At 61.7% G+C, this 57,467-nt stretch carries 53 protein-coding genes and 1 pseudogene (1 of these 54 only partly in view); 37 read left to right on the forward strand and 17 right to left on the reverse strand.

Features of this window, described 5'->3' with window-relative positions:
- Positions 1-103 precede the first annotated feature (103 nt).
- Both QF092_RS19505 and QF092_RS19510 read left to right on the forward strand, forming a co-directional pair.
- Positions 104-787 carry a GntR family transcriptional regulator gene (locus QF092_RS19505; protein WP_281470622.1) on the forward strand — a complete coding sequence of 228 codons (684 nt, stop codon included), beginning with the start codon at positions 104-106 and terminating at the stop codon, positions 785-787.
- The gene (locus QF092_RS19510; protein WP_281470624.1) at positions 784-1,599 is read left to right on the forward strand and encodes a GNAT family N-acetyltransferase; all 816 of its coding nucleotides are present in this window, start codon (positions 784-786) and stop codon (positions 1,597-1,599) included. The genes QF092_RS19505 and QF092_RS19510 overlap by 4 nt, the downstream gene beginning before the upstream one ends.
- A 21-nt stretch (positions 1,600-1,620) precedes the next feature.
- Here QF092_RS19510 and QF092_RS19515 read toward each other — a convergent pair whose 3' ends face one another.
- From QF092_RS19515 to QF092_RS19545, 7 genes are read right to left on the reverse strand one after another with little or no spacing between them, the layout of a single operon-like run.
- The gene (locus QF092_RS19515; RefSeq protein ID WP_281470626.1) at positions 1,621-2,316 is read right to left on the reverse strand and encodes a PIG-L deacetylase family protein; all 696 of its coding nucleotides are present in this window, start codon (positions 2,314-2,316) and stop codon (positions 1,621-1,623) included.
- A 2-nt stretch (positions 2,317-2,318) separates the two neighbouring features.
- Complete coding sequence (locus QF092_RS19520; RefSeq protein WP_281470628.1) at positions 2,319-3,578, reverse strand: MGH1-like glycoside hydrolase domain-containing protein; 1,260 nt, start codon at positions 3,576-3,578, stop codon at positions 2,319-2,321.
- Positions 3,575-4,612 carry an ABC transporter ATP-binding protein gene (locus QF092_RS19525; RefSeq protein ID WP_281470630.1) on the reverse strand — a complete coding sequence of 346 codons (1,038 nt, stop codon included), beginning with the start codon at positions 4,610-4,612 and terminating at the stop codon, positions 3,575-3,577. The genes QF092_RS19520 and QF092_RS19525 overlap by 4 nt, the downstream gene beginning before the upstream one ends.
- A gap of 8 nt (positions 4,613-4,620) precedes the next feature.
- A complete protein-coding gene (locus QF092_RS19530) occupies positions 4,621-5,439 on the reverse strand; it encodes a carbohydrate ABC transporter permease (RefSeq protein WP_281470632.1) in 819 nt (272 codons plus the stop codon).
- On the reverse strand, positions 5,436-6,278 hold the full coding sequence (locus QF092_RS19535; protein WP_281470634.1) for a carbohydrate ABC transporter permease: 843 nt from the start codon (positions 6,276-6,278) through the stop codon (positions 5,436-5,438). The genes QF092_RS19530 and QF092_RS19535 overlap by 4 nt, the downstream gene beginning before the upstream one ends.
- 60 nt (positions 6,279-6,338) lie before the next feature.
- A complete protein-coding gene (locus tag QF092_RS19540) occupies positions 6,339-7,604 on the reverse strand; it encodes an ABC transporter substrate-binding protein (protein ID WP_281470636.1) in 1,266 nt (421 codons plus the stop codon).
- A 35-nt stretch (positions 7,605-7,639) separates the two neighbouring features.
- The gene (locus QF092_RS19545) at positions 7,640-8,671 is read right to left on the reverse strand and encodes a LacI family DNA-binding transcriptional regulator (protein ID WP_281470638.1); all 1,032 of its coding nucleotides are present in this window, start codon (positions 8,669-8,671) and stop codon (positions 7,640-7,642) included.
- Between the two features lie 411 nt (positions 8,672-9,082).
- Here QF092_RS19545 and QF092_RS19550 point away from each other — a divergent pair, with 411 nt between their 5' ends.
- The 9 genes from QF092_RS19550 to hypF all read left to right on the forward strand — a co-directional run bounded on the left by QF092_RS19550 (position 9,083) and on the right by hypF (position 21,850).
- The gene (locus QF092_RS19550; RefSeq protein WP_281470640.1) at positions 9,083-10,042 is read left to right on the forward strand and encodes a TAXI family TRAP transporter solute-binding subunit; all 960 of its coding nucleotides are present in this window, start codon (positions 9,083-9,085) and stop codon (positions 10,040-10,042) included.
- A gap of 69 nt (positions 10,043-10,111) precedes the next feature.
- A complete protein-coding gene (locus QF092_RS19555) occupies positions 10,112-12,199 on the forward strand; it encodes a TRAP transporter permease (protein WP_420026557.1) in 2,088 nt (695 codons plus the stop codon).
- Positions 12,196-12,552, forward strand: coding sequence for a DUF1850 domain-containing protein (locus tag QF092_RS19560; protein ID WP_281470642.1), 357 nt, complete (start codon positions 12,196-12,198; stop codon positions 12,550-12,552). The genes QF092_RS19555 and QF092_RS19560 overlap by 4 nt, the downstream gene beginning before the upstream one ends.
- A gap of 161 nt (positions 12,553-12,713) precedes the next feature.
- Positions 12,714-14,462, forward strand: a complete 1,749-nt coding sequence (locus QF092_RS19565; protein ID WP_281470644.1) for a sensor histidine kinase — start codon at positions 12,714-12,716, stop codon at positions 14,460-14,462.
- Complete coding sequence (locus tag QF092_RS19570) at positions 14,462-15,787, forward strand: sigma-54-dependent transcriptional regulator (RefSeq protein WP_281470646.1); 1,326 nt, start codon at positions 14,462-14,464, stop codon at positions 15,785-15,787. Before QF092_RS19565 ends, QF092_RS19570 begins: the two co-directional genes overlap by 1 nt.
- A gap of 79 nt (positions 15,788-15,866) precedes the next feature.
- Entirely contained in the window at positions 15,867-17,195 is a 1,329-nt protein-coding gene (locus QF092_RS19575) for a sensor histidine kinase (RefSeq protein ID WP_281470648.1), read from the forward strand.
- The gene (locus tag QF092_RS19580) at positions 17,192-18,184 is read left to right on the forward strand and encodes an NADH-quinone oxidoreductase subunit B family protein (RefSeq protein ID WP_281470650.1); all 993 of its coding nucleotides are present in this window, start codon (positions 17,192-17,194) and stop codon (positions 18,182-18,184) included. Before QF092_RS19575 ends, QF092_RS19580 begins: the two co-directional genes overlap by 4 nt.
- Positions 18,181-19,599 (forward strand): nickel-dependent hydrogenase large subunit, encoded by a 1,419-nt coding sequence (locus QF092_RS19585; RefSeq protein ID WP_281470652.1) that lies wholly within the window; start codon positions 18,181-18,183, stop codon positions 19,597-19,599. Before QF092_RS19580 ends, QF092_RS19585 begins: the two co-directional genes overlap by 4 nt.
- A gap of 10 nt (positions 19,600-19,609) precedes the next feature.
- Positions 19,610-21,850, forward strand: a complete 2,241-nt coding sequence (hypF, locus tag QF092_RS19590; RefSeq protein ID WP_281470654.1) for a carbamoyltransferase HypF — start codon at positions 19,610-19,612, stop codon at positions 21,848-21,850.
- On the opposite strand, the gene QF092_RS19595 is transcribed toward hypF, so the two are convergent.
- Complete coding sequence (locus tag QF092_RS19595; protein WP_281470655.1) at positions 21,796-23,190, reverse strand: amidase; 1,395 nt, start codon at positions 23,188-23,190, stop codon at positions 21,796-21,798. The genes hypF and QF092_RS19595 overlap by 55 nt on opposite strands.
- A gap of 268 nt (positions 23,191-23,458) precedes the next feature.
- Between QF092_RS19595 and QF092_RS19600 the strand changes: the two genes are divergently transcribed.
- The 17 genes from QF092_RS19600 (at position 23,459) to QF092_RS19680 (ending at position 39,340) form a co-directional block, all read left to right on the forward strand.
- Positions 23,459-24,544 carry a hydrogenase small subunit gene (locus QF092_RS19600; RefSeq protein ID WP_281470657.1) on the forward strand — a complete coding sequence of 362 codons (1,086 nt, stop codon included), beginning with the start codon at positions 23,459-23,461 and terminating at the stop codon, positions 24,542-24,544.
- Between the two features lie 4 nt (positions 24,545-24,548).
- Positions 24,549-26,342, forward strand: coding sequence for a nickel-dependent hydrogenase large subunit (locus tag QF092_RS19605; protein WP_281470659.1), 1,794 nt, complete (start codon positions 24,549-24,551; stop codon positions 26,340-26,342).
- 12 nt (positions 26,343-26,354) lie between these two features.
- Complete coding sequence (locus QF092_RS19610) at positions 26,355-26,936, forward strand: HupE/UreJ family protein (protein ID WP_281470661.1); 582 nt, start codon at positions 26,355-26,357, stop codon at positions 26,934-26,936.
- Between the two features lie 12 nt (positions 26,937-26,948).
- On the forward strand, positions 26,949-27,746 hold the full coding sequence (cybH, locus tag QF092_RS19615) for a Ni/Fe-hydrogenase, b-type cytochrome subunit (RefSeq protein WP_281470386.1): 798 nt from the start codon (positions 26,949-26,951) through the stop codon (positions 27,744-27,746).
- 311 nt (positions 27,747-28,057) lie between these two features.
- A complete protein-coding gene (locus tag QF092_RS19620) occupies positions 28,058-28,660 on the forward strand; it encodes a HyaD/HybD family hydrogenase maturation endopeptidase (protein WP_281470388.1) in 603 nt (200 codons plus the stop codon).
- A 1-nt stretch (position 28,661) separates the two neighbouring features.
- Positions 28,662-28,982, forward strand: a complete 321-nt coding sequence (locus QF092_RS19625) for a HypC/HybG/HupF family hydrogenase formation chaperone (RefSeq protein WP_281470390.1) — start codon at positions 28,662-28,664, stop codon at positions 28,980-28,982.
- A 4-nt stretch (positions 28,983-28,986) separates the two neighbouring features.
- Complete coding sequence (locus tag QF092_RS19630; protein ID WP_281470392.1) at positions 28,987-29,367, forward strand: thioredoxin domain-containing protein; 381 nt, start codon at positions 28,987-28,989, stop codon at positions 29,365-29,367.
- A 2-nt stretch (positions 29,368-29,369) separates the two neighbouring features.
- Positions 29,370-30,197, forward strand: a complete 828-nt coding sequence (locus QF092_RS19635) for a hydrogenase expression/formation protein (RefSeq protein ID WP_281470393.1) — start codon at positions 29,370-29,372, stop codon at positions 30,195-30,197.
- Positions 30,194-30,982: a [NiFe]-hydrogenase assembly chaperone HybE gene (hybE, locus tag QF092_RS19640; RefSeq protein WP_281470395.1), complete on the forward strand. Its 789-nt coding sequence runs from the start codon at positions 30,194-30,196 to the stop codon at positions 30,980-30,982. Before QF092_RS19635 ends, hybE begins: the two co-directional genes overlap by 4 nt.
- A gap of 1 nt (position 30,983) precedes the next feature.
- Positions 30,984-31,862: a HupK protein gene (locus QF092_RS19645; RefSeq protein ID WP_281470397.1), complete on the forward strand. Its 879-nt coding sequence runs from the start codon at positions 30,984-30,986 to the stop codon at positions 31,860-31,862.
- Positions 31,855-32,196, forward strand: coding sequence for a hydrogenase maturation nickel metallochaperone HypA (gene hypA / locus QF092_RS19650; protein ID WP_281470399.1), 342 nt, complete (start codon positions 31,855-31,857; stop codon positions 32,194-32,196). The genes QF092_RS19645 and hypA overlap by 8 nt, the downstream gene beginning before the upstream one ends.
- Positions 32,196-33,047: a hydrogenase nickel incorporation protein HypB gene (hypB, locus tag QF092_RS19655; protein WP_281470401.1), complete on the forward strand. Its 852-nt coding sequence runs from the start codon at positions 32,196-32,198 to the stop codon at positions 33,045-33,047. Before hypA ends, hypB begins: the two co-directional genes overlap by 1 nt.
- On the forward strand, positions 33,047-34,537 hold the full coding sequence (locus tag QF092_RS19660) for a sigma-54-dependent transcriptional regulator (RefSeq protein ID WP_281470403.1): 1,491 nt from the start codon (positions 33,047-33,049) through the stop codon (positions 34,535-34,537). Before hypB ends, QF092_RS19660 begins: the two co-directional genes overlap by 1 nt.
- 3 nt (positions 34,538-34,540) lie before the next feature.
- The gene (locus QF092_RS19665) at positions 34,541-34,831 is read left to right on the forward strand and encodes a HypC/HybG/HupF family hydrogenase formation chaperone (RefSeq protein ID WP_281470406.1); all 291 of its coding nucleotides are present in this window, start codon (positions 34,541-34,543) and stop codon (positions 34,829-34,831) included.
- A complete protein-coding gene (gene hypD, locus QF092_RS19670) occupies positions 34,828-35,967 on the forward strand; it encodes a hydrogenase formation protein HypD (protein ID WP_281470407.1) in 1,140 nt (379 codons plus the stop codon). Before QF092_RS19665 ends, hypD begins: the two co-directional genes overlap by 4 nt.
- A gap of 68 nt (positions 35,968-36,035) precedes the next feature.
- Positions 36,036-37,070 (forward strand): hydrogenase expression/formation protein HypE, encoded by a 1,035-nt coding sequence (hypE, locus tag QF092_RS19675; protein ID WP_281470409.1) that lies wholly within the window; start codon positions 36,036-36,038, stop codon positions 37,068-37,070.
- Positions 37,071-37,252: 182 nt separating this feature from the next.
- Positions 37,253-39,340 carry an ATP-binding protein gene (locus QF092_RS19680; RefSeq protein WP_281470411.1) on the forward strand — a complete coding sequence of 696 codons (2,088 nt, stop codon included), beginning with the start codon at positions 37,253-37,255 and terminating at the stop codon, positions 39,338-39,340.
- Between the two features lie 428 nt (positions 39,341-39,768).
- On the opposite strand, the pseudogene QF092_RS19685 reads toward QF092_RS19680, so the two are convergent.
- Positions 39,769-41,457 (reverse strand): annotated as a pseudogene (locus tag QF092_RS19685) (amidase); the annotation flags it as partial.
- Positions 41,454-42,482 carry an agmatine deiminase family protein gene (locus QF092_RS19690; protein ID WP_281470413.1) on the reverse strand — a complete coding sequence of 343 codons (1,029 nt, stop codon included), beginning with the start codon at positions 42,480-42,482 and terminating at the stop codon, positions 41,454-41,456. The gene QF092_RS19690 and the pseudogene QF092_RS19685, both read right to left, overlap by 4 nt.
- 127 nt (positions 42,483-42,609) lie before the next feature.
- Here QF092_RS19690 and nanR point away from each other — a divergent pair, with 127 nt between their 5' ends.
- Entirely contained in the window at positions 42,610-43,380 is a 771-nt protein-coding gene (gene nanR, locus QF092_RS19695; protein WP_281470415.1) for a transcriptional regulator NanR, read from the forward strand.
- Here the strand turns inward: nanR and QF092_RS19700 are convergent.
- The 3 genes from QF092_RS19700 to QF092_RS19710 all read right to left on the reverse strand — a co-directional run bounded on the left by QF092_RS19700 (position 43,338) and on the right by QF092_RS19710 (position 47,504).
- Positions 43,338-44,708 (reverse strand): four-carbon acid sugar kinase family protein, encoded by a 1,371-nt coding sequence (locus tag QF092_RS19700; protein WP_281470417.1) that lies wholly within the window; start codon positions 44,706-44,708, stop codon positions 43,338-43,340. The two genes, nanR and QF092_RS19700, sit on opposite strands and share 43 nt — an antisense overlap.
- A 91-nt stretch (positions 44,709-44,799) precedes the next feature.
- Positions 44,800-47,034, reverse strand: a complete 2,235-nt coding sequence (locus QF092_RS19705; RefSeq protein WP_281470419.1) for a xanthine dehydrogenase family protein molybdopterin-binding subunit — start codon at positions 47,032-47,034, stop codon at positions 44,800-44,802.
- A gap of 2 nt (positions 47,035-47,036) precedes the next feature.
- On the reverse strand, positions 47,037-47,504 hold the full coding sequence (locus QF092_RS19710) for a (2Fe-2S)-binding protein (RefSeq protein WP_281470421.1): 468 nt from the start codon (positions 47,502-47,504) through the stop codon (positions 47,037-47,039).
- 89 nt (positions 47,505-47,593) lie between these two features.
- On the opposite strand from QF092_RS19710, the gene QF092_RS19715 reads away from it, so the two are divergent.
- Complete coding sequence (locus tag QF092_RS19715; RefSeq protein WP_281470423.1) at positions 47,594-48,178, forward strand: TetR/AcrR family transcriptional regulator; 585 nt, start codon at positions 47,594-47,596, stop codon at positions 48,176-48,178.
- A gap of 16 nt (positions 48,179-48,194) precedes the next feature.
- Here QF092_RS19715 and QF092_RS19720 read toward each other — a convergent pair whose 3' ends face one another.
- Both QF092_RS19720 and QF092_RS19725 read right to left on the reverse strand, forming a co-directional pair.
- Positions 48,195-48,536: an Hpt domain-containing protein gene (locus QF092_RS19720; protein ID WP_281470425.1), complete on the reverse strand. Its 342-nt coding sequence runs from the start codon at positions 48,534-48,536 to the stop codon at positions 48,195-48,197.
- A 162-nt stretch (positions 48,537-48,698) separates the two neighbouring features.
- Positions 48,699-49,115, reverse strand: coding sequence for a baeRF12 domain-containing protein (locus QF092_RS19725; RefSeq protein ID WP_281470427.1), 417 nt, complete (start codon positions 49,113-49,115; stop codon positions 48,699-48,701).
- 230 nt (positions 49,116-49,345) lie between these two features.
- Here QF092_RS19725 and QF092_RS19730 point away from each other — a divergent pair, with 230 nt between their 5' ends.
- From QF092_RS19730 to QF092_RS19745, 4 genes are read left to right on the forward strand one after another with little or no spacing between them, the layout of a single operon-like run.
- On the forward strand, positions 49,346-50,158 hold the full coding sequence (locus tag QF092_RS19730) for an ABC transporter ATP-binding protein (protein WP_281470429.1): 813 nt from the start codon (positions 49,346-49,348) through the stop codon (positions 50,156-50,158).
- A gap of 30 nt (positions 50,159-50,188) precedes the next feature.
- Positions 50,189-50,965 (forward strand): transporter substrate-binding domain-containing protein, encoded by a 777-nt coding sequence (locus QF092_RS19735; protein ID WP_281470431.1) that lies wholly within the window; start codon positions 50,189-50,191, stop codon positions 50,963-50,965.
- Between the two features lie 25 nt (positions 50,966-50,990).
- Complete coding sequence (locus tag QF092_RS19740) at positions 50,991-51,707, forward strand: ABC transporter permease (protein WP_281470433.1); 717 nt, start codon at positions 50,991-50,993, stop codon at positions 51,705-51,707.
- A gap of 4 nt (positions 51,708-51,711) precedes the next feature.
- Entirely contained in the window at positions 51,712-52,488 is a 777-nt protein-coding gene (locus tag QF092_RS19745) for an ABC transporter permease (protein ID WP_281470435.1), read from the forward strand.
- A 31-nt stretch (positions 52,489-52,519) separates the two neighbouring features.
- On the opposite strand, the gene QF092_RS19750 is transcribed toward QF092_RS19745, so the two are convergent.
- Positions 52,520-52,978: a hypothetical protein gene (locus QF092_RS19750; protein ID WP_281470437.1), complete on the reverse strand. Its 459-nt coding sequence runs from the start codon at positions 52,976-52,978 to the stop codon at positions 52,520-52,522.
- Positions 52,979-53,322: 344 nt separating this feature from the next.
- The gene (locus QF092_RS19755; protein ID WP_281470439.1) at positions 53,323-53,967 is read right to left on the reverse strand and encodes a TetR family transcriptional regulator; all 645 of its coding nucleotides are present in this window, start codon (positions 53,965-53,967) and stop codon (positions 53,323-53,325) included.
- Positions 53,968-54,129: 162 nt separating this feature from the next.
- On the opposite strand from QF092_RS19755, the gene QF092_RS19760 reads away from it, so the two are divergent.
- The 3 genes in view from QF092_RS19760 to QF092_RS19770 are tightly spaced (each overlapping or abutting the next) and all read left to right on the forward strand, a layout consistent with a single transcriptional unit that may run on beyond the window.
- A complete protein-coding gene (locus QF092_RS19760) occupies positions 54,130-55,494 on the forward strand; it encodes an aspartate aminotransferase family protein (RefSeq protein ID WP_281470441.1) in 1,365 nt (454 codons plus the stop codon).
- The gene (locus tag QF092_RS19765; RefSeq protein ID WP_281470444.1) at positions 55,487-57,100 is read left to right on the forward strand and encodes a phytoene desaturase family protein; all 1,614 of its coding nucleotides are present in this window, start codon (positions 55,487-55,489) and stop codon (positions 57,098-57,100) included. Before QF092_RS19760 ends, QF092_RS19765 begins: the two co-directional genes overlap by 8 nt.
- Positions 57,087-57,467 carry the 5' portion of a phytoene desaturase family protein gene (locus tag QF092_RS19770; protein WP_281470445.1) on the forward strand. It continues 1,125 nt past the right edge of the window, so only the first 381 of its 1,506 coding nucleotides appear in the window; it begins with the start codon at positions 57,087-57,089; its stop codon lies off the right edge, out of view. The genes QF092_RS19765 and QF092_RS19770 overlap by 14 nt, the downstream gene beginning before the upstream one ends.

Raw genomic sequence — 57,467 nt, forward strand, 5'->3', positions numbered from 1 at the left:
TCTGTGCTCAATTATCAACACAAAATTGTATACAATCATGTTGAAAACCTTGCCCCTTGCCTGTCCCCTACCGCTCCTCCAACTTTCCTGCGAGAGAGGCGCAATGGACCAGCCCGTTAAGGAACCCGCATCCGACATGATCGCCGCACAGCTTGCCTTGGCGGTGCATGAGCATCGCTTGGCCCCTGGGACAAAGCTGAACGAAGATGAGGTGGCGGATATTTACGGCGTATCGCGTACGGTGGTCCGGGCATCGCTGCAGCGTCTTGCGCATGAGGGGCTGGTAGAGCTGCGACGCAACCGGGGGGCCTTTGTTGCCCAACCCACAATCCGCGAAGCGCGCGAAGTGTTCGAAGCGCGCGCCCTGCTGGAACCCCGCACCGCCCGTTCTGCTGCCGAACGGATGACGGATGCCGACCTTGCCGCCCTGCAACGCCATATCGACGAAGAGCATGAAGCCCTCGCATCGGGCGAAGCGGGTCGCGCCCTTTATCTTTCCGGTCTCTTCCATATCGAAATTGCGCGGATCGCGGATCAAATCACGATTGCTGCCTTTATCGAACAACTGATTTCGCGATCGTCTCTTATCATCGCGCTGTATTGGAAACGTCGCGCCGCGCTTTGTGAAAGCCATGCGCATCATGCGCTTCTGGATGCGATGTCGCTGCGCGATGGTGCCTTGGCCGAGGAGTTGATGCGGGGCCATCTGCTTGACCTGCTCACCTCTCTGGACCTTCGCAACACGCCACCCGCACCCCGCAGCCTGCGTGAGGCGCTGGGGCCATGATGCGCATCGCGCGCGCCGAGGAATTGCCGCTTATCCTAGATTGGGCCGCCGCCGAAGGATGGAACCCCGGTCTTGACGATGCAGGGGCCTTTTATGCGGCTGATCCAGAGGGGTTCTTTGTGGCGGAACGCGAAGGTGTTCCGGTTGCCGCGATTTCAGTTGTCAATCATGACCCGTATCATGCCTTTCTCGGACTTTATATTTGCCATCCCGCTTGGCGGGGAAAAGGTATTGGGCATGCTCTTTGGACCCATGCCCTTGCACATGCCGAAGGACGCAGCATCGGGCTTGATGGGGTAGCGGCTCAGCAGGCGAATTATGCGAAATCGGGTTTTGTCCGCCATGGTGCGACGCAGCGTTTTGTCGGAACGCTTGTGGCCGAGGCGCATCCCCGCATCCGCCTTGTCACCTTAGCGGATCTTCCCGCCCTGATCGCATTTGATCATGCGGCGGGTGGGGTCCATCGTCCTGCATTCCTGACGGCATGGCTTACCCCGACGGCCACACGACGCGCTGTCATGTTCGATGATGGCACTGGCTTTGCTGTCATCCGCACCTGCCGTGAAGGCACGAAGGTCGGCCCGATCCTTGCGCCTGATGCCCTTGCGGCCCTTGCACTTGCCCAAACTGCGGTGGACCTTCTGCCGGCCGCTTCAACAGCCATTGATTTGCCCGAACAGAATGCCAGCTTGCGCGATGCCCTGATCGCCCACGGTTTCACCCTTGGGTTCGAGACGGCCCGCATGTATCGCGGCCCCGCCCCGGCCAGCGATCCCCGGCTTGCCGCCATCGCGACGATGGAATTGGGCTGACGCCGCCAAGCAACTGCCGTTTCATTCCTGAAGCGCCCGGCCACGATGCCCGATTGGGCGCAGGGGCGGTGGCGGAGGGAGAAGGGCGCGGATATCGGCGAATGGGAAACGTGGCTCGAAACGAAACGCCTCGGCCCGGGCTTCGGGAGGGGCGTTGCACTCGCCAGCCCGAAATGCCGCTTGGCGGTTCGCCATTGCCACGAAGCGTGTGGGGTCTTGGCTGGTATGGGCAAGGATCGCGGCCTCTTTCGCGTCCCAATGGGCCGTGACATCCACCCAATGCGTTGGTGTGAAGCCTGTTCCGTTCAAGCTATCCATGAAAAGGACAGGTGCCGAGAAACCGGCCGCCTGCAACACAGCCATCGACAGGGCGCGATGATCGCCGTGATAGTCGTTCGGCGCATGGGTCAAGATCAGGTCTGCCGCAGTGTCTTGGATCATCCCCTTAAGACACTCTTCCAGTTCCGCATCGGCGCGCAGTTCACCATCTGGGAAGCCAAGTATGATCGGCCCCCCCGCCCCAAGTGGCGACAAGGCCAAAGCTGTTTCCTCTGCTCGAATTGCGGGCAGGTCACTGGCGGGCAATGTGCCCCCCTTGGCACCGTCGGTCGCAACGGCCAAGGTCAGATGAGCCCCCATCGCAGCCCAAGCCGACAAGGTGCCAAAGGCGAAGATCTCCAGATCGTCGGGATGCGCGCCAATGGCCAATATGCGCAAATTCAGCCCTCCATCGACAGGAATTCCAGCACCATCGCCGCGGTCCAAGTGAAGCGCCCTCCGCCTAGCGGTTCGCCCGATTGCGGGTCGTAATATTCAGCGAAGCCGTTTTCCCGGATCAGATCAAGCGAGGATGCGGTGATCCGTGCAGCGGCATCGGCCTGTCCGGCGCGGGCAAGCCCGTCGGCGATCATGTAATTCACGACCAGCCAAACCGGACCGCGCCAATACCGTTTCGCATCAAAGCGCGGGTCTTGCGGCGGATGGCTGGCCACCCGATAGCGGGTGGCATGCCGATCAATGGTTTCGGCAATGATTGCGGCCCGGTCGGCCGGAATGGCACAGAAGGCCGCCAACAGCCCGCCGACGGAGGCGCTGTCAATCAACTGGCCTGTCACACGGTCACGGGCCAGATATTGGCCATGATCGGGGGACCAAAGCCCCTCCATCGCCGCCAAGCCACGAGCGGCAAAGGCGCGGTTTTCGGCAGCGAGGTCCGACCTGCCCAGCGTTTCGGCCAGATCGGCCAGATCGGCGCAGGCGCGAAGAAGGATGGCGTTGAAGCCGGGATCAACCACCTGAAACGGTGAGGCGTCATGCAGGCGCGCAGTATCCCATTGCAAAGCCCGGAAATGTTCCACCAGCCACAGATAGCGGTCATATTGCGCCTTTGTCGGGCGGTGGGCCGGATCGGCATGCTGTGTATCGCGCCGAGTATAGGGGGCGATGCCATCTGTTGGTACCCGGTCAAAAGGAATGTCCCAGTCGATGGAATTGTCGCGTCCGGATTCCCATGGATGGATGATGGCGACCAGCCCTTCGCCTTTTGGATCGCGGGTGGCAAAGAACCAACGATGCCAAGCAGCAATCTTGGGCAAGAGTGCAGCCGCGCGCGGGGCAACTTGTGCCGGGTCCGCCGCCCTGTCGAAAAGGCGTTTCAACGCAAATCCCGCCACGGCGGGTTGGGTGATGCCCGAGGTTGGCACGGGCCGATCCGTTGCCCAGATATCCGGCCCGGGGAAATACCCGTCATCTTTCTGGTGAAAGACGATATGCGGCACCATTCCGCAGGGCCATTGATGTTCGAACAGCGTCTCGATTTCGGTCCAAGCGCGGTTTTCGTCAAAATGGCGTTGGCCCAAAGCTGTCAGGCAACTGTCCCAATTCCATTGAAAGGGATAAAGGCCTTTGGTGGGCACGGTATAGGTGCCGCGATCATTCTCGCGCAGGATGTCAATTGCGTTTTGCGAGATCGAGGTCATGTCAGGGCCTTCTGTGTTTCGGGATCAAACCACCGGATGCGGTCTTGTAGGGGCGCAAGGTGAAGTCGGTCACCCGGGATGGGGGTAAGCGTGCTGTCCAGAATGACGCGGAAAGGGTGTCCGTCCGCGACGCATGTGACAAGGGTATGGGGGCCAAGCGGTTCGACCACCCGAACCTCTGCGGGAATTCCCTGTTCAGCGGGGTGCAGGTCTTCAGGACGGATGGCGAATTCGGCGGCCCCTGCAGAAGGCCCGGCAAAGGTCTGACCCGCCACCTGCCACTGGCCATCCCCTGCGGCCTTGGCAGGCAGAAAGTTCATCGGCGGGTTGCCGATGAAACTGCCCACAAAGCGTGTCGCTGGGTTGCGGTAGACTTGCACGGGATCTGCGGCCTGCAGGATATGCCCGCCATTCATGACGCTGATCCGGTCGGCCAGGCTCATGGCTTCGACCTGGTCATGTGTGACGTAGATGGTGGTGGTCTTTGATGCCGCCAGAACGCCCTTGAGTTCCGCCCGCATTTCAAGGCGCAACAGCGCGTCCAGATTGGAAAGCGGTTCGTCCATAAGGATCACGTCAGGTTCCATGGCCAAGGCACGTGCGACGGCGACGCGTTGCCGCTGACCACCCGAAAGCTGTCCTGAATAGCGCTTTAGCAACTGTTCGATATGCATCAGTTCGGCGGTTTTCGTCACGCGGCGTTCGACTTCGGCTTGAGGCATTTTCTTCATGCGCAAACCAAAGGCGATGTTTTCGTAAACCGTCAGATGCGGGAAAACCGCATAGTTCTGAAACACCATCGCGATCCCGCGTTCGCGGGCCGGAAGATGATCGACCCGGCGCCCGCCGATCCAGACCTCGCCCGCGCTGGGTGTTTCCAGCCCTGCGATGATGCGCAAGAGCGTGGTCTTTCCGCAGCCCGACGCACCCAGCAGCACCATGAATTCCTGATCCGCGATGGTCAGATCAATGGAATGCAGCGCGGTGAAGGCTCCGAAGGACTTGGCAACGCCTTTAATTTCGATAACGGCCATATGTCCTCCTAACGGTTCGCGATGCCCCAGAGCGCAAAGAGGTATTTGCGAACGACGAAGATGAAGATGAGTGCTGGCAGAACCAGCGCAGCGCCCCCGGCGAATTTCAGAGGCAGCGGTGAGACGTCCAGGGATTGCAGCAAGAACGCCGTCAGTGTGCGGTTTTCGATTGTCAGGACGGCGGCGGCGAATACCTCGTTCCAGCTGATGACGAAGGCAAAGACGGCGCTGGCGGCGATGCCGGGGGCGGCCAGTGGAAGGATCACCTTTGTAAAGGCCTGAAGTCGGGTGCAGCCAAGCGTCCATGCCGCCTCTTCGAGTTCGAGGGGAATGCCGGAAAACAGCGAAAAGGTGATCAGAACAGCGAAAGGCAGGGCCAGCGTCGTATGGACAAGGGCCAGACCGAAGATCGTGTCATCAAGCCCGGTACGGATGAACATCACCGCAAGTGGCAAGGCCAGCAGCGGCAAGGGGAAGGCCCGCGTCATCACCACAAGGAAGCGGAAGACCTCTTTCCCCGGAAAATCGAAGCGCGACAGCGCATAACCCGCAGGTGCGCCGATGCCGATGGAAAGGACCATGGTCACCGCTGCGACCTTGACCGAATTCCAAAGCGCCTCAACCACCCCTGAAAATCCGAAAAAGAACGACAGGGATTCGATATCAAAAGAAGGAAAGAAGGATTTCGGGAATGCCGTCACCTCGTCTGGGGCGGATAGGGCATTGACGAAAAGCAGCCAGATCGGTGCCAGAACCCAGACGATCAGTAGGGCGGTTCCTGCGATAAAGACGCGATTTCCCGCGCGGCGGATGTTCGGATCGGTCATATCCGCGCCCCCTTCGGCACATGCAAGAGGCGTAGGATCAACACGGTGAAGGCCACCGAAATACCTAGGATCACCATGGCAAAGGCGGCCGCGATTCCGCGATCCTGCATGGCAAATTGCCAATGATAGGTTTCCGACATCAGGACCGGGAATTGAGTCCCGCCCAAGGCGACGACCACGGCGAACACCTCAAAGGCAAGGATCACGCGCAGGATCAGCGCGGTCTGCAAGCTGGGCCGGAGCATCGGAAGGGTGACGCGAACAAAACGCTGCCAGCGGGTCGCGCCGAATACCTCGGCTGCCTCGCCGTATTCTTTCGGGATAAGCCCCAACCCGGCAACAAGGATCACCATCATGATTGCGGTTGCGCGCCATACCTCGGCCAGAACGATGGCGATGAAGATCACCCACAGGTTCTGATAGCCAAGCAACAGGATCGGCGCTTCCACAATGCCGAGGCCAACGAGAAGGCTATTCAGGAAGCCAGACTGTTCAAAAACCGAAAGCCAGATCAGTCCTGCGGCCAGATCAGAAATCCCAAGTGGAATGGCAAAGACATAAAGGATGACGGAACGACCCCGCTGGAGCTTTGCCACGATCGACGCCATGGTCAGCGCCATCGCAAGCTGGATCGGGACAACGACTGCGGCCAAGAGCATCGTGTTCCAGAATGCTGTGCCGAATTTCCAGTGACCTGCCATCCGGCGAAAGTTTTCAAGGCTATAGGCCCCGTCCCGCGTCACACTGTCGATGGCGACCAGCGTGAAGGGATAAAGGAAGAACAGGCATAAAAAGGCCGTGGCTGGCAAGAGCAGCAAATAGGGCAGCATGCGCGGCATGGCCGGACCTCGTCAGGAAAGGGTCTGGGGCACGGGTGGACCGTGCCCCAGAATCTGGATTCAGTTGACGGGGCAGGGGCCGTCGGACGCCGCATCCGGCGCCCAGCAGGGGGCATTCGCCTCAACCATCAGGGCGCGCAGCGCCTCGGCCTGTTCGTCCAGAACCGTGCGGATGTCTTGCCCGCCCAGAACAATCCTTTCAAACGTGTCCGAGTAGATTTGGCTGAATTGCCCACCCTTTTCGCCAAGACCCATGGGCAGAAGCGCGGGCAGGGCATCCGGTGCGCCCGTCATCGCCGCAATCGCCGGCCCCGACGCCTTGACGGAGGCGGGCATGTCATCGGGCAATTCTGTTGCGATGACCGGGAAGAAGTTGGTGGCCCGCAGGGTGGCGATCTGCGTTTCGGGTTTCAGCATATGGGCAACGAGCGCCATCGCCTCATCCATGTCGGGCGAAGTGCTTGGCACGGCAATCCCTGCCACCACCGGCATGAAGGCCCGGCCCATCGGACCAGCGGGGGCGGGGAAGGCCACAAAGTCATCAGGCCGCTGATTGAAAGCATCGGCGATCCGCGCGACATGGTCGAAGGCGATCCAGACCTCGTCGGTTACAAGCTGTTCCTGCATGAAGGAGTAGTTGGTCGAAGCCGGATTCGTGTATTGCCACAGCTCCTTGAACTTGCCCCACGCAACTTCGGCCTCGGCCGAACGGAAATTGGTCACGGTCGACTTTGTGTAGGCAGGCAGCAGGAAGCCCTGGAAGAAGCGGTGCTTAAGGCCCTTCGGTCCCGCTGGGAAGCCGAACTTCGGGCCGCCCGTTGCCTCTGCCGTGGCCTTGGCCCACTCGATCAGCTGGTCATAGGTGAGGGCATTGATGTCAGCGCCAGCCGGAAGGAATTCAAGCGCCTTCTTGTTGGCCACCATCAGATAGGTCGCCTGCATCCAAGGGATATACTTCTGTTCACCCGTTCCCAACTTGCCAAGGTCAAGCATGGCAGGGCTGACCGCAGATGTATCGATCGCCGACAGATCGACCAGATCCGCCGTAAGACCGGACAGATCGCCATGCAGCGCGCCCAGAACCGAAATGGTGCCAGATCCAGCCTGCAATTCGGCCTGCAGGCGGGTCAGCCACGGACCTTCATCCGAAGGCTGGAAATCCACCCCGCCGGGAAAGCCTGCCATCACCTGCTCGCGCATTTTCTGGCTTTCTTCCACGGGTTTGGCCTGCGTCGACCAGAACAGGGGTTCCGCGACTGTCGGTCCTGCCATCAGCGCGAGCATGGCAACAGCAAGCCCGGCGCGTCCTTTGTTTAGAAACTTCATGGTCTTCCTCCCTTACTTATTTGTTTTCTTTTGCGTTATCCGGGCACCGGCCCATGACTGGCACGCAGCACCAACTTGGGTCGGATCAGGTGATGGGTTGGCGGTCGATCTGGATCGGCGATGCGGTCAATCAGCATCTCGGCGCAGGTGCGCGCTGCAGCGAAGGTGTCACTGTCAAAGGTGGAAAGGCCGGGACGTGCCGTCGCCGCCGAGGCGATATTGTCGAAACCAACGACCGAAACATCCACCGGCACATCAAGCGACAGGCTTTCGGCAACTTGCAGCACGGCCATGGCCAGACCGTCAAACATGGCGATCACGGCTGTCGGGCGCGGCGTATTGGTCAGCATGCCATGGATAACCTGCCGCCGCCGGGTGCTGTCATAGCGCGGTGAGGTGACGATACTGACCGTGACCTCAGGGTCGCCGCGCCGTTCGATGGCCCGCATCAACCCTTCGGTCCGATGCAAGCGGAACGTCATCAGTTCTTCGATCGTCAGCAGCGCGAAGTGCCGATGCCCCAGCGCATAAAGCATGTCGAAGGCTTCGCCGAATGCCGTGAAACCATCAGTGTCCACCCAGTCATGCAACCGATCCTCGGCCGCGACGCGCCCGTGGGTGACGAAAGGGAAACCCGCTTCGATCAAGAAATCCACACGGGGATCAACCTCGGACGTACGGCCAAGGATCAGGCCATCTGCGCGGCGGGACGCGACGATGTTCTGGATGACCGAAAGTTCCGATTGGCCCTGCGGAATCGCGGCCAGAAACAGGTCAACTCCGTTCTGACCCAATCCGTGGCCCAAGCCTGAAAGGAACTCTCCCAAATAGCTGTCTTCGCGGCCATAGCCGGGATCCGTTAGCACCAGTCCGGCAAATCCGCTGTTGCGCTTGCCGACAAGGGTCTGGGCGGCGCGGTTGGGGGCATAGCCAAGTTCCTGAGCAACATGGCGCACCTTGGCCCTTGTGGATTCCGGTATCCGCTCATGTCCCGAAAGGGCCCGCGACACGGTTGACGGCGACAGTCCCAAGGCCCGCGCGATATCCTTGATGGTCGCTACCGTCATTCCAATCGGCCTTTTCGTTCGTGTTCCGACGGTTTGGATTCGCCTGACTGTAGCGCTGCTTGAGAAATTGTGCAAACGATTGCGCAAATCGATGCGAAAGCCGCTGCATAGGATTGTGTTTCCTTCTGGTCGGAACCCAAATTGTCGTTTTCTCGCTTTGAGACGAGATGTTCTGTCCTCTGGCGACGATGTCTTGGAAGGGAGGCATGGGGATCCGTAGGCCCGGGTGGATCATGTGCCCTACCGGGCGAAAATTCGCGTCAGACTTGGCGGGAAACTGCGCGGAACTTGCGCAGCAGATGATCGCCGATGGTTCCATTGAAGGCCTGTTTCGCCAAGAATGACGCATCCCGCAGAGGAGAGACGGGAGAGGAATGGGCCATGCGCCCTTCCGATTAACAGGAGGATCACATGACCAATCTTTTTCCGCGCGGATTTCGCGCGTTGATCGCCTGCACCGCCTTGGCCACTGTTCCGGTGGCGGCACAGGCCGAGCAATTCATCAATATCCTGACCGGCGGCACGTCGGGCGTGTACTACCCGATTGGGGTAGGGCTTTCGAAGATCTATGCCGACGGGATCGAAGGAGCGCGCACGCAGGTGCAATCAACCAAGGCATCGGTGGAAAACCTGAACCTCTTGCAGCAAGGGAAGGGCGAGTTTGCCATCGCCTTGGGTGACTCGGTCAAATACGCGTGGGAAGGTAATGCCGATGTGGGCTTTGCGGCCCCGCTTGATAAATTGCGCGGCATTGCGGCGGCCTATCCGAACTATATCCAGATTGCGGCATCGGCTGAATCCGGCATCACCAGCATCGCTGATTTCAAGGGGCGCGCCATGTCGGTTGGCGCGGCCAAGTCGGGGACCGAATTGAACGCACGCGCCATTATGGGCGCGCTGGACATGTCTTATGACGATCTGTCGAAGGTGGAATACCTGCCCTTTGCCGAATCCGTCGAACTGATGAAGAACCGCCAATTGGACGGCACGCTGCAATCGGCGGGTCTGGGCGTGGCATCGCTGAAAGACCTTGCGACCTCGGTCCCGACGACGATCGTGTCGATCCCCCCCGAGGTGGCCGACACATTGGGTGCCCCTTATATGGCGGCGACGATCCCGGCTGGCACCTATGAAGGCCAGACCGCCGATGTGCCAACGCTGGCTGTTGGCAACTTCTTCCTGACGCATGAAGGCGTGGACGAAGAGACAGTCTATCAGATGACCAAACTTATGTTCGAAAACCTGCCCGAACTGGTGGCAGCGCATCAGGCAGCGAAGGCGATCACGCTGGATACCGCACTCGACGGGATGCCGGTTCCCCTTCATCCGGGGGCCGAGCGGTATTACCGCGAAGTCGGTCTGATCAAGTAAGACCAGCAAGCGAAATAAGGGGCGGGCTAGCAGGGCCCGCCCTGCCATGCAGGGTCCGGGGAGGGGACGATGTCGCAGAATGCCGAAGCGCCGGATGGCCTTCAGGTTGCCAATCCGCATGACCCGCTTGTGGCGGGATTTCCAATGTCTTTCGAGGGCAGGCTTCTGTTTTGGATCGCCGTCGCTTTTTCGGTGTTTCAGGTTCTGACCGCCGCGCATTTGGTGGATTTCGCAAGTCAGGTTACGCGGGCCTTCCATGTGGGTTTCCTGATGCTGTTGGGCTTTCCACTTCTGGCCCTGATGCGTGGCAGCGGCCGGTCGGTAAAGGCGGTGGCTTGGTCGGCGGCCTGTCTGGCTGTGGCAGTGGCGCTTTATCAGTGGTGGGAATATGTGCCCCTGCTGATGCGGGCCGGCGATCCTTTGGGGCGCGACATTGTCTTTGGCGTGATCGTGCTGGGCCTGACCTTCGCTGCGGCTTGGGCGATCATGGGGCCGGCGCTTCCGATCATTGCCGGTGCCTTTCTCGCCTATTGCCTCTGGGGCGAATATCTTCCCAGCCCGCTTAATCATCGCGGCTATGATTTTGCGCAGGTGATCGACCATATGGCTTATGGGACCGAAGGGATCTACGGCATCCCCACCTATGTCTCTTCGACCTTCATCTTCCTGTTCATCCTGTTCGGGGCCTTTCTGGAGAAGGCGGGGATGATCCGCCTTTTTACGGATGTCTCGCTTGGCCTGGTCGGGCACAAGATGGGGGGCGCGGCGAAGGTTTCGGTTCTGTCGTCAGGATTGATGGGCACGATTTCGGGGTCAGGCGTTGCGAATGTGGTGACCACAGGACAATTCACCATCCCATTGATGAAGAAGTTCGGCTACCGCCCCGCCTTTGCCGGTGGCGTGGAAGCAACGGCAAGCATGGGCGGTCAGATCATGCCGCCGGTCATGGGCGCAGTGGCCTTTATCATGGCCGAAACGCTGGGCGTCGAATATGTCGAGATCGTTCAGGCGGCGATCATCCCCGCCATCCTTTACTTCGCTGCGGCCTTCTGGATGGTGCATCTTGAGGCAGGCCGTATGAACCTGCGCGGGCTCAGCAAGGCGGAGCTTCCCTCGCCCAAGGCTGCGCTTAAGGAGGGCTGGCATCTGATCCTGCCGCTGGGTGTTTTGGTCTGGCTTCTTTTTTCGGGCTATACGCCTCTCTTTGCCGGAACCGTCGGTCTTGGCCTGACATTGATGCTTATTCTTGGCGCAAGCGTGGCGCTTGGTCTGCCCTCGGGCGCGATACGGGTGATCTTCTGGATCGGGATCGGCCTTCTTGCGGGTGCCTTTTTGCATTGGGGGATCTGGGTGCTGGCTACGGCCGTGGTCGTGTTGGTTGCCATGAACCTGATGTCGAAGGGCGGGCGCGAGACGATTGTTATGTGCCGCGATGCCTTGGCCGATGGCGCGAAGACCGCGCTGCCGGTGGGGGTCGCCTGTGCGCTGGTTGGGATCATCATTGGCACCATGACGTTGACAGGGGCGGCAAATACCTTCGGCCAATTCATCGTGGGGGTTGGCGAGAAAAGCCTGTTCCTGTCGCTGGTCCTGACGATGATCACCTGTATCGTTCTGGGCATGGGAATCCCGACAATTCCCAACTACATCATCACCTCTTCGATTGCCGGGCCTGCCCTGTTGGAACTGGGGGTTCCGCTGATCGTCAGCCACATGTTCGTCTTCTATTTCGGCATCTTGGCCGATCTGACACCGCCTGTGGCACTTGCCTGTTTCGCGGCGGCCCCGATTGCGAAAGAGCGTGGACTGACGATCAGTCTGCAGGCGGTGAAGATCGCGGCCGCAGGTTTTGTCATACCTTTCATGGCAGTCTACACACCCGCCCTGATGCTGCAGGATGGCGGGCCTTTGTCGCAATCCATCGGATATGTGCCGGCGGTGGTTTATGTTGTTGTGAAGACCATCACGGCGATTGGTCTTTGGGGCGTGGCGGTGATTGGATGGTTGGGGAGACCACTGGTCTTGTGGCAGCGTGGGCTTGCAATGGTGGCAGCCTTTGCCTTGATCGTGGCAGCGCCGATCTCCGATATCGTTGGTTTTCTTTTGGTGGCAACCTTTGTAGCCCAACACCTTCTGGTCCAGCGAGCATCGGCATGAACTGCCTGCTGGCCGGGGGGATGATGTTGGTCCTGACCTCCCCCGGCTTTTCGCTGCATTGGACGCATTCGGTGGAACAGGTGGAATGGGCCGAGGAATGGCGCATTTTGTCGGATGGGCTGCAGCTGACGCAGGCCCGCGTCAAGGGTTCGGGGGCGGGGATGGAGCCGGGCGACGGAGCCGAATTGATAGGTGGTTGGTGGGTCTGGTCGCCGGGAACTGTGGTCAAAGAGTTGCGGCTGGCCGCATCTGGCGCAACTGGGGCGGGCTGGCGATTGTGTGACGGCGCCAATTGTCATGAATTGGGTGCTGCGTCAGGACAGGCCGTGGTGATCGCACCTTGCGGGGAATGAACATGGCGGTCGCTTTTATTGGGTTTTTTCCATGGTTCGACAGGGCCTATCCTTGCCGTTCCTACGATGGGAAAGATGGGGAAGGGGCGACTTGCCCGATAGAATATGGCAGCCTGCCATAGCCCAAGTTGTGGCACCACTGATTGGCTGAGAGAGCACTGATGCGCATGCGCCCCATGATCCTGCCAGCCTTTGTCGCGCTGATCGCGGCAGCTTTGGCGTGGTTCGTGGCAGATCGTTGGATCACCGCCACTGTGCGTGAAGGTCTGGACCAATCGCTTCTGCTGACATCTCGCGCGGTCGAGGCCGAGATTGACCGTTTCGCCGCCTTGCCCGATGTCGCGGGTGAAGATGCGCGCATACGCGCCGCGCTGATCGACCCGCGCGCGCTTGAAGACGCAAACCGCTATCTGGAAACCGTAGCGACGCATGCCGGGGCGTCTGAACTCTTCCTGATCAATGCCGAAGGCCGAACGATTGCCGCTTCGAATTGGAACCGACCGGGCAGTTTCGTGGGCGAATTCTATAGTTTCCGCCCCTATTTCCGTGAGGCAATCGAAACGGGACGCGGTCAATTTTATGCGATTGGCGTAACCACGGGCGTACCGGGATATTTCCTTTCGACGCGGGTGCAGGTCGGGACGATGGCAGGCGTTCTTGTCGTCAAAGTCGACTTGCGCGGGTTGCAGGAAACTTGGCGCAGCGCAGGGGCAGATGTGGCCTTGGTCGATGGCGACGGCGTCGTGTTCCTTTCCGGTCGCGAAGACTGGCTTTATCGCCCTTTGACACCCCTTTCGGATAAGGTCATTCAGCGGCTTGCCGAAACGCGTGCCTATGATGGCGTGCCCTTGGGTGCGGTGGCTCCGCTCTTGCGGCAGGCACCGACTGGGGATGATGCACAGGGTGATGGCTGGACTGCCCGGATCGCTAGCGTTTCTGGCACGGATTGGAGCCTGATGGCCGCCCATCCCACGGCGGCCATCACCACGGTTGCCGCGGGATGGGCGCTGGCGGCGTCACTTCTGACTTTGGCGGTGGCGGGTCTTTTCAAAGCATGGGACCAACGCCGCCAGATCATCGCCCTAAAGCTAAGCCAATCCGAACGGCTAGAGGCGATGGTCACCGCGCGCACCGCCGATCTGGCACGCGAGGTCGAGGCGCGAAAGCAAGCCGAAACCGATTTGCGCGCCGCGCAAGAGCATCTGATCCATGCGGAAAAAATGGCCGCCCTTGGCCGCATGTCCACCGCTATCGTGCATGAGATCAGCCAACCCCTTGCCGCGATGGAGGCCACCTTGACCGCCGCGGAAATGACCCTTGCCGCAAGCGAAAGCCAGACAGCCCCGCGCCTGGCTACGGCCAAGGGGCTGATCCGCCGGATGCAACGCACGATCAAGCATCTGAAAAGCTTTGGCCGAAAAGAGCCGGGCGCCTTGGACTTGATTGACCTGCGGTCGGTCATTTCCTCGGCCATTGAACTTGTCACGCCCCGCGCCCGGGCAGTGGGTGTGGTTCCGGAATTCATCTCACCCTCGCAAGCCGTTTCCGTGATCGCTGGCCCAGTGCGAATGGAACAGGTTGTGGTGAACCTGATCCTCAACGCGCTGGATGCTGTCGAGGGGCGGGGGGATGGCAGGGTGAGCGTGACAGTCGAAAGCGACGGAGTCGAAGCCCGGCTTGTCGTCAGGGATACCGGGGTGGGCATCTCTCCTGATATTTTGCCGCGCGTGGCAGAGCCCTTCTTTTCCACCAAAAGCGCGGCAGAGGGACTTGGGATCGGTCTTTCGATCTGCAAGGCAATTCTTGCGGAATTCGGGGGGAAGCTTTCGGTTGCATCGGCTTTGGGCAGGGGGACGACCGTGACGGTCGTTTTGCCTGCCGCAGCTTTGGCACAAGCGGCTGCAGAGTGATGGCCCGACTTTTTGTGGTGGAAGACGATACCGATCATCTGGCCGCTTTGTGCGATCTGATGCAGGCCGCCGGTCATGAGGCCGAGGGCTTTGCGTCCGGAAAGGCGGCGTTGGATGCTTTGGCCGCAGATGCGCCGCCTGACCTTCTGCTTACCGACCTTCGCATGCCCGGCATGGGTGGCCTGGACCTGTTGCAAGCGGTGAAGGCATTGCCGTTGGACCTTCCAGTCATCCTTTTGACAGGACATGGCGATGTCGGCCATGCGGTTCAGGCCATGCGGGCGGGGGCAGAGGATTTTCTGGAAAAGCCCTATGATGCAGCGCATCTGGTTGCCGTCATCGCAAGGGCGGTTGCAGCGCGGGCCACGCGGGCCGAAGTCGGGCGGCTGCAACAGGTACTTGTTGAACGGGCAGAAAAAACAATTCTTGGGGAGAGTCGGGCGATGCGGGCCTTCCGGGACCGGATCTCTGCACTCGCCCCGCTTGAGGTCGACGTTCTGATCACCGGGGAAACCGGCACCGGGAAGGAACTTGCTGCGCGTGCCCTGCATGCGGGCAGTGCGCGGGCAAATGGGCCTTTTGTTGCTGTCAATTGTGCGGCCCTGCCAGACGGGATGTTCGAGACGATCATGTTCGGACACAGGGCGGGGGCCTTCCCCGGCGCGACAGAGGCACGGCCCGGAAAGCTGGAATCAGCAAATGGCGGGACGTTGTTGTTGGATGAGGTGGAGGCGATGCCGATGCCGCTTCAGGCCAAGCTTCTTAGGGTCTTGCAGGAACGGGCGGTCGAGAGGTTGGGCGAAAATGGGCTGCGCCCAGTCGATATTCGTGTGATCGCGACATCCAAGACTGACCTGCGCCAGGCCACCGAGAGTTTCCGTCCCGACCTTTACTATCGCCTGGCCGGGGCCGAACTTGTGTCACCCACCCTTCGCGAAGTGGCAGAAGACATACCGTTGATCTTTGCCCATTACGCGCAATTGGCTGCGCGCCGATATGGGCGGCCTGACCCAGATCTGCCATGGGCGCTGCGCCAGAAACTAAAAAAGCGCGTCTGGCCGGGCAATATCCGCGAGGTAAAGGCCGCGGCTGAGGCCCATATTCTTGGCCTTCTCGATCTGAAACCTGATGACGTCAGGATCGTTGAAGCAGGTTCGCTGGCCGACCGAGTGGCCGCTTTCGAAGCGCGAGAGATTGCCGCCGTCTTGGACCGGCATCGCGGAAACACGCTGCGTGCGGCCGAAACGTTGGGCCTGCCGCGCCGCACCCTGAATGACAAGATGCGCCGCTATGGGTTGAGTGCCGAAGGACCGGGTTCGGTCTGAACGCCAATGAATCCGACCCGTCAAGCCGCTTTCCCTTTGATCCGGTCACGGCTATCGTGTGGACAGGTGAGGAAAAGCCATGGCCTATTTTCCGGGCGACGGGCAGATGCCCAAGCCACTTACGTTTTCCGATGACGCATGGCTTGATGTGCTGTCTGCCGTGGACCGCACCTATGCCGATCTGATTGAGTATCAGGAACGGCTAGAACGGCAGAATGCCGAATTGCAGGCGATGCGTGGGTTTCTGACATCAATCCTAGGCTCTGTCTCGGATGTTCTGATTGTCGTGGCCCGCACCGGAGAGGTTGAGCAGGTCAGCCAATCGCTCGCCGATCTTACAGGGCATGGGCTGGAGCAGCTTTCCGGAAGCGATGTTGCAACGCTGTTTGATCCAAGTGATCGCGACTGTCTGCATCATGCGATGGAGGAGGCGCGCGCCTCGCGCCGCTCTGCGGTGGTGGAGTTGCGTCTAGTTACCCCATCGGGGGTGGAACCCATCGACTTGTCCATTGCACCAAGGTTGGATGATCGCGGCAGGGCAGAAGGATATGTTCTGACCGGGCGGCCTTTGGGCACATTGCGCAAGGCCTATGCCGAATTGCAGGCGGGTCATGACGCCCTGAAATCGGCACAGGCGCAGCTGGTGCGGAATGAGAAATTGGCGTCGCTTGGTCGCCTCTTGGCCGGGGTGGCGCATGAGTTGAACAACCCGATCAGCTTTGTCTACGCAAACACCCATGCGTTGGAACGGTATGCGGGCAAGTTCGAGCAGTATTTCACGCGGGTGCAAGAGGGCGCAGACCGCGAAGAGCTTGTGGCGCTACGTGCGACGCTGCGTTTGGACCGCGAGGTGACCAACCTGCGCACCGCCATTGAAGGCGCGCGCGATGGGGCCGAGCGTGTCCGTGATATTGTCGAGGATTTGCGGAGGCTGTCATCAGAAGGGTCCGGCGATCGCGTGATGTTCGATCTGGTCGAAACCAGTCGGGTGGCGGCGAACTGGGTCCTGCGCGGGATGAAGACACCCGTTACGCTGCGCTTTGAAGGTGTCGAAGAGGCATTCGCTTTTGGGCGGCCCGGTCATGTGCAGCAGATCGTGATGAACCTCGTGCAGAATGCGGTCGATGCTCTGGGCGGGCGCGAGGATGGGACCATCGTTATGCGCCATGATCTGGACGCGGATCGTGCCATTCTGACCGTGATGGACAATGGCCCCGGTGTGCCGCCTGAAGTGGCGGTCTCGATCTTCGATCCGTTCTTCACCACAAAGCCGGTGGGCAAGGGCACGGGGCTTGGCCTGTCGATCAGCCACAAGATCGCGGAAGAGCATGGGGGTCGGCTGGTGCTATGTGATGATGCGCCGGGCGGATGTTTCCGGCTTGAACTGCCGGTGGGAGAGGACGGATGACGCGGGTCCTGTGGTTGCAGGCAGCGGGATGCGGGGGCTGCACGATGTCGCTTCTCTGCGCCGAAGGGCCGGGGGCGGTGGAATTGCTGGCGGATGCGGGGATCGAGCTGATCTGGCATCCGGCGCTGTCGCTTGCCACCGGGGCGGAGGTTTTGCCGTTACTTCAGGCGGTGGCCGAGGGGCGCGAGAGGGTCGATATCCTTTGTGTCGAGGGGGCGATTGCGCGCGGCCCCAACGGGACCGGGCGGTTCCAGATGCTGTCAGGGACGGGGCGACCCCTAATGTCTTGGGTGCAGGACATCGCACCCGTCGCGCGCCATGTCGTGGCGGTTGGTACTTGCGCGGCTTATGGCGGGGTGACGGCAGCGGGGGGGAACCCGTCAGACGCGGTGGGCTTGCAATATGAAGGCGCGCATCCCGGTGGTCTGTTTGCCGCCGATTGGCGCGCGGCAGGTGGTATGCCGGTGATCAACGTGGCGGGTTGCCCCACACATCCCGGTTGGGTGACTGAAACGCTTTTGATGCTGGCGGGCGGTGCGATGACAGAGCGTGATCTGGACGGGTTCCGCCGTCCCCGCTTCTATGCCGATCATCTGGTCCATCACGGCTGCCCAAAAAACGAGTTCTACGAATACAAAGCCAGCGCACAGCGGCTTTCTGATCTGGGCTGTATGATGGAAAACCTCGGCTGTGTAGGAACGCAGGCCGTTGGGGATTGTAACATCCGGCCTTGGAACGGCGAAGGGTCCTGCACCCGTGCCGGGTTCCCCTGCATCAACTGCACCGCGCCGGAATTCGAGGAACCGCGCCATCCCTTTACGGAAACGCCAAAAGTGGCGGGTATCCCAATTGGGCTGCCCACTGACATGCCCAAGGCGTGGTTCATGGCGCTTGCTTCGCTGTCCAAGGCCGCAACGCCAGAACGGATCGGGATCAACGCTGCCTCTGACAGAATTCGTGTGCCACCCACCTTGCGGAAGCCCAAGTGACGAAGCTGGTTGTCGGACCTTTCAACCGCGTTGAGGGCGATCTGGAGGTGACGCTGGATCTGGCCGAAGGCCGGGTTAGAGCGGCGCGGGTGAATGCACCGCTTTTTCGTGGGTTTGAAAGGATGCTTGAGGGGCGCGACCCACGTGATGCGCTGACCATCACGCCGCGCATCTGCGGAATCTGTTCGATCAGCCAATCTGCCGCCGCAGCGCGTGCTTTGGCGGCGGCGATGGGGATTGAACCCACACCGCAGGGCGCACGCGTGGCCGCGCTTTTGCACGCAGTAGAGAATGCGGCGGATCATCTGACGCATTTCCATTTATTCTTCATGCCGGATTTCACCCGGCCCGTATACGCGGGACGTGGCTGGCACGCGCGGGCGGTGGAACGATTTACGGCGGTCGAGGGTAGTGCGCTTCGCGCGGCGGTTGCGGCGCGGGCAGAGCTTTTGCATATCGTTGGGATGCTTGGCGGGAAGTGGCCGCATACGCTTGCCATACAACCCGGTGGCGTTACCCGCGCACCCGGGCCACGCGAAAAGATGCGGCTCGAAATCGCCCTGCGCGCTTTTCGCCGCTATCTGGAAGAGACTGTCTTCGGCGGGCGGCTAGAGGATTTCTGCGCGTTGCAGACAGAGGCCGCGCTTTTGCATTGGGATCGTGGCGATGCGGGGCTGTTTCTTGAGATCGCCGCCGATCTTGATCTGGCGCGGATGGGCTGCGGATCGGGGCGATACCTAAGCTATGGGGCCTATCCTACGGAGGAGGGCCCGCTTTTTGCCGCCGGAGTCTGGGAAGGTGGTAGGGAAGCCTTGAACACGTCCACGATCCGCGAAGATCTTTCGCATGCTTGGATGGAAGGCAAGGCGCTGCATCCGGCGGAAGGACGGACAGAGCCAGATCCCGATATGGCAGAGCCTGGCTATACATGGTGCAAAGCCCCAAGATTGAACGGCCGGACGATGGAAGTGGGCGCTCTGGCACGGCAGGTGGTGGATGGCCATCCGCTCGCCCTTGCCATGGCTGGGGGCGGTGTGTTGGCCCGAGTGGCTGGGCGTCTTTTGGAATTGGCGCGGATGCAGGGGATGATGGAGGCGCTGGTCGCGGGTATTGATCCTGGGGCCACCTTCATGCAGGCCGGGCCTGTGCCCAAGCAGGGGACGGGCGAAGGGCTGGTCGAGGCGGCACGGGGCGCGTTGGGACATTGGGTGCAAATCGATAGCGGCCGGATCACAAGATATCAGATCATCGCGCCGACGACATGGAACTTCAGCCCGCGCGATGCAGAGGGCGTACCGGGACCGTTGGAGGCTGCGCTGGAGGGCGCGCCTGTGGCCGAGGCCGAGACGACGCCGATCAGCGTGCAGCATATCGTGCGGAGTTTCGATCCCTGTATGGTCTGCACGGTGCATTAAGGGGCGCGTGATGGTGCAGGGGATCGCCATCCGAATCCGGGGACAGGTGCAAGGCGTGGGTTTCCGCCCGTTCGTCTGGCAGGTGGCACGCGCGCATGGCGTGGTGGGCGAGGTGCTGAACGATCCCGAAGGTGTGCTGGTGCTGGCCTGTGGCGCGGGGCTTGATGATTTCATTGCCGCCCTGTCGCGCGACCTTCCGCCATTGGCGCGTGTTGATGCGGTGGAAGTGGCGGGACATGTCTTTGATACCCTGCCAGAAGGTTTCGTCATCGCGCCCTCGCGCGGAACAGGGGCAGAGACGCGGGTGACGCCGGATGCCGCGACATGCCCCGCCTGCGCCGATGAGATTAGGGCAGAGGGGCGGCGGCATGGCTATGCCTTCACCAATTGCACCCATTGCGGGCCGCGCTATACGATCTTGACGGCGCTGCCCTATGATCGGGCAAGGACCGTGATGGCGGCCTTTCCGCTTTGCCCTGACTGCCGTGCCGAATACGAAGATCCCGGCGATCGAAGATTTCATGCGCAGCCTGTGGCCTGCCCAGTGTGTGGCCCGCGCTTGTGGTTTGAAGTGGGCAATCAAGAAGTGCCGGGTGATCCAATCGCCCTTGCAGCAGCGCGGTTGCATGAAGGGGCGGTGATTGCGGTCAAGGGCCTAGGTGGCTTTCATCTGGCCTGTGATGCGGTGAACCCCACTGCTCTGGCCCTGTTGCGCGACCGTAAACGGCGGCCGACGAAACCCTTCGCGGTGATGGCGACCATTGCGCAGGCAGAGCGTTTCTGCGTGCTGAGCGATGCCGATCATGCGCTTTTGGCCGAGGCAGCGGCGCCCATTGTGCTGGCCCCGACGCGCGGCGCGCTGCCCAAGGGCGTGGCACCGGGGGTTGGATTGATTGGCGTGATGCTGCCTTACACGCCGTTGCACCATCTGTTGCTGGATGCATTTGGCGGGCCGCTGGTGATGACCTCTGGCAATCTTTCGGGCGAGCCGCAGGTTATTGGCAATGACGAGGCGCGGGAAAAGCTTGCGGCCTTCGCGGATGGCTTCCTTATGCACGACCGTGACATCGCGCGGCGGCTGGATGATAGCGTGGAACGGGCAAACCCGCCCATGGTGTTGCGTCGCGCAAGGGGGCGGGTGCCTGGGGTGCTGCCCCTGCCGCCGGGAATGCCTGATGGGCAGGTGTTGGCGGTAGGTGGCCAGATAAAAGGGGCCATCGCACTTACGAAAGGGGGGCAGGTTCTGCTGGGTCATCATCTGGGTGATCTGGACGATGCGCTTTGTGCGGCGGAATTCGAAAAGGCTGTGGCGGATTATCGCGCGCTGTTCGATGCACGAACGGCAGTGATCGCACATGACCTGCATCCCGGCTATCGCGCCACGCTGGCGGCTGAGGCAATTGCACAGGCCGAGGGCCTGCCGCTGGAAGGCGTCCAGCACCACCACGCCCATCTTGCAGCCTGTCTTGCCGAAAATTTGTGGCCCTTGGACGGGGGCTTTGTCGCGGGGATCGTGCTGGATGGCACGGGGCTTGGTACGGATGGCACGGTCTGGGGGGGTGAAGTTCTTTTGGGCGACTATCGCGGGTTTGAACGCGTGGCGCATTTGGCCCCCGCGCCCTTGCCCGGTGGGGATCGCGCGGCCCGCGAACCATGGAGAAACGCCTTGGTGCGATTGGATCAGGCCGGGCAGGCGTCTTTTGCGGATCGGTTGTTTGAAGGTCTGCCGATCCGCGCACTCCGCGCAGCGGTGGCAGCAGGCGTCAATGCACCGATGTCGTCTTCCGCTGGGCGGCTTTATGATGCAGTGGCGGCCTGTTTGGGCCTCTGCCCGGCAGGGCAGAGCTATGAGGGCGAAGCCGCGATGCGGCTAGAGGCGATGGCGGTTGAAGGGGAGGACGGCTATGCCTTTGGCCCCGGTCTGGATCCCGTTCCAATGTTCGGCGCACTGGCGCGCGATCTGCAGAGTGGCGTCGCGCGTGAACGCATCGCCGGACGGTTCCAAGAAGGTTTGGCCACAGCCTTTGCTGCGCCCGCGCTTGCCCTGCTGGGTCAGGGGCGGGCGAAAGCAGTCGCGCTGACGGGCGGGTGTTTCCAGAACGCGGCGTTGCTGGCGGCGGTGGAGCGGCGGCTGTCGGGGGTTCCCGTGATGACCCATCGGGTGACGCCCGCCAATGACGGTGGTTTGGCGCTGGGTCAGGCGATGGTGGCCCTGGCACGAATGGGTGGAACCTCAAGCGCTACAGCCTGACCGGCGGCAAGCAGCAGATCTTCGCGGAACGGGGCCGCAAGGAATTGCACACCCATCGGGGTGGGGCCGGACAGATCGGTTGTCACAGCAAGGCCGGGCAGACCCATAAGGGGTGGCACGATCTGTGGAAGCTGCGCCTCGATCACTTGATCGAAATCTTCGGGCGATCTGACGTCGATATTGTTGGCAAAGGGCACCGCGCCCGACACCGGGCAAAGGACCAGTGGCCATTCTTCGAAGAACTGCCGCCATAGGCGCACGAGGCGTGACCTGACGCGCAAGGCATCCATCAGGCCATCGGCGGAAAGGGCAGGGCTGATCCGGCAAAATTGGTCATAAATGAAACGCGCATCGGGGTCGTCTTCGCGCAGTACCGCCTCTTCAATCCGGCGCATGTCGGCCATCCAAAGCGCGATCTGCACCGCCAGCCCTTCGCGCAGGGGCGGCGGTGTCGGGATGTCCACCTCCCATCCCTGTGCCTGAAGCTGAGCCGCGGCGGCATGAAGGGCGGTGCGCACTTCCGTTGCAACAGCCATCCCATCGGGGGCCTCAATCAGCGCCACACGGCGGTGTGCGGGTGGGCCGACCAGTGGGACTGGCATGAACCAAGGGTCGCGCAGGTCGGGCGCTGCCATGGCGGTAAAGGCAAGCCTCAGGTCGGGGATGGTGCGGGCGAGGGGGCCTGAAACGGCCATGAGTTGCCCGCCAATATGCCTGTCACCTGCCGTCGCGTTGAAGGCGGGCACACGGCCAAGGGACGGGCGAAGCCCATGCACACCGCAGGCATAGGCCGGATAGCGGATCGACCCCGCGATATCCGTGCCATGCGCGATGGCGCCCATGCCAGCGGCAACCGCCGCCCCCGCCCCGCCCGACGATCCGCCGGGCGTAAGCAGGGCGTCATATGGGTTCAGCGTCTGGCCATGCAGGCTGTTGCGCGTGAACCATCGGAGCGAAAAGGCAGGTGTATTCGTGCGCCCCACGATCACGGCACCTGCGCGTCGCAGGTTTGCCACCACAGGGTTATCCTCATCCCCGATCAAGCCTGATTGCAGACGCAGACCATTGGTCGTGGCCTGCCCCATTTGATCGACATTCACCTTCACCGTGACCGGCACGCCAGCCAGTGGTGGCAGGTCATCCCCTCTAAGCCGCGCGCTGTCGATGGCATGGGCCGTGGCGCGCGCTTCGTCATCCATGCGGGCCACGATGGCGTTTAGCTGGGGGTTTTCCTCGTCAATCCGGCTGAGGGTAGCATCCAGCACCTCTTTTGCGCCCAGGTCTCCATCGCGGATAGCTTGGGCGATAGCGGTGGCGGAAAGCGTGATGGGATCGGTCATGTCATGGTGCCCCCGTTTCCTGCAGCACCATGGCGCGGAGAAGGGCGTCTGAAAAGGGCAGGCGGAAAGCGGGTGACCAGCTTTTGCACAGCATGAACAGAAACCTACCAGCAAGAACCGCGTCGAATACCAACAAGACTTTGAAAAAAATAAGAAAAAACTGAATCACAGGGGGATAAAGTTTTCCGGTCCGCAGTCTGCGACCAATGCCGCATACCGGGGCATACCATGGTGGGAGGCGACTCCCGCAGACTGAGGGAGGGAAGCCTTGTCACAGATTGAGACCTTCTATGACGTGATGCGGCGGCAGGGGATCACCCGCCGCAGCTTCATGAAATACTGTTCGCTGACCGCCGCCGCGCTTGGTCTTGGCCCAAGTTTCGTGCCCAAGATCGCCCATGCGATGGAGACAAAGCCGCGCACGCCCGTGATCTGGGTCCATGGCCTTGAATGCACCTGCTGCTCCGAAAGCTTCATCCGCGCTGCGCATCCGCTGGCCAAGGATGTGGTCCTGTCGATGATCAGCCTTGATTACGACGACACGCTGATGGCGGCGGCGGGCCATGCGGCCGAGGCCGCGCTGATGGACACGATCGAGAAGTACAAGGGCAACTACATCCTTGCGGTGGAGGGCAACCCGCCGCTGAACGAGGACGGGATGTTTTGCATCACGGGGGGTAAGCCCTTTGTCGAAAAGCTGCGGATGGCGGCAAAGGATGCCAAGGCCATCATCAGTTGGGGCGCCTGCGCATCCTATGGCTGTGTGCAGGCGGCGGCCCCTAACCCGACGCAGGCGACCCCGGTCCATAAGGTCATCACCGACAAGCCGATCATCAAGGTCCCCGGCTGCCCGCCGATTGCCGAGGTGATGACGGGCGTCATCACCTATATGCTGACCTTTGACCGTCTGCCGGAGCTTGACCGTCAGGGACGGCCCGCGATGTTCTATTCGCAGCGCATCCATGACAAATGCTATCGCCGCCCGCATTTCGACGCAGGCCAGTTCGTCGAGGCATGGGACGACGAGAATGCCCGCAAAGGCTATTGCCTTTACAAAATGGGCTGCAAGGGGCCGACGACCTATAACGCCTGTTCCACCGTGCGTTGGAACGAAGGTGTGTCCTTCCCCATTCAGTCGGGCCATGGCTGCATTGGCTGTTCCGAAGACGGGTTCTGGGATCAGGGCTCTTTCTACAACCGCCTGACCAACGTCAAGCAATTCGGGATCGAGGCGAATGCCGATCAGATCGGCATTGCTGCGGCGACGGTCGTTGGCGGCTCTATCGCCGTTCATGCGGCCGTCAGCGCGCTGAAAAAGGCACAGAAAAAGACGCAGGACAAGGTGGAGGGCTAAGATCATGGGAAACCAGACGCCGAACGGGTTCAACCTTGATACAGCGGGCAAGCGCATCGTCGTCGATCCGGTCACGCGGATCGAAGGGCACATGCGCTGCGAGGTAAATGTCAATGATGACGGCATTATCACGAACGCCGTCAGCACCGGCACCATGTGGCGTGGGCTAGAGGTCATCCTGAAGGGCCGCGATCCACGCGACGCATGGGCCTTCACGGAACGGATATGCGGGGTCTGCACGGGGACGCACGCCCTTACCTCTGTCCGGGCGGTTGAGGATGCGTTGGGGATCACCATCCCCGACAACGCCAATTCCATCCGCAACATCATGCAGTTGAACCTGCAGATCCATGATCACATCGTGCATTTCTACCACCTGCACGCGCTGGATTGGGTCAACCCTGTGAACGCGCTCCGCGCTGATCCCAAGGCCACTAGCGAATTGCAGCAGGCCGTGTCGCCCAGCCATCCGTTGTCATCGCCCGGCTACTTCCGTGACGTGCAGAACCGGTTGAAGAAATTCGTGGAGAGCGGTCAGCTTGGTTTGTTCAAGAACGGCTATTGGGACAACCCTGCCTATCTCTTGCCGCCCGAAGCGGACTTGATGGCCACGACCCATTATCTTGAGGCGCTGGACCTGCAGAAGGACATTGTGAAGGTCCACACCATCTTTGGCGGTAAGAACCCGCATCCGAACTGGCTTGTTGGTGGTGTGCCCTGCCCGATCAACGTCCATTCCACGGGCGCAGTTGGCGCCATCAATATGGAGCGGTTGAACCTCGTCAGTTCCATCATCGACCGCTGCATCGAGTTCAACAACAACGTCTATATCCCCGACGTGATCGCTATCGGCGGATTCTACAAGAACTGGCTTTACGGTGGCGGTCTGTCATCGAAATCGGTGCTGGCCTATGGCGATATCCCTGAACATGCCAATGACTTCACGGCGGCGCAATTGCACCTGCCGCGCGGCGCGATCATCAACGGCAACCTGAACGAGGTGCAGGATGTGGATGTCCGCGATCCTGAACAGATTCAGGAATTCGTGGATCATTCCTGGTATCAGTATGGCGAACCCGGCAAGGGCCTGCATCCGTGGGATGGTGTGACAGAGCCGAAGTTCGAACTGGGTGCCGCGACCAAGGGCAGCCGGACGAATATCGAAAACATCGACGAGGCAGCGAAGTATTCTTGGATCAAGGCGCCACGCTGGAAGGGCCATGCGATGGAAGTGGGGCCGCTGGCCCGTTACATCGTGGGCTATGCCGGTGGGCATGAGGACATCAAGAACCAGGTCGAAGGCCTGCTGCGGACGATGGACCTGCCGGTGACGGCGCTCTTCTCCACACTTGGCCGGACCGCCGCGCGGGCGCTTGAATCCGAATATTGCGGGCGCTTGCAGAAGCACTTCTTCGACAAGCTGGTGCAGAACATCAAGAATGGCGATGAAAGCACTGCCAATGTCGCCAAATGGGACCCCTCGACCTGGCCGAAAGAGGCAAAGGGCGTGGGCATGACCGAAGCCCCGCGCGGCGCGCTGGGGCATTGGGTCAAGGTGAAGGACGGGCGCATCGAGAATTACCAATGTGTCGTACCCACCACTTGGAACGGCAGCCCGCGCGACAGCGCCGGCAATATCGGGGCTTTTGAGGCCAGCCTTCTGGAAACCAAGATGGAACGGCCGGAGGAACCGGTCGAAATCCTGCGCACGTTGCACAGCTTCGACCCCTGCCTTGCCTGTTCCACCCATGTCATGTCGCCCGATGGTCAGGAACTGACCTCGGTCAAGGTTCGCTGAGGAGGAATGGCGATGAGGAAACTTGCACTTTCGACGGTGGCGACCCTGCTGGCAGGTCCGGCGCTGGCGCATACAGGCCATGGCGCTGCGGATGGCTTCTTGCATGGCTTGGGGCACCCGGTCTTTGGCATGGATCACCTTCTGGCTATGGTGACGGTGGGCCTGTGGTCGGGCTTCGTGCTGCCGCAGCGGTTCTGGGCGGGGGCGATGGCCTTCATGGGGGCGATGGTTCTTGGGGCGGCCTTGTCTTGGTATGGCTTTGCCTTGCTGGGGGTGGAGACGCTTATCACATCCTCGGTGGTGGTGTTCGGTCTGCTGACGCTGCTGACCCGGCGTGGGCAGGGGGCGGGTATGACCACCGCTTCTCTGGCTGCCATCGCGGCCTTTGCGCTGGCCCATGGCCATGCCCATGCGACCGAGGCGACGGGGCAGGCGCTGGCCTATCTTGCGGGCTTCCTGAGTTCGACCGCCGCTCTTCATCTGGCGGGGATCGCTTTGGCGCGGTCGGTGGCAGAGGGGCGCTTTGCCTCGCTTGTGCAGCGCGTGCTTGGGGGCGGGGTCGCCATGGGTGGCCTTCTGCTCGCCTTCGGCTAAGGGGGGCGGGTCATGCCTGACACAACCCTTCCCGTCGATGACGTGGTGGTTCGCCCAGACCCCATAACCTCACCCGCCTATGAGGCGGCACGGCTGACCGGCGATGCGACGCTGGAAGATCTGGAAAGCATCCGCAAACGCACCTCGGTCTATGTCTACGAGGCGCCGGTCCGGATGTGGCACTGGATCAACGCGGCCTGCATCCTTGTGTTGATCATTTCGGGCTATTTCATCGGGGCACCCCTGCCATCGATGCAGATCGGAGAGGCGACGGATCAATTCGTCATGGGCTATATCCGCTTTGCGCATTTCGCGGCGGCGATGATCCTGACCGTGGCCTTTGCGGGCCGCATCTACTGGGCGCTGATGGGCAACCATCATGCACGGCAGCTGTTCTATGTGCCGGTGTGGAAGGCCCGCTGGTGGCGCGAGATGTTCTTCGAGCTGCGCTGGTACGCCTTTCTGGAACGCGAGCCGAAGAAGTACATCGGTCATAACCCGCTGGCCCAGCTTGCCATGTTCTTCTTCATGACGCTTGGCCTGACCTTCATGATCGTCACCGGCTGGGCGCTTTATGCCGAAGGGGCGGGGCAGGGGTCCTTGCCCGATACGGTCTTTGGCTGGGTGCTGGGATTGGTGCAGAACAGCCAGAGGCTGCACACGCTGCACCATCTGGGGATGTGGGCCATCGTCATCTTCACGATGATCCATATCTACGCCGCGATCCGCGAAGATATCATGTCGCGGCAAAGCATGGTTTCGACCATGATCTCTGGCCATCGAACGTTCAAGGACGACCGGCCCGAATGACCGTGCCGCAGAACGGTATTGCAGCGGCCCCTTCGGGGGCCGTTTCACTTTGGCACGGACAGAGTGATCGCGCACTGTCGCGACGTTTCCAGTTTTCGCTTCAATATGGTTAGTAACTTTCCATACCAGATTTCACGCCAAGCGCGACTAGTTCGAAAAATCAATAGTTTATAGGGTATTCGGCGCGCTTATTTTTGATCGAAGAATCGCTCACGCCTTGGCACTGCAAATGACATGATCACCCCAAGGGCAAGGGCGCAAAGCCCGCGACCAGCCGGAAAAGACGGCTAAGAGGGACGGAGGATGTGGTCATGAAGGTGTTGATCCTTGGGATCGGCAATGTGTTGTGGGCGGATGAAGGCTTTGGCGTGCGCTGCGTCGAGTCGATGGCGGATCGCTATGCGCTGCCTGATACCGTCAAGCTGATGGATGGGGGAACGCAGGGCCTCTACCTGCTGCCCTTTCTGGAAGAGGCCGATGCGCTTCTGGTTTTCGATGCCATTGATTACGGGCTGCCTGCGGGCACGCTGCGCCTGATCCGCGACGATCAGGTGCCGGCATTCATGGGTGCGAAGAAGATGTCGCTGCACCAGACCGGTTTTCAGGACGTGATCGCAACCGCCACGCTGATGGGCCATTGCCCGCCCCGCATGGTTCTGATCGGCTGCCAACCCGTGGAGTTGGAAGATTACGGCGGCGGCCTGCGCCCCGCAGTTGCGGCGCGTATTCCCGAAGCCTTGCAGATCGCGGTGGGCGTCCTGCGCGAATGGGGGATCGACGCTGTCGCAGGCCGCTCGACGGCGACCGATCTTGCAGATGCTTCAATCCGTCAGTCCGCCTATGAAGACGGCCGCCCGACCGAAAGCGAAGCCTGCCGCATCGGTGACGCCCGTTTCCTGCCGCAGGCGGTGTGACATGTGCCTAGGAGTTCCGATGCTGCTTCTGGGTCGTGACGGTATCGCGGGTCTGGCCCGTGATGGCGAGGCGACGGAACTTGTCGATCTCTCCCTGACACCAGATGCCGATGCGGGCGACTGGGTGCTTGTTTTTCTTGGTGCAGCGCGTGAAGTGCTCACCGAATTCGAAGCGCTCGCCACGCGCCGTGCGCTGGATGGTCTTCGCGCCCTCATGTCGGGCGGTGATCTGGGCGACGCCTTCCATGATCTGGATAGCCGGACCCCGACCCTTCCTCCCCATCTTCAAGCCGCGCTGGACGCGGGACATGCGAAAGGCTGATCCGATGCATCCCCTTTTGAACCGATTGGTCACCGAACTGGGCTGGCCCCATCTTCAGACGATGGACGAGGTTGAGGCGTTTCTCGCCCGCCCCGGCGCACATTGCCTGCTGATCCCCGGCGATCCGGCACGCAACCTTGAAACCGCCGATGCGGCGGTGGTGCTGCCGGAACTGCGCATGGTGTTTCAAGGCGCCTTCGACTGCGCACTCGTTGGCGATGCGATCGAGGCCCAGCTGCGCGAGACACATGGCGTGCTGAAGACCCCCGGATTCCTCTTTTTCCGCAACGGGCGGATGCAGGGGGCCATCGCAAAGATCAGGGACTGGGACGATTACATGGCGCGAGTCCCCGCCATCCTTGGCTTGGCCGAAACAGGAGTGTGACGATGGCGAACTTTCACCTTCCGCCGCAAGGCTTTGGTCCCGGGTCGCAGGGCACCGGAGAAGAGCTCGACTTCATGCCGCTGCCATCGGGCATGCGCACCTACTCGGCGCATGTGCCAGAGGTGGAACCCGGCGCGGTCCCTCGTGCTGCGCTTGATCTGATCGAGGCCATTGCTGGCGCCTGCGACCTGACGGCGGTGGATGGTCAACCACGTTCGGTCGATGTGGGCTTTCTTGCGCCTGATGCGCGGGCCTTGCTGGCCGAAACGCTGGGTCAGGGTGAGGTGGCGATGAAGCTGCGTGGCGTCCCTGCGGTGGCGGTTCAGGAGTCGGTCTTCGCCGGGGTCTGGGTTCTGGCCGGCGAAGGGGTCGACCGTATCGAAATCGCGCCTTGCCCGGCCCTGGCGGTATCGCGAGCGCATGTTCCGCACCGTCCCGCGCTGGGGGCCGATGCCTTTCGTGGCGCACAGGTGGTGAATGCACCCGCCCTTCTGGTAGAGCTAGAGGATAGGTCCCGCGGCTGGCATCCGGGGGCCGAGGTGCATGTCATCAACCTTTCGCTCTTGCCCCATACGGAAGAGGATCTTCTTTGGCTGGCCGAAGCCACAGGTGAAGGCGCGGTGACAGTTCTTTCACGCGGTTACGGCAATTGCCGTGTGACGGCCACGGCGCTGGCCCATGTCTGGCGGGTGCAGTTCTACAATTCCATGGATACCCTGATCCTTGACACCTACGAGGTCACGGAAATGCCTGAAGTCGTCATTGCCGCGACCGAGGATCTGACCGACAGCGCGGACCGCATTCGCGAAGTGCTGGAGGCGATCAGATGACCGTGGGCTTCGAAGGCAGCTATCTGGGCGCGTCCGACAAGATCAGCCCCCTTGCCATTATGGAATGCAAAATCTGCTGGACGCCCTATGATCCGGCCGACGGCGATGACACGCGGCAGGTTTTGCCGGGGACACCTTTCCTTGCCTTGCCCGAAGATTGGTCCTGTCCCGGCTGTTCGGCTCCAAAGGCCCAATTCCTTGTTCGCGAAGACCCGGGTGCCGAAAGTGCGCGACTGGCGGCTCAGATGGCCGAGGCTACGCGGCGGTTAGTGTCAGATTTCGCAGAAGTGTTCCATTCCAAGATGCGCGATGTGCCCTTGGTCAATCATGCCCTTCATGTGGAAGCGGTGGGATTCGTGCCGCATGAGGAAGGCTTTCTCGGCGTCCTTGTCGCGCCATGGTTTATGAACCTGATCCTGCTGCCGAAAGAGGGCCGTCCAGCCCTGCGCGCCGGCGAGAAAGAGGTGCTGCGCTTTGCCTCTGGCGATTACGAGTTCCTGCATAATGCAAGGCCAGAAACCGGACCCTATCTGGCCTGTTCGCTGTTTTCGCCCATGTCTGATTTCACCAGCCAGTTACAGGCGGTTGAGGTGGCACGCGCCGTGATGACCGAACTGTTCAAGGCCGAGAACCGCGCCGAGACCGACAGGGCCGCCGAAATCCGCGCCTCACGTGAGGCAGAAATTGCCGGTGTAGATCTCGAGGACGGGGAAGAGGCAACAGCCTTGCAACCGACACGGCGCGCCCTTCTGACAGGCGGGCTGTCCGGCGGGGCGGAGGCATGAAATGGTGCAGGTTCTGACCCTTTCTCCGGCGACAGATGGCTATCGGGTGATCCGACCTGCCGCTCTGCCACTTGGAGCTTTGGTTCTGGGTCATCCGGTGGACGAAGTGGCGAAGATGCTGCCACGGCTGTTCAACCTATGCCGCGTTGCGCAGGAAACGGCTGTCAGGCTTTCTTTGCGACTGACGACGTCGCGGGACAGGGATGCATTGGCCGCCGAAGTCCTGCGCGATCATTTGCTTCGCCTGTCGGTCATTCTGCCCCCAATGCTGGGCTTGCCGGTTCGGGGCATTGCGGGCGATCCCTTGTTGGTGCTTTTCGGTCAAGGGCGAGGGCTGCCTGTTGACTTGATCGGCCTGCGTGCCTGGTTGGCGGCGGGTGAAGGTGCGGCACCTCTTGTGTCAAAAGTGGCACAGGCCTTTGGTCCCGGTGAGGCGGCGGTTGACCTACCTTATGTCGATGCAGCGACGGCCCTTTCGGTGGTGGCGGTAGAAAATTCGGCCGCGGGACGGCAGGCCGCGCATCCTTTGCTGCGGTCCATCGCGGCGCGGCAGGGGCGTGGCCCCTTGTGGCGTCTGCTTGGCATGCTGGCCGATGCCGAGGCGGCGGTGGCGGGTCGCCTGCCCCAACCCACGATCGCCGATGGCGTGGCGCGGGTGGCGGCCGCGCGGGGGTCCTATGCGCTGCGCCTTGGCCAAGTGGGCGGGATGGTCACGCGGATTGACCGCGTGACGCCGACCGATCACCTCTTGGCACCGGGGGGTGCCTTGGAATGCGCCCTGACAACCCTGCCCGTGGCGAAGCGGCATCTTGCGCCAGTGGTTGCCGCGCTGCACGATCCCTGTATGGCGGTGAAGGTGGAGGGCATGCGCCATGCATGAAATGTCGCTTGCCGAGGGCATCCGCAGCGTGATCGAGGATCAAGCCCGCGCACATGGCTTTGCCCGCGTGACGGTGGTCCGACTGGAGATTGGCCGCTTTGCCGGGGTGGAAAAACCCGCACTGGATTTTGCCTTCGACGTGGTCATGCGCGGCAGCCCCGCCGAAGGCGCGCGGCTTGAGATGATCGACCTGCCCGGACGGGCGCTTTGCTATGATTGCGAAAAGACGGTGGAGATTGCGGATCGTCTGGCGCCTTGCCCGCTTTGCGGCGGTGGGCGGCTGATGCCGGATGGCGGAGACGAGATGCGGATCAAGGATATGGAGGTGGCGTGATGTGTACGGTATGCGGCTGTTCCGATACGGTGACGGCGGATGGCAAGGTTCTGGAATTCGCGGGCGGGCATTCCCATCCGCATGACCATCTTCACCATGGCCACGATCACGATCACGATCATTCCCATGACCATGGACATCATCACCACTACGGGATGGGTGCTGCGGGCGTGTCGGTCCCCGGTATGACGCAAGCACGACTGATCGAGGTGGAAACCTCGATCCTTGCCAAGAACGACGCCTATGCCATGGCCAATCGCCGCGTTCTGAAGGCGCTTGGCGCTTTGGCGGTGAACCTTGTCTCTTCACCGGGGTCGGGCAAGACCACGCTTCTGTGCGAGACGATCCGTCGGCTGGGTGACGCCCCCTTGGCCGTGATCGAAGGTGATCAGCAAACCAGCGCAGATGCCGACCGCATTCGTGCGACGGGGGCGACCGCGATCCAGATCAACACCGGGAAGGGCTGCCATCTGGATGCGCATATGGTGGGGCATGCTATGGATGATTTGGCCCTAAAGCCGGGGGCATTCCTCTTCATCGAAAACGTGGGTAATCTTGTTTGCCCTGCCGCATTCGACCTTGGCGAAGACGCGAAAATCGCGATCCTGAGCGTGACAGAGGGCGAAGATAAACCCCTGAAATATCCCGACATGTTCACCGCCGCCAAAGTGGCAATCCTGAACAAGATCGACCTTGCGCCGCATTGCGGATCGGACATCGCGGCCTATGAGGCGAACCTACGCCGCGTGAATCCGGCGATCACGATCCTTAAGCTTTCGGCCCGTACGGGCGAAGGGATGGAGGGTTGGCTTCGCTGGCTGACCCATAGCCGGACGGCCAAGGTGCTGTGATGGCCGACACACCCGCGCCTCCGCGCCCGACGATCCTTCTGGTCGATGACGAGCCGCATTCCCTGCAAGCCATGCGTATGGCGCTGGAGGATGAATTCGAATGCCTGACGGCAGGCAATGCCGAACAGGCCCTCGGCGTGATGGAGGAAGAGTGGATTCAGGTCGTGATCTGCGACCAGCGGATGCCGGGGCGGACGGGCGTGGAGTTTCTGGCCGAACTGCGCGAACGCTGGCCTGAAACGATCCGCGTGATCGTCACGGGTTACACCGATCCCGCCGCGATGGCACAGGCGATCAATGACGCAGGCATCCATCAGTTCCTGACCAAGCCGTGGCATCCCGATCAATTGACGATGGCCGTGCGCAACGGCACGCGGCTGTTTTCTCTGGCGCGGGATAATGAACGCATGGCGCTTGAGATGCGGTTTCTGGCGCAGACAGTGCAGGCCAAGCTGGAAAAGCGCCGTGGTGCCCTGCGCGAAGGCTATGGGTTCGAGACGATCCTGCGGTCACCCACAAGCCCGATGAATGCAGTGGTCGCGCAGGCACGCCTTTACGCCACCTTTGATGTTCCGGTCCTGCTGACCGGAGAACCGGGGACGGGCAAGTCACGTCTGGCGAAATCGATGCATTTCGCCTCGCTCCGGTCTGACAAGCCCTACCTTTCATTGAACCTCGCCGGGATGCCTGACGATCTTGCCCTGCTAGAGTTGTTCGGGGCGAAACGCGGGATGTTGCCCGGTGGCGTGGCCAAGATCGGCCTCGTGCAAAAGGCTGATCGCGGTACGCTTTTCTTGGGCGGGATTGAGACGGCCTCGCCCGCCCTGCAACTTGCGCTGCATCGGTTGATGGAAGAGGGCACCTTTTCCCCCATCGGCGGGCAAGAAGTGCTGACCTCTGGCCTGCGTCTCATCGTCGGCTCAGGGGCCGATCTGGCGGTGCGTGTGGCAGAGGGTGCCTTCCGACCGGACCTTTACTATGCGCTGGCCGTCGCAGAACTTGCATTGCCGCCCTTGCGCGCAAGGCGGGGCGATGTGGCGGTTATGGCCCAGCATTATCTGGGTGAACTGTCCGCCCAGCATGGCAAGGCCAGCCACGGGTTCGAGGCGGCAGCACTGACCTTCCTTGAAAACTACGACTGGCCCGGCAACCTGCGCGAATTGCGCAACGAGGTGACGCGCATGCTGATTTGCGCGACCGACAACGTGCTGGGGGCGGACCTGATTTCGCGCCACATCCTGCAAGCGGCACCCGGCGAGGGTGGCGCCGACCGCGAAGCGCAGGTGGCCCTGATGGATGGTAGCCTGAAAGACCGCGTTGAGCTGATCGAAATGCGCATCCTGCGCGAAACCCTGACCCGCCACCGCTGGAACAAAAGCCGGGCCGCGGCAGAGCTCGGCCTGTCTCGCGTCGGCCTGCGGGCGAAACTGGAACGCTATGGTATCGCCGATCCGGTGGGTCGCGCCGTGACCGAAGATGAGGAGGACTAGGGCATGTGTCTGGGTATTCCGGGGCGGATCACCGCAATCACGGATGAAGGGCGGATGATGGCGATGGCCGATGTGTCAGGCGTCCGGCGCGAGGTATCGGTCGCCTGCGTGGCGGGCGCAGACCTGTCGGCGCTGGTGGGCCAATGGGCGCTGATCCATGTCGGTTTCGCCATGGCGATCATCGACGAGGACGAGGCGGAGAAAACGCTTCAAGCCCTGCGCGATCTGGGCGAAGCGCAGGAAACGCTTGAGATGATGCGCGCGAGCGATCTGGCGCTGGAGGGACGGTCATGAAATTCGCATCCGAATTCCGCGATCCTGTAGCGGCAAAGGCGCTTTTGTCCGCCATCGCGGCCAGTTGCGACCGGATGGGGGCGACGCGGGAAGAACCCGTTTACATCATGGAAATCTGCGGCGGGCATACCCATTCGATCTTTCGCTATGGGTTAGACAAGTTGATCCATCCGGGGGTGGAATTCATCCATGGCCCCGGCTGCCCTGTCTGCGTCCTGCCCATGGCGCGCGTGGATGAATGCGTCGAAATTGCTGAACGTCCGGACGTGATCCTTTGCACCTTCGGCGATGCGATGCGCGTGCCGGGGCATCGCAAAAGCCTGATGCAGGCCAAGGCCGAGGGTGCCGATATCCGCATGGTCTATTCACCGCTGGACGCACTTGAACTCGCCCGTCGCAATCCGGGGCGGGAGGTGGTGTTCTTCGGGCTTGGGTTCGAGACGACGACGCCTTCGACCGCGCTTGCCATTCAAGCGGCGGCGCGCGAAGGGCTGAAGAATTTCACCGTCTTCTGCAATCACATCACGGTGCCCGAACCGATCAAGGCGCTGCTCGACGATCCTGATATGCGGCTTGATGGTTTCATCGGGCCGGGCCACGTGTCGATGGTAATCGGGGTGCATCCCTACGATTTCATTGCGCGCGATTATGCCAAGCCCATCGTGGTGGCGGGGTTTGAGCCGACGGACCTTTTGCAATCCGTGCTGATGGTGCTGCTGCAAATCGAACAGGGCCGCGCCGCCGTGGAAAACCAATATGCCCGTGTGGTGCCGGAACATGGCAACCCGGTCAGCCTTGCCGCCATCGCCGATGTCTATGAACGCAGGCCGTCCTTCGAATGGCGTGGTCTCGGAGAGATCGATGCCAGCGGCCTACGCATCCGGCCCAAATATCGCGCCTTCGATGCCGAGGAAAAGTTCGGGATCGGATACGGGGCGGTGCATCGTGTGGTGCCAGAGCCTGAAGGCTGTGCCTGCGGGGCGGTGATGACGGGGCGGATCAAGCCCACGGCCTGCCCACAATTCGGTAAGGGCTGCACGCCCGACATGCCACTGGGCGCGCTCATGGTCAGTTCCGAAGGGGCCTGCGCGGCCTATTGGCAATATGGCGGGGCCCGTGCCGTGGCGGCGGAATAGGGGGCAGACCCCGGGGGTTTCACCCCCGGACCCCCAGAGTATTTGGGCCAAGATGAAGGGGCCATAACATGGACGGAACCGGACGGATGAAGGTAGATCGGGTGACGCTGGCCCATGGCGGCGGCGGACGGGCGATGCGCGATTTGATCGAAGGCGTCTTCACTTCGGTCTTTCAGCCACCGGGGGGTGAAGATCAAGCCCGCCTGATGGACGCCGCCTTAAAGGAACCCGGCGCGCGGCTGGCCTTTACAACCGATAGTTTTGTGGTGACGCCGATTGAATTTCCGGGCGGCGACATCGGCAAGATCGCCGTTTGCGGCACGGTGAACGATCTGGTCGTGGGCGGCGCCCGGCCTCTTTGGCTCTCGGCTGCCTTCATCATCGAAGAAGGGACAGAGGTTGCCCTACTCCGCCGGATCGCAGCATCGATGCAGGCCGAGGCGCAGGCCGCAGGCGTGCGGATCGTGACGGGGGACACCAAGGTGGTGGAACGCGGCAAGGGTGACGGTGTCTTCGTCACCACGGCGGGGGTGGGGGTAATCCCGGCGGGGCGTGATCTGGGCGCGGCGCATATCGCGGCTGGCGATGCGGTGCTGGTCAATGGCTATGTTGGCGACCATGGCGCCGCAATCCTCGCCGCCCGTGGCGACATGGCGCTGGATACCGATCTGATCAGCGATTGCGCCGCCCTTGGCCATCTGATGGAGGCGGTTCTGGCCGCCGCGCCCGGCACCCATGCTGCGCGCGATGCAACGCGCGGGGGCCTAGCATCGGCTCTGAATGAAATGGCGGCAGAGGCCGGGGTTTCGGTGGAACTGAACGAAGACGCCCTTCCTCTACGCCCTGAAGTGCGCGGGATATGCGAAATCCTTGGTCTTGATCCACTTTATCTTGCCAATGAAGGGACCATGGTCCTCTTCGTGCCGCAAGATCAGGCCGCAGCCGCGCTGGCAGCTATGCGATCTCGGCCACAAGGCCGCGATGCGGTGCAGATCGGTGTCGCCAAGAATGGGCTGGCTGGGCGCGTCTCCTTGCGGTCATCGTTTGGGGGCGCGCGCATCGTCGACATGTTGGTTGGCGAACAGCTGCCACGCATCTGCTGATATTTCGCTGATCGGCCGTGTCGGCAACCCCTGGTTTATCGCTGTTCTAAACTATTCGTGTTTTGGCCCGTTCCCCTTCACTCCGGGGCTTGGTTTAGCCTTCTCCGGCAAGTGCCTTGTGCGGGGTGACGATCGGCCGAATGCCCAGGGCGGATGAGTGAGAAAAGCGGAGACCGCCCTGAGTGAACGTTCTGTCCGACACCCCGACCCCCGCCGCCGCCCGTGCCCTGCTGGATACGCCGCCGGAAGATGAGTTCGACAACTTCACCCGCCTCGCCTCGCGCCTGATGAAGGTTCCGGTGTCGCTGGTTTCAATTCTGGACATTGACGGGAACCGGCAGTTCTTCAAAAGCCAGTTCGGCCTGCCCGATCCTTGGGCCACAACACGCCAGACACCGCTCAGCCAATCTTTCTGCCGTCTGATCGTCGAAGACAGACAACCCCTCATCGTGACCGATGCCCGCAAGGATGCGCGCGTCCGGGGAAATGCGGTGATCGATCTGTTGGGGGTGGTGGCCTATCTGGGCGTTCCTGTCGTGGCCGATACGGGCGAGGTGATCGGGTCCTTTTGCGTCATCGACCACGAAGTACGCCAATGGACGGACGAGGATTTGGACACGCTGAAACGGCTCGGTCGCAGCGTGAATGACCAGCTTCGCCTTAAGTCGATGGCGCAGGCCCTTGAAACGGTGCGGCGTGATTTGGCGAATGAACGTGACCAGTTGGCGAATATCCTTGAAACCGTTCCGGTTGCGGTTCTTTCAGTGAACCGTCAGGGGCGCATCACCCTGACCAATCGGGAATGCCGCCGCGTACTGGGACTGTCCGAGGAAGAGATCGCCCAACGTCAGTTCGACGATATTCGCTGGCAGATCGAAGCGGTTGGCGGCGGGCCCTTTCAGGTCGAAGATCTGCCCGTGGCGCGTGTCCTGCGCGACGGCAAGCCCGTGCGCGACGTGCGCCATGCCGTGGTCTGGCCAGATGGGGAACGGCATATCCTGTCTATCAATGCATCGCCCCTAACTGGCCCCGGTGGACCGGTGGCCGTTGTTTGCGCAGTGGAAGACATTACCGAACGTGTCGCCGCGACCCAGCGGATCGAAGAGGCACGCCAGAAGGCCGAAGATGTCAGCCGCGCGAAATCGGACTTCCTCGCCAATATGAGCCACGAGATACGCACCCCGCTGAACGGCGTCTTGGGGATGGCCGAGGTGCTGCAAAGCATGGTCACCACACCGGAAAAGCAGCGAATGGTTTCCACCATCCGCCAATCGGGTGAAACACTGCTGTCGGTCCTGAACTCCATCCTCGACATGTCGAAGATCGAGGCGGGCAAACTCACCCTCGACAAGGTGCCGATCCGCGTGCCGGACCTGATCTTCGGGATCGAGGCGCTGCATCGCGTCAAGGCCGAAGAAAAGGCGCTGGATTTCGAAGTGCTGTGCAGCGGCGGCAAATCCAAGGCGCGGCTTGGCGATCCGCACCGGATTACACAGGTCCTGAACAACCTTCTCAGCAATGCGATCAAGTTCACCGAAAGCGGCGATGTTCGGGTCATCGTCTCTTGCAAACCGGGTCGTCCGGTGATGATCGAGGTGACCGATACAGGTATCGGGATGACCGAGGCGCAGGTGCTTCGGGTGTTCGAAAGTTTCGAACAGGCCGAAAGTTCCATCGCGCGGCGCTATGGCGGCACGGGTCTGGGCCTGTCGATCGTGCGACAACTGGTGCATTTGATGGGGGGGACGATCGAAATCGAAAGCCGCCACGGCAGCGGCACCACAGTCCGCGTTTCGTTGCCCCTGCCAGAGGTTGATCCGATCATCGAAACGCCCCAGACCCCGAATGCAGAAAGCGATCTGGCCTGTCTGGCCGGAAAGCGGGTGCTGGTCGCCGATGACAATCCGACCAACATGATGGTTCTGACAGAGATGTTGGCCCCTTCCGGCGCGCAGATCGTGAAAGCGCAAAACGGGGAAGAGGTCGTCACGGAATGGACCGCCGCGCAGACCGAAGGGCGCCCTTTTGATTTGCTGCTTCTGGATATCCGGATGCCAGTGAAAGATGGGTTGACCGCCCTTAAGGACATCCGCAGTGCCGAGGCAAAGGCAAACCTGCCCGAGGTGCCAGCAATTGCCGTGACGGCGAATGTTATGCCGCAGCAGGTGATGGAATATGTCACCGGCGGCTTTGGCACCCATCTCGCCAAGCCGATCCTGCGCGCCGATCTGATGAAGGCGATTTCCGTCCTCTTGCGGGTCAAAGCCTAATGATCATTCGGTAAATACTTGGGTCCGCAGAGTATCGACCCGCTGCAAGACATCACCCAGAGGATCGTCCGACGATGTGCGGTATGGTCATCCGTGCATCTGATGCGTGTTCAGATCGACGAATCGTCACCGTTATGCGATTCTGCTTCGGCGAAAGCTGCGCTGCCATCGGCAAAGACCGCAATGGCAAGGGGCGCATAGGGTGCGCGCCATTCGCTATGCACATGCGTATTTCGCGGCAGTTCGAGTGTGACGCCATCGCCCTGCGGCAGGGGCAACGCCCTGCCATCGACAGACAAATGGATCAGCGCTGCGGTGGCCTGCCAACTTAGGCTGACCCGATCTATCCCGCCCGCTAATGGCTGGCGCGTCAAGGTCAAGCACGCAGCGGATGCGGCCTCAACGCCCTTGGCGTGGGGCAGGGGTGGCAAGTCGGGGGTGCGCGGCGGCGGCTGTCGATAGCGCCCCGTCGCCTCGAACGCGCAGGCCAGTTGCAGCAATGCGGCATCATCCCAGCCACGCCCTGCGAAGGTCAGGCCTGCGGGCATGCCGATATCGTCCATAATCCCCATCGGCACTGTGACAGTCGGGATGCCAAGATGCCGGATGGCAAGGTTGCCATTCGCCACCCAGACCCCATTCGCCCAAGCCTTTTCGAAAGAGTCAGGGTTCCTGTCCGCATCGGCCGGTCCAATATCGGCCACGGCAGGAAAGACCACGGCATCAAGGCCAAGGGTATCCATCCACGCTTCAAGATCGATGCGTCGGGTCTCCTCCAGCGCGCGAAAGCCTTCGGCCAAATGTGGGATGTCTCGGAAATCGCCCGGTGGATTGGCGCGGGCAAAGGCGGGATAGGTGGCGATATCGTCGTCAAACCCGTCATAACGATCGGGCAACGCACCCTTGGGTAATGGAAAGATCGTCGCCCCGTCTACCTGCGCCAAACGGTACAGATGCGGGTCGCCATTCGCAGCAAGAAAATCATCCCAAGCCCAAACCGAAAGATCGACGATCTCGCGCTTCAGGTAGGCGGGTGACACTAGGCCGCGCGTGCGGATCGTAGGGGCGCCGGGACGGTCGCCTTCATAATTGGTGATGACGGGAAAATCGGTCACGATGACGGTCGCCCCCGCCGCCTCAAGCGCCCGCCGCGCCTGTTCCCACAGCGCAAGGATTGCGGGTCGGGTCACGATGGGCTGCCCCGTCGGCCCGCCGATGCCCGGCCTCTCCGCCGTGCCGGCAAGGGGATCGGCGTTGATATACATGGCCGGAACACCAATTCGCTTGCCCTTAAGCGAGGCATCTCTCGCCAAAGCGGCATAGGACGGCGGCCTGATATCCGATGCAGGGGGGATCGCGACCCAAGGCTGGCTTCGCCAAAGATCGCCACGCGTTTCCGGATCATCCGCCACGATCACATCCAGCAGCGCCAGCATATCGGCCATCGTGCGGGTATGCGGCACGACAACGTCCATCGTCGGCACCAGCGGCCAATTTCCGCGCACCGAAATCACCCCGCGCGACGGCGTATAGGCGCATAGCCCATTATTGGCCGCAGGCGCGCGACCCGATGACCATGTCTCTTCCCCCAAACCGAAGGCAGCAAAGCTGGCGGCCGTCGCCGTCCCTGACCCGTTCGAGGAACCAGAAGCATAGGCCGCTGTCAGGTAATCGGCGTTATAGGGGCTTTCCGCGCGGCCATAGACACCGCGCTGCATTCCCCCATTCGCCATGGGCGGCATATTGGTCAGGCCAATCAGCACCGCGCCTGCCGCCCGCAGGCGGGCGATGGCAAAAGCATCGTCCGAGGCAACCAGATCGGCAAACGCCGGCGACCCAGAGGCAACCGTGAGCCCGCGCACCTTGTAGCTGTTCTTGGCCGTGTAGGGGATGCCGTCCAAGGGGCCAAGGCTTTCCCCCCGCGCTCGGCGCAGATCCGAGGCCCGCGCTTCGTCAAACATCAACGGGTTCAGGATCGGCACCGCGTTCAGGCGCGGCCCCATCCGATCCAGCGCTGCGATGCGTGTGAGATAGGTGGCCGTCAAGGCAACCGAAGTGGTCCGCCCTTCGTCAAGGGCGGCACGAAGGTCGGCAAGGCTGGCTTCGACGACGGTCATGGGCGGACTCTGGGCTGTTGCTGCGTGATGCAATGCACCCCACCACCCCGCGCGAAAAGTTCGCGCGCATCCACTGGAACGATCCGGCGGCCCGGATAGGCAGCAGCAAGGATATCCGCGGCTTGGGCATCGGCCTTCGCCTCTCCAAAGGCGCAGGCAATGACGGCGTCATTGATGACAAGATGGTTCACATAGGACCAATCGACGTAGCCATGTGCGTCGGTCAGAGTGGCGGGGGCGGGCAGATCGATGACCTCCAACCGCCGCCCTTTCGCATCCGTGGCCTCTGACAGGATCGCGCGGATCTCCCTCATTGTTGCATGGTCTGGATGGCCGCTGTCATTTTGCTGATGAACCAGAACTCTCCCCGAAGATGGGAAGGTGGCGACGATATCGACATGCCCCCGCGTCCCGAAATCATCGTAATCCCGCGCAAGGCCGCGCGGCAGCCAGATCGCCTTTTCGGTGCCAAGCGTGCGCGCCATCTCTGCCTCTACCCGTGCAGCATCGGCATGAGGATTGCGCTCAGCGCCCAGCTGAACAGTTTCGGTCAGAAGGATGGTCCCTTCGCCATCGACATGGATGCCACCCCCCTCATTCACCAGAAGCGAGGGGATCACCGGCACGCCCAGAAGACCCGCGATGAACTGCGCCAATCCCCGATCATGGGTAGCACTGGTCCAGTCGCCACCACCCCAGCCGTTGAAGATCCAATCGACGGCAGCCAGCGACCCGTTGGCTGCATGCACAAAGGTCGGGCCGGAATCGCGCAGCCAGAAATCGTCGATCACCCGTTCGATCAATTCAATCCCGCCACCAAGCATCTTCTGCGCACGGGACATTTCGGACGGATCGACGATCATCGACACAGGCTGAAACTCTGCAATTGCATGCGCGACGGCGGTCCAGGCGGCATAGCCCGCCTCACGCGCCACGGTCGTGTCGCCCAAGGTCTGCCCTTCGCGTGGGAATGCCATCCAGATGCGATCCTGAGGTGCCGTTTCGGGGGGCATGGTCCATGTCATCGGCTGGGTCCTTCGGTCTTTTCTTGGGCCTATCTGAAACAGGTCTTGCCCGCCGCGCCAAGGGGCAGCGTTGCACCGGCTGGGGGCAACGCCTATTGTGCCCCCAAGGGGTAAGGGGACCATCCGTATGGCGCGATCTTTCGGGCAAGCAGAGGGAACCGACCGGATCATCCGTCGCAAGCTTTCCGATGAGGTGCTGGACAGGCTTCGTTCGATGATCCGCAGCGGAGAGTTGCGTCCGGGCGATGCCATGCCTTCTGAACGCGCTTTGATGGATCGCTTTGGCGTCGGCCGCCCTGCGGTGCGTGAGGCGTTGCAATCGCTGCATCAGCAGGGGCTCATCTCCATCTCGCATGGCGAACGGACGCGGGTGCAGCCTATCGATGCGACCACGGTTCTCGCCCGCAGCGATGATGTCGCGCGCATGTTGCTGGATCTGGTGCCTGCAAACCGCCAACATCTGAAAGAAGCGCGCAGGATGTTCGAACTGGGCCTTGTCAGGCTGGCTGCCGAACGGGCAACAGCGGTTGATGTGGCGGACCTGCGGGCGGCGATTGATGAACAGACCGCGCAGATGGCCGGCGACCCTGTTCCCTTCATCAAAGCCGACATGGCCTTTCACGCCCGCATAGCCGCAATCAGCGACAATCCGATCATAACCGCCGCCTCGCAGGCCATGCTTCGCTGGCTTTTCGAATATCACACTGCCTTGCTGCATTGGTCAGGACGCGAAGCGGTGACCTTGGCGGACCATGCGGCCATCGTGGATGCGATAGAGGCGCATGATGCCGATGGCGCGGTGCAGGCGATGCTTGACCATCTGGATCGGTCGCGCGATGCGCTGGCACCGATGGATCAGGGTCGCGCCCCACCCCCGGAGCGGACCCAACCGAAATAATCTTCCGACCCCATCTGTCCCCCCTTCAAGGCGATCTGAAGCCCATCCCGCGAACCTGCTCCATGCCCCGTGCAAAGCGCCGCACCGGGAATGGTGGGGGCAAGCGCAGTCAGGGCCTGCAAATCCAGTTCCCGCAAGGCATGGCCCGAGGTATCTCCCCCTGAAATCACGGCGCGTCCTAGCCTCGCCTGATCCAGCGTTGCGGCAAGGATGCGCCCCAAGGCGGCGCCCAACCGGGCATGCACCCGTTCCGGCGTCAGGGTGGTAAGGGACAGCGCCGCACGAAACCCCGCAACCGCCGGGTCATCAGGGCCAAGCGCGGTATGGATCAGGGGGCTTTTCCCCTCAGCCGCGGCCGCAAGAGCAAGGGTGATGGCCCGCATCTCCGCATCAGCCAGCGCATCGGGGCTTGCGCAGGCCGCAGCGGCCTCAAACGGGATTGGCGCAAAGCCATGCGCCCCGGCCCAAGCGATCTGGCCCGCCGTTATGGGTGACACAGACCCGGAAACGGCGGCGATCCTTTCCACAGGCCCCGCCGATGGCACAGGCGGCGCGGGTGCAATTATGCCGTCCTCCTGCCAGTGGCGCACAAGGGCATATTCCACCCCCTGACTACCCGCCGCAAAGGACAATTCGGCACGATGCTGCCACAACAGACGGCCCACAACCGCCTCGGATCGATCATCGACCATGTCGATAGAAAGAAGCCGCACCCCGTTCTCCACATACGCAGCCAGCACGGTGTCAGGGTCCAAGGCAAGTGTCGGCAAATCAATCAGGGCGGACGGCAAGTCTGTCTGCCCGGCCAGATGGCGCAGAAGATCCGCCTCTGTCATCGGCGTGGCCGGATGACGTGACATCACGGGATGGCGGTCAAGGCGAAAGACACCATCAGGCGTTCCCGCGAAAAGATTGCCAAAGGCCTGATACCGCCGCATCTGCGGGGCAGCCGTGACGATAGGCACAGCATGGGCGGGGCGATGCGCAAGGCCGATCTCAATCGCTCGCCCGATACTGCCAAGCTGCGGCGAAGAGTCGAAGGTGGAGCAAAGCTTGTAATGCAGGATTTCAGGCCGCAAACCCTCCAGCCACGCATAGGCCGGTGACAGCGCGTTGGCCATGCTGTCGGGCGATTGGCTGCGCGCCGTAGTCGCCAGCCCGATCCCCTGCATCCCGGCAAAGCGGGCCATCAAATCAGGCGATGGGATTTCGGTGAAAAGAACTGCGGACAGCCCTGCGAAGGCCAGCACCTCCATCACAGCAGCAGCCCCGGTGAAATCGTCACCGATCCAGCCGATCAGGGGATTTCCAACCTGCGCATCCGCCATTCCCCGCCTTTCCCGTAACGGCCCGGCACCGCGCCGCAAGCATACCTCATTATGAGGTTATACCAGTTGCGCCGCAAGCCGCCATTCCATGTCAGGCGAAGGTCACAGTCCGGGCAAAAGGCAGATCGCGCAGCCGCTGCCCCGTCAAGGCAAAGATCGCATTGCCAAGCGCAGGCGCGGCGGGAGGTGTGCCGGGTTCACCGATCCCCCGGATATGACCAAGGTTTTCCAGCACGCGCACCGCGATAGGCGGGCATTGCGACAGGCGCAGCGGTTCATAATCCCAGAAGTTCTGCTGTTCGGCCTGACCGTCGGCAAAGGTGATCTCGCCCCGCATCGCGGCAGACAGGCCATAGATCATGGCCCCCTGAACCTGCGCCTCGATATTGCGCGGATCAAGCGCCGTCCCAACATCCGCCGCCGCCCATGCACCCGTCATCCGCAGACCTGCGGCGCTATCTTCCACCTCGATTACCTGCGCACAAGGCACGCCAAATGACAGACAAAAGGCAAAGCCCTTGGCCCGCCCTGGCGCGGCACTGCCCCAGCCCGACATCTCGGCCACCGCCTCGATCACGGCACGCGATGGTTCGTGATCGATCATGCCAAGACGAAAGGCCACCGGGTCCACCCCCGCAGCAAAGGCCAATTCATCCATCGCGGTTTCGTGGAAAAAGGCGTTCTGCGATGCCCCCACAGATCGCCAGCTTCCCACCGGCACCATTGCAGGCGCGCGATAACCCGTAACCCGATGATTGGCGATGCGATAGGGCTGCTCCCAAGCGCCTTGCACGATCGTCCCATCCGGCCCCGGCACGCTATAGCCCAACCGCCCGACTTGGCTTTCGACCACCGAAGAAGAGCAGGTCGCAAAATCAAAAGCGACGAGACGACCGCCATCCACCTTCGCCCGCACCTTCCCGCGGGCCGCCGGGCGATAGCCGTCATGGGTCATGTCCTCTTCCCGGCTCCATGTCAGAAGGACGGGCGTGCCCTCCATGGCCTTGGCAATCGTGACGACTTGCCGGATCACATCCATTTCCGCCCGCCGCCCGAAACCACCTCCCATCGGCAGAACTTCGACAGTGATCGCCTCTTCCGGCAACCCGGTCATCGCCGCAGCCTCAGGAAGGATTTGCGAAGGAAGCTGATGCCCCGTCCAAACCGTCAGCCGCCCGTCTTTCAACAGCGCGGCACTCGACATCGGTTCCATCGTCGCATGGGCAAGGTAGGGGACGGAATATTCCGCCTGCCAATCTCCGTCCATCAGGACCGCATCCACATCGCCGTCATCGCGGTTCACGCTGTCACGCCGATCCTCGCTGAAACTGGCGGCCAGCACGGCATCAATCTCGGCACTCGTCGCAGGATAGGGTGCCGAGGCCCAATTGAAGGTAATGACATCCGCAGCCTGCATCGCCACCCAGGTCGAAGAAGCGACAACCGCAAGACCATTCTCCACCGGGATGATCCGGTCCACGCCCGGCATCGCCTCGGCGGAACTGGCGTCAAAGGACAGAAGGGCCGCGCCCTGCCCTGGGTTCGTGCGAACCGTGGCAAAGCGCATGCCGGGAAGGCGTATATCAACGGCAAAGGTGGTGGTCCCGGTAATCTTCCCCATCATATCAGGGCGCGGCAGACTTTTTCCCAAAAGCTGCCATTCGGCGCGGGCCTTCAGACCGGGTTCGCGGTCCAGCACCACCCCAGCCGCAGCCTCGGCCAAGTCCACATATGGGATACGGCTTCCATCCGGGGCGATCACGGCCCCAGCTTCGGTTGCCAACTGATCCGCTGGCAGGTTCAACCGCGCCGCAGCCGCCGCCACAAGCGCAGCGCGGGCGGCGGCCCCGGCAAGGCGCATCTTTTCAAACGCATCCGGTATGGATGATGACCCGCCCGTGATCTGAAAGCCCAAGAATTTCGCTGGGATGTCCATGCTCGCGCGCACGGTTTCGGCCAACCACCCAGTATCCGTCGGCGCGAAAGGCACACCTTCCTGCAAGACAGCCGCGTTGTAATAGGCGGCGCCGGGGGGGCCATGCAGGACGCGGACCGCCGACCAATCCAAATCCATCTCTTCGGCCACCAAAGCTGCCAACGTGCTTTGCACGCCTTGCCCCATCTCGGCCCGTGGCGCGATGACGGTCACGCCGCTCTGGTCGATCAGCACATAGGGGTTCAGCGTCACCTCACCTTCGGCCAACCCACCCTCCAGCGGGTTCCCATGTGGCGTGGCATAGCGCCACCATCCGAAAGCCACCCCACCAAGCAGGGCGACAGAGCCAAAAAGGAAACCGCGGCGGGCAATCTTCATCAGGCGGGCCATGGTCACACCTCCTGCAAACGACGCGCGGCATCCTGCACGGCGGCGCGGATGCGGGGATAGGTGCCACAGCGGCAAAGATTACCCGACATGGCCTCATCGATCTCGGCCTCGGTCGGGGCCGGGTTGGCAGCCAAAAGGGCCGCTGCCTGCATGATCTGCCCCGACTGGCAATATCCGCATTGCGCGACCTGCCCCTCAAGCCAAGCTGCCTGCACGGCATGCAACGCCGCCGGATTGCCCAGTCCTTCGATGGTTGTCACTGACGCCCCCGCCACATCGCCAAGCGCCGTCTGACAGGACCGCACGGCCTGCCCATCCACATGCACGGTGCAGGCACCGCAAGCAGCAACGCCGCAGCCAAACTTCGTTCCCGTCAGGCTCAACCCATCTCGCAGCGCCCAGAGAAGCGGCATCTCAGGCGGCAGATCCAGCGTCTCGGCGCGTCCATTGACGGTCAGGGTGATCGACATCCGGGTTCTCCTCTGCTGTTATGACAAAATGAGCGAAAAATGTCAGGATGTCAATTGACAATCTGGAGGCGTAACGTCACTGTGTCATCATGGCCGAAACCGCGCCACAGACCACCCCCATGCCCGAGCGTCTGGATACCATCCTCGACGCCGCCTTTCGTGCATTCGCAACCTATGGCTATCGGCGTACCGCTATGGATGACATTGCCAAGGGGGCAGGCATCTCGCGCAGCGCGCTTTACCTGCACTTCCGCAACAAGGAAGACATCTTCCGCTCCCTTGCGGCCCGCTATTTCGACGAAGCGCTGCGCGACATGGTCAGCGCGTTAGAAAGGCCGGGCCAAACACTGGAGCGGGCCCTGCTGGCAGCCTTCATCGCCAAAGATGGAAAGTTCATGGAAGCGGTGCTCACTACCCCGCATGGCGAAGAACTGATGGATGCCGGGTTCTCGGTCACCGGTGATCTGGCTGCAGCAGGCGAGGCGCGGATGGTCGATGCCTTGGGCGAATGGCTGTCGCGCCGCCCTATCCCTCCGGGGCTTGGCACGGCCCGCGACGTTGCCGCAACGATCATCACTTCGGTAAAGGGCCTAAAAACTTCTGTCCGCGGTATGGAGGATTATCGCGCTGGACAAGCGCGCCTTGCCGCACTCTTTGCCCGCGCGCTTGCCTAGTCTTTCGAACGAGGCGTCAGCCGGTAACGACCGAGGACAGCGCGTCAGCTGTTTCCCTTGCCCTCGCTGGGACAGCCGCAATCAGATCAGGCAGCCGCTGTGCAGCTGCTTCGCTGCGGGCCACATTCTCGATTTCCTTTAGCGCCGCATGCAGACCCTTCGCGCCGATGCTGGCCGCCGAACCCGACGTCCGATGCGCCGTCCGCGCCAAGGTTTCGAAATCGCGCTCCCTCAAAAGACGCAGCAAGGCAGCCTGCGTTTCGGCAACCTCATCCAGCATACGACGTACAAAGGCGTTGAAGGTGTCATCCCCCAGCGTCTCGCGCACTTCCTCAACGACATCGACATCAATCAGCATGGCCTAACGCTCCGCAATGGCCCAACTCTATGCAGGTCGGAATAGGGTGCAAGACCGACGAAAGCCATGCTACTACCTGAAAGTATAAGATTTGGACGAAATTAGCGTTATTCCGCTGCAGATGACGCCCAATTGGCGGATTTCCCCTGCGTCAGGCCAAGGTCAGGCCGCCTGACCAAGGGCATTATTGACTTCAGTCACGATTGTGCCAAGCGGTTGCTGCGTCAGGCGCCGTGGCATAGCCAACACGACCCTTTGCTGCAAATCTTCATCCAGCCGTGCCCGGATCGCGTCAAGCAAAGGGTCCGGTGCCGCCAGAATCAAACGATCAGCCCGTCCCCGCGCCGCTTCACGCGCCAGACGCCCCACCAATTGCGCGGCCAGCGCTGTAATGGCCAGACGGTCACGATCCGTCGCTTCGGGCAATTCTGCCCAATTGTCAGGACGGTGCATTTCGGGCGCATCCATTCGGTCGATCAACCGCAGATCTGGCTGGCGCATACATCCGGCGTTTTCAAGGATCATCGCACCGTCGGGGCAGGCAACAACAATCCAAGTCCCGCGATACAGACCCGACATATCGATCCTCCCAATCCAGAATGAAGCGCGTTTTTCTTCAGGTGACCATCGCCGCGCAGGGCGGAAGTGCGGCAGCGTGACGCAGACCGCTGGATCAGGGCCGTTTTGGCGCGTTTGCGCATTATTCTCACGCAGTCGTCATCTTTGGTGATCTCCTGCGGGCGACTTTTCAGGCAGGTTGCGATTTCGCTTGCCAGACAGGGGCTTGGCTCGGTTAACCTGTTCTACAGATGAACAACAAGGTAGGCGCGGGCGTGGGTGTTTCGACTCCCCTGACAGACAAGACCGCCGCCGAGGCGATACGGGTGGAAGGCCTGCGCAAATCCTTTGGCCCACATGAGGTGCTGAAGGGTGTCGACCTGACCGCGCATGAAGGTGACGTCATCGCGGTGATAGGCGGGTCGGGATCCGGCAAATCGACCATGCTGCGCTGTATCAACTTTCTGGAAACCCCCAGTGCGGGCAAGATTGTGATTGCAGGCGAAGAGGTGCGCCAACGTCCCGATGGCGGCGGCGCGGCCGATCGCCGACAGATCGAACGCCTGCGCCGCAGCCTTGGCATGGTCTTCCAAAGCTTCAACCTGTGGACGCATAAGACCGTGCTAGACAATCTGATCGAAGTGCCGGTCCACGTGCTTCGCGTCCCAAAGGCCGAAGCGGTTGAACGCGCGCGCAGCCTTCTGGCGCGTGTGGGTCTGGCCGAAAAGGCCGACAGCTACCCCGCCTTCCTATCCGGTGGCCAGCAACAGCGAGCCGCCATCGCACGCGCCTTGTGCATGGAACCGCGCGCCATGCTTTTCGATGAACCCACCTCCGCCCTTGATCCCGAATTGGTGGGCGAGGTTCTCTCCGTCATCCGGGGGCTCGCGGCGGAAGGGCGCACCATGATCCTTGTGACGCATGAAATGAAATTCGCGCGGGAGGTGGCCAGCCATGTCATCTTCCTCGCCAATGGGCAGGTCGAAGAACAGGGCCCGCCCGAACAGGTGTTCGGCAAACCGCAATCTCCGCGCCTGCAACAATTCCTCCGGTCCGTGGGCTGAGAGGGGAAAACCAACTCAGGGAGTCTACAAATGAAAAAAACCGTCACTGCCGCGATTGCCTTGTCCTTCGGCCTCATGGCCAGCGCCGCCAGCGCGCAGACCGTCAAGGTTGGCATTGCCGCCGAAGCCTATCCCCCCTTCGCCAGCCAAGATGCCAGTGGCGCCTGGGTCGGCTGGGAGGTGGAGATGATCGGTGCCATCTGCACCGCCGCAGAACTGACATGCGAGATTGTGCCGGTCGCATGGGACGGCATCATCCCCGCCCTGACAGCAGGCCAGATCGACGCGATCATGGCATCGATGTCGATCACCGAAGAACGGATGAAGACCATCGATTTCTCTGACAAATACTACAACACGCCCACCGTCGTCGTCGGAACCAAGGGAATGGAGATGGACGCCACCCCCGAAGGCCTGACCGGCAAGATCATCGGCGTGCAGGTATCCACCGTGCACCAAGCTTATGTAGAGCAGTACTTCGCCTCCGTCGCCGCCGAGGTGAAAACCTATCAGACGCAGGATGAGGCCAACCAAGATCTCGTCGCGGGCCGTATCGATGCCATTCAGGCCGACAGCATCGCCTTGGATGCCTTCCTCGCCACAGCGGAAGGATCGGTCTGCTGCGAAGTGAAGGGCACCGTCGCGGATGACCCGGCCATCCTTGGCCTTGGCGTCGGCGTCGGTCTGCGCAAGGGCGAGGATGCGCTGAAAGCTGCCTTCAACAAGGGCATCGCCGGGGTTCTGGCGGATGGCACCTACGACAAGGTCACGGCGGGCTATTTCGCTTCGTCAATCTACGGGAACTAAGGGCTGACGGGCAGGAGAGGGGGGCATGGGCACGCTGGACCTTCTGGCCCTCTCTCCACCCGGCTGGGGGGCAACCCTTCTGGCCGGGATGTGGAACTCACTGCTGATTGCAGTAGGGGCCTTTGGCCTCGGCCTTGTCCTTGGCACGCTAGGGGCTTGGGGCAAGCTGCATGGCGGGCCGATCACACGCGACCTATTGGGGATGTATACAACCATCGTCCGCGCCGTGCCCGAACTGATCCTTATCCTCATCCTCTATTTCGGCGTGACCGATCTGGTGAACCAGATCCTGATCGCCTTCGGACATGACCGCATTCAGATTTCGGGCGTAGCAGCAGGCATCGCCGTCCTTGGCATCGTGCAAGGCGCCTATGCGACCGAGGTGCTGCGCGGTGCCCTTCTTGCCGTCCCGCCGGGGCAGGTCGAGGCGGCAAAGGCCATGGGGATGCCGCCGCTCCTCATGGCGCGTCGGATCATCTTTCCCTCCATGCTCGGCCTTGCCATGCCGGGTCTGGCCAATCTCTGGCTGATCGCCACCAAGGACACCGCCCTTCTGGCCGTCGTCGGCTTTTCCGAACTGACCTTCGCCACCCGGCAAGCGGCCAGTTCGACCAAAGCCTTCTTCACCTTCTTCATGGCGGCAGGCGTGATCTATCTCATCATCACCCTTCTCTCAGGCTGGGCCTTCGCCCGGATCGAGGCATGGGCGCGGCGGGGAGAACCCCGCAATGCGGGGGGTTAGGGCGATGCGCGGATGGCTGCAGCCGCATCGTATCATCCTTGTCCTGATCGGGCTGGGGCTGGTCTGGCTTTGCGTCACGCAGATGCGTTGGGACTGGCTGCCGAAATACGCCCCGATGATGGCCGAAGGCTTATGGCGCACGATCTGGCTGCTCGTGCTTTCTTCGGTCTTTGGGATGGCCTTGGCCATTCCCTTGGGATTGGCGCAGGCGGCGGGGCCTTGGTATCTGGCCCGCCCGGCACAGGTCTTTTGCACCGTCATCCGGGGCACGCCGCTCTTGCTGCAGATCTGGCTGCTCTATTACGGCCTCGGATCCCTCTTCCCGCAATATCCATGGATTCGCGAAAGCGACCTTTGGCCCATCCTGCGGCAGGCTTGGCCCTATGCACTTCTGGCACTCACCCTCTCCTTCGCGGGATATGAGGGAGAGGTGATGCGCGGTGCCTTTCGATCCGTCCCCCGCGGGCAATTAGAGGCTGCACGGGCCATGGGCATGCCGCGCCACCTGATCCTATGGCGCATCTGGCTGCCTCAGGCCCTGCGCGCTGTGCTGCCCACGCTGGGGGGCGAAACCGTGCTACAAATGAAGGCAACGCCTTTGGTCGCCACAATCACCGTCGTCGAAATCTATGCCGTGGCAAGCCGGGTGCGACAGGACACGTTCATCGTTTATGAACCGCTTCTGCTTCTGGCCTTGGCCTATCTCGCGCTGGCTGGACTGATCGTTTTGGCCTTCCGCTGGTTCGAAAACTTGGGGCCGGTGCGGCACCGCCCGAATTAGGCGATGCCGCACCTATTAAGCCGCCAAGGCCTTAGCTATTGCCGCCGTTGCCGCCGCCGGAGTTGCCACCATTGCCGTCGCGGGAACTATCGCTCGTATCAGAGCCGTTCGAATCCGAAGACGGGCCATTGTCATCCGAGGTCGGGCCATTGTCGCCGGTGCTGTCACCCCCCGACCGCAGCGAATACCGGATTTCGCCGTCCTGAATGCGAACGCGCACCTCCTGACCGTCCACCGTTGTGGCCCGAACGCGGATCGCCCCGTCAAAGCCGGTGCGATAGCGTTCCACCGTCAGGCCAGCCGTTCCAAAGGCATCGCGGATGCCCATCTCGTCCGGCGTCGCGCCGCCCGCAAAGAGAGTGCCAAGAAAATCCAGATTGATGGGCGCCGGTGCCGCCGGCGGGGTGGGTGCCGCAGTCTGGGCAAAGCCCGCCTGCGCGGCGACCACTGCGACGGCGGTCATCGCGAGAATGCGCTTGGTCTTCATCATGATCTTTATCCTTCTCTTTTTGTAATCGGAGGGGCGTTCGCCCCCGTCCTCTCGACAGGTTTGCCGGCGGTCTTTGCCGCGACGCCTCAACACATGTCTGGTCCGGCACCCCACGGCTATAGACCGGTGGTTTGATCGGACGCGTTCACCCGAAAGGATGATGAAAACAAACCGAAGTTTATAGGGATTTCGTTATATATTCAGATAGTTGCGCGAATTTCTCTGAACCCCGCGCCCCGGCGGAAACCCACCATTCAAGGTCGCTTCTACCCGATGATTTATGGGCATCTATCCATGGTTGAAGGACGGGAGCCCCGCCAGATGACGGATCAACGCAAAGCCGATCAAATCATCGGCTGGAACTGCCGGGGATACAGCGCCGAAAGGCCCAGCCAAACTGTCGCCATCGCCTCATCCGGTGCATAGGGCGTGGCCATCGTCATCAAGTCCAGCCACACCCCTTCAATCGATATGCGAATCAGGCGTGAAACGCGGGCAGGATTATGCGCATAGCCATGTGCTTCATTCATCCGCGCACAGATGCCTTCCAAAACACGGTTGTAATGATCGTCATTCGATCCGCAGCGCGCTTGGTAGATCGGCCTGCTCTGGCTTTCTCCCCAAAAGGCGCACCACGCCGCCAGCTTGTCGCGCGTACAAATCGCCGGGTTGAAATCGGCCCGCACCAATGCCGCCAGTTGCACTTCGGGTGAAGAGCCTGCCTCAGCCAAGGCCGCCTGCCAATTCGCCCGATACTCCTCTGACAGGAAATCCAGCGTCTCGGACAGCAGGTTCTCCTTCGTTTCGAAATGAAACAGCACCAGCCCATGCGACAGCCCCGCGCGACGCGCCACCGCCGTTAATGTGGTGCGAGAATAGCCGAGTTCCGCCATTGTGCTGATCGTTGCCTCAATAAGCTGGGCACGGCGCGCATCCTTGCTCAGAGTGCGGGGGGGGCGTTGGTCGGTCTGAAGGGTGGGTTCAGTCACGAGGCACCTTTCACGGCACGGGGTTCCGTCGAAACTCATGTCGTCGGAAAAACACCATCCGACAAGAGGAGACTACCGCAGAAAGTGACAGGCGAAAAGTATTGATTGACAACTCAGTCAGTCGAATGCCAGCCTTGGGCGTCAAGAACACGAGAATCCGTCATGACCCCGCGGCCCCAGCGCAACCTTTCCAAGTCAAACGCCCAATTCCAACGCGCCCTCAAAAGGTTGCCTTTGGGCGTCTCATCGACCTTCCGCTATTGGGGTGAAGATCGCACAATCTATGTCGCGCGCGGCAAGGGTGGGCGCACCTGGGATATCGACGACAATTGCTATGTGGACTACCGCCTTGGCTATGGCCCGGCGATCCTTGGTTATGCCGATGACCGCGTCGATGCCGCCGCCCGCAAAGGGATGGATGTGGGCGGTGTCTTCGCCCTGTCCACCGAACGCGAACTGATCGTCGCGGACCGGATCGCCAAGATGGTGCCTGCTGCCGAACTCGTCCGCTTCTCCAATTCAGGGACCGAGGCGGTGATGGCCGCCCTTCGCCTAGCGCGGGCCCATACGGGGCGTGAATCCTATCTGCTGGTCGAAGGCGGTTATCATGGCCTCTTCGATGCCGCGATGTGGCAAGCCGATGTCGAAGGCTGGCAAGAGGGCGGCAATACCGACCCAGAGGTGGTGCCCTATGGCAAGGGTATCCCGCCCACGGTCCGCAGCCTTGTCCACCTCACACCGATGAACGATGCGCAGCGGCTGGAAGATATGTTCCGCCGCCATGGCAATGATCTGGCCGCCATGCTGATCGAACCCATACAGGGCAACTGCTGTTCGATCATGGCGAACGCCGAATATGTCCACCTCGCCCGCGAACTTTGCACGCGCTACGGCGTAATGCTGATCATTGATGAAGTGAAATCCGGCTTCCGCGTCGGCAAAGGGGGCATACAGGGTATCCTCGGCGTCACGCCGGATATCACCACCTTCGCCAAGGCCGTGGCGAACGGCTATCCCATCGCCATTGTCGCGGGCCGCGAAGACGTAATGCGCTCGTTCCGCTATGGCGGCGCAAGCCATGGTGGCACCTATACCGCGCATTCCGTAAGCCTTGCCGCCGCCGATGAATGCCTCCGTATCCTTGACGAAACCCCCGCGCTTGAAACACTTGCGGATTATGGCGAACGATTGAAATCCGGCATCTCTTCGATCCTGAACGCGCGGGGGATCGTGCATTCCTTTTCAGGCCATCCGTCGATGTTCGGCCTCTTCTTCGCGCCTGAACCACCCGATAATTACCGCGCCTGGAAGACATCGGATTACAGCTTCTATGATCGGATGGCGCATTATCTGCATGATCTGGGCATCATCTGCGAACCCGACAGCCGCGAACCTTGGTTCATGTGTGAAGCACATGGCACCGATCCCACCTGCCTGGCCGATACGCTGCGCGCCGTAGAAACCGCCGTCGATCTGACGCTAGAAGACATGGAAGCAGAAGGGGCAAAGGACGCCGCCCATGTATGATGCGGTGGTCATCGGGGCGGGCCATAACGGCCTTGTCGCCGCCTGCTATCTGGCGCGGGCAGGCCTGAAGACGGTCATCGTCGAAAAGAATGACTGGATCGGTGGCGCCGCCGTCAGCCGCGAACTTTATCCCGGCTTTACCTATTCCAACTGCTCTTACGTCAGCAGCCTTTTCAGGCCCGAAATCATGCGCGACCTCGATCTGCCGCGACACGGTCTGCAGATCCTGCCCTATGAAGGTGGTGCCTTGATGACCCGCGACGGCGGCTATCTGGGCATGTTCCGCGACCATGAAGTGAACCGTCGCGAAATCGCCCGCCATTCTCGGCGTGACGCTGAAGCCTATGATCGCTACGCCCGTGATATCCTTAGAAACTGCCGCCTGATCCGGCCCATGCTGATGCGCCGCCCGCCCGATCTGGCCAGTTTCCACCCTCGCGACCTGTCCGAACTCCTCTGGCTTGCCCGCCAAGTCACCGGCCAGTCCGAAGCCGCGCTTTGTGACATGCTGCGGTTCTGGACCATGTCGATCAGCGATTTTTTGGACGAATATTTCGAAAACCCCGCCGTGAAGGCCTATCAAGCCGTAGGGTCGATCATCGGAACCGCATTGGGTCCGATGTCGCCGGGAACGGCCTATGTCCTTCTCCATCACGCCATGGGCGATGTGGACGGGAACGTGGGCGCATGGGGCTATGCACGGGGCGGTATGGGGTCCATCACTCGTGCGCTCGCCGACAGTTTCCGCGCCGCGGGTGGCGAAATTCGTGCCGGTGTCGGTGTGCAAGAGGTGCGCATCAAGGGCGGACGTGCCACGGGGGTCGTTCTGGCCAACGGGGATGAGATTTCAGCCCGCCGCGTCCTGTCAAACATGGATGTCCGCCGCACCTTCCTTGGCCATGTCGACCGCAAGGAACTGCCGCCCGATTTCGTGAAACGGGTGGAAAGGTTCAAGACCCGCGGTTCCTCCGGCAAGCTCAACATCGCGCTGGACGGCGTGCCGCGCTTCACCGCACTGCCAGAAGGGGCACCCAACCTAAAGGGCGACCTGCATTTCACCGACACGATCGAGGCGATGGAACGTGCCTATGACGATTGGAAGGCCGGTCATTTCAGCCGTCACCCGTTTCAGGACGTGATGATCCCAACGATGATCGACCCGACGATGACCCCGCCGGGCAAGCATTTCATGTCCTGCTTCGTGCAATACGCCCCGCCTCAGATCGAAGGCCGGGCATGGACGGATGCTGATCGCGATGCCTTTGCCCGCGCCTGCATCGACCAGATAGAGGCGCACGCCCCCGGCTTCCGCAACCTGATCCTGCATGTCGAGGTGCGCACCCCGCGCGAGTTGGAGGCAGAGGTGGGCCTGACCGAAGGAAACATCTTCCAAGGCGAACTCACTTTCGACCAGATGTTCTTCAACCGCCCCGTGCCGGGCTATGCGAATTACCGCTCACCAGTAAAGGACCTGTGGATTTGCGGGTCGTCCACCCATCCGGGCGGCGGCGTCATGGGTGCGCCCGGCCGAAATGCCGCCCGCGAAGTGCTGCGCGATCTGCGCCAACCCGTTTCCCACATGAGCGACGCCTATGCCATCGTTTGACACCATCGTCATAGGCGCTGGCCCCAACGGCCTTGCTGCCGCGCATCGGCTCGCCAAATCCGGGGCGAAGGTGCTGCTGCTGGAAGCTGCTGCCATTCCGGGTGGCGGCGCTGCGACCTTGGCCCATCTGTCCTACAATCTCGACCCACGCGTGGCCGAAGGGATGGACCTCGCCCGCCATGGCCTGTCTTGGGCCGCAACGGCCCTACCGACCACCGCCTTGGCCGAGGACGGCAACCATCTGCGTCTCGACGGTGTGCTGGGCGAACGTCTTTCTGGCCCTGTGAACGCTGCCGATATCAAGGCATGGGCCGAACTCCGCGCACGGCTATTGCGCTTTGCCGCTGTGCTTGCGCCGCTCAATACC

The organism is Fuscovulum ytuae, from assembly GCF_029953595.1.
GTDB classification, from domain to species: Bacteria; Pseudomonadota; Alphaproteobacteria; order Rhodobacterales; family Rhodobacteraceae; genus Paragemmobacter; species Paragemmobacter ytuae.

Coding starts and splice junctions, on each gene's coding strand:
- QF092_RS19545 (WP_281470638.1), bottom strand. CDS start 8,671: ATGACGGTAGCGACCATCAAGGATATCGCGCGGGCCTTGGGACTGTCG.
- QF092_RS19740 (WP_281470433.1), top strand. CDS start 50,991: ATGGGCACGCTGGACCTTCTGGCCCTCTCTCCACCCGGCTGGGGGGCA.
- QF092_RS19660 (WP_281470403.1), top strand. CDS start 33,047: ATGGCCGACACACCCGCGCCTCCGCGCCCGACGATCCTTCTGGTCGAT.
- QF092_RS19595 (WP_281470655.1), bottom strand. CDS start 23,190: ATGACCGATCCCATCACGCTTTCCGCCACCGCTATCGCCCAAGCTATC.
- QF092_RS19560 (WP_281470642.1), top strand. CDS start 12,196: ATGAACTGCCTGCTGGCCGGGGGGATGATGTTGGTCCTGACCTCCCCC.
- hypA (WP_281470399.1), top strand. CDS start 31,855: ATGCATGAAATGTCGCTTGCCGAGGGCATCCGCAGCGTGATCGAGGAT.
- hypD (WP_281470407.1), top strand. CDS start 34,828: ATGAAATTCGCATCCGAATTCCGCGATCCTGTAGCGGCAAAGGCGCTT.
- QF092_RS19665 (WP_281470406.1), top strand. CDS start 34,541: ATGTGTCTGGGTATTCCGGGGCGGATCACCGCAATCACGGATGAAGGG.
- hypE (WP_281470409.1), top strand. CDS start 36,036: ATGGACGGAACCGGACGGATGAAGGTAGATCGGGTGACGCTGGCCCAT.
- QF092_RS19725 (WP_281470427.1), bottom strand. CDS start 49,115: ATGTCGGGTCTGTATCGCGGGACTTGGATTGTTGTTGCCTGCCCCGAC.
- QF092_RS19550 (WP_281470640.1), top strand. CDS start 9,083: ATGACCAATCTTTTTCCGCGCGGATTTCGCGCGTTGATCGCCTGCACC.
- QF092_RS19705 (WP_281470419.1), bottom strand. CDS start 47,034: ATGGCCCGCCTGATGAAGATTGCCCGCCGCGGTTTCCTTTTTGGCTCT.
- QF092_RS19580 (WP_281470650.1), top strand. CDS start 17,192: ATGACGCGGGTCCTGTGGTTGCAGGCAGCGGGATGCGGGGGCTGCACG.
- QF092_RS19720 (WP_281470425.1), bottom strand. CDS start 48,536: ATGCTGATTGATGTCGATGTCGTTGAGGAAGTGCGCGAGACGCTGGGG.
- QF092_RS19570 (WP_281470646.1), top strand. CDS start 14,462: ATGGCCCGACTTTTTGTGGTGGAAGACGATACCGATCATCTGGCCGCT.
- QF092_RS19625 (WP_281470390.1), top strand. CDS start 28,662: ATGTGCCTAGGAGTTCCGATGCTGCTTCTGGGTCGTGACGGTATCGCG.
- QF092_RS19735 (WP_281470431.1), top strand. CDS start 50,189: ATGAAAAAAACCGTCACTGCCGCGATTGCCTTGTCCTTCGGCCTCATG.
- QF092_RS19765 (WP_281470444.1), top strand. CDS start 55,487: ATGTATGATGCGGTGGTCATCGGGGCGGGCCATAACGGCCTTGTCGCC.
- QF092_RS19630 (WP_281470392.1), top strand. CDS start 28,987: ATGCATCCCCTTTTGAACCGATTGGTCACCGAACTGGGCTGGCCCCAT.
- QF092_RS19700 (WP_281470417.1), bottom strand. CDS start 44,708: ATGGCGGATGCGCAGGTTGGAAATCCCCTGATCGGCTGGATCGGTGAC.
- QF092_RS19510 (WP_281470624.1), top strand. CDS start 784: ATGATGCGCATCGCGCGCGCCGAGGAATTGCCGCTTATCCTAGATTGG.
- QF092_RS19505 (WP_281470622.1), top strand. CDS start 104: ATGGACCAGCCCGTTAAGGAACCCGCATCCGACATGATCGCCGCACAG.
- QF092_RS19605 (WP_281470659.1), top strand. CDS start 24,549: ATGGGAAACCAGACGCCGAACGGGTTCAACCTTGATACAGCGGGCAAG.
- nanR (WP_281470415.1), top strand. CDS start 42,610: ATGGCGCGATCTTTCGGGCAAGCAGAGGGAACCGACCGGATCATCCGT.
- QF092_RS19555 (WP_420026557.1), top strand. CDS start 10,112: ATGTCGCAGAATGCCGAAGCGCCGGATGGCCTTCAGGTTGCCAATCCG.
- QF092_RS19730 (WP_281470429.1), top strand. CDS start 49,346: ATGAACAACAAGGTAGGCGCGGGCGTGGGTGTTTCGACTCCCCTGACA.
- QF092_RS19745 (WP_281470435.1), top strand. CDS start 51,712: ATGCGCGGATGGCTGCAGCCGCATCGTATCATCCTTGTCCTGATCGGG.
- hybE (WP_281470395.1), top strand. CDS start 30,194: ATGACCGTGGGCTTCGAAGGCAGCTATCTGGGCGCGTCCGACAAGATC.
- hypB (WP_281470401.1), top strand. CDS start 32,196: ATGTGTACGGTATGCGGCTGTTCCGATACGGTGACGGCGGATGGCAAG.
- QF092_RS19540 (WP_281470636.1), bottom strand. CDS start 7,604: ATGAAGTTTCTAAACAAAGGACGCGCCGGGCTTGCTGTTGCCATGCTC.
- QF092_RS19620 (WP_281470388.1), top strand. CDS start 28,058: ATGAAGGTGTTGATCCTTGGGATCGGCAATGTGTTGTGGGCGGATGAA.
- QF092_RS19530 (WP_281470632.1), bottom strand. CDS start 5,439: ATGACCGATCCGAACATCCGCCGCGCGGGAAATCGCGTCTTTATCGCA.
- QF092_RS19710 (WP_281470421.1), bottom strand. CDS start 47,504: ATGTCGATCACCCTGACCGTCAATGGACGCGCCGAGACGCTGGATCTG.
- QF092_RS19715 (WP_281470423.1), top strand. CDS start 47,594: ATGGCCGAAACCGCGCCACAGACCACCCCCATGCCCGAGCGTCTGGAT.
- QF092_RS19645 (WP_281470397.1), top strand. CDS start 30,984: ATGGTGCAGGTTCTGACCCTTTCTCCGGCGACAGATGGCTATCGGGTG.
- QF092_RS19760 (WP_281470441.1), top strand. CDS start 54,130: ATGACCCCGCGGCCCCAGCGCAACCTTTCCAAGTCAAACGCCCAATTC.
- QF092_RS19575 (WP_281470648.1), top strand. CDS start 15,867: ATGGCCTATTTTCCGGGCGACGGGCAGATGCCCAAGCCACTTACGTTT.
- QF092_RS19690 (WP_281470413.1), bottom strand. CDS start 42,482: ATGACATGGACCATGCCCCCCGAAACGGCACCTCAGGATCGCATCTGG.
- QF092_RS19750 (WP_281470437.1), bottom strand. CDS start 52,978: ATGATGAAGACCAAGCGCATTCTCGCGATGACCGCCGTCGCAGTGGTC.
- cybH (WP_281470386.1), top strand. CDS start 26,949: ATGCCTGACACAACCCTTCCCGTCGATGACGTGGTGGTTCGCCCAGAC.
- QF092_RS19525 (WP_281470630.1), bottom strand. CDS start 4,612: ATGGCCGTTATCGAAATTAAAGGCGTTGCCAAGTCCTTCGGAGCCTTC.
- QF092_RS19635 (WP_281470393.1), top strand. CDS start 29,370: ATGGCGAACTTTCACCTTCCGCCGCAAGGCTTTGGTCCCGGGTCGCAG.
- QF092_RS19535 (WP_281470634.1), bottom strand. CDS start 6,278: ATGCCGCGCATGCTGCCCTATTTGCTGCTCTTGCCAGCCACGGCCTTT.
- hypF (WP_281470654.1), top strand. CDS start 19,610: ATGGTGCAGGGGATCGCCATCCGAATCCGGGGACAGGTGCAAGGCGTG.
- QF092_RS19565 (WP_281470644.1), top strand. CDS start 12,714: ATGCGCATGCGCCCCATGATCCTGCCAGCCTTTGTCGCGCTGATCGCG.
- QF092_RS19520 (WP_281470628.1), bottom strand. CDS start 3,578: ATGACCTCGATCTCGCAAAACGCAATTGACATCCTGCGCGAGAATGAT.
- QF092_RS19610 (WP_281470661.1), top strand. CDS start 26,355: ATGAGGAAACTTGCACTTTCGACGGTGGCGACCCTGCTGGCAGGTCCG.